Genomic DNA, 55,064 nt, shown 5'->3' with positions numbered 1-55,064 from the left:
ACGGTCCGCGTGCCAGATGTCGTCCTGGTCCGAGAGCGCGATAAGCGGCTCCTCGTCCATGGTCTGCGCTCGATCGACGACGTCCAGAAGGCCCGCCTCGAAGGCGCGGACGGCGTCCAGTTCTTCATCCGAAGGGACCAGCGACACCGGCAGGCCGACCCGATCGGCGGTCTCGGTGACAAGCGTGCCGGAGACCGCGTCGGCGATCACCGCGACAAGGTGCGGCGCCGCGTCCCGCTGCGCCGCGATGGAAGCAAGCTGTGCCTCCAGGTGCTGTGCGTCGGGCCGGAACACGGCCATCACGACGAAGATCGGTGTGGTCATCTGGTCCCGGTGTCGTTGCAGCGGTCGGGCGGGGGTATCCCGCGCCTCGCCGCCGGGCAAGGCGCGAACAGGCGGCACGTTCCCTACATCGCGGCCTTGCCGGTGCGGCCGACGCTTTCGTAGGCGGTGAAACCGGCGGCGCGCGCGTCCTCCACGGTGTAGACGTTGCGCAGGTCGGCCATCTTCTTGCCGCGCATCAGTTCCGCGATGCGGCCGAGATCGAGGGCGCGGAACTCGTTCCACTCGGTCAGCAGGACGAGAACGTCGGCGTCGACCGCCGCCTGGTAGGGATCGTCGCACCATTCGACGCCGGGCAGCATGTGTTCGCCCTCGCGGCGGCCCTGAGGATCGGTGACGCGGACCTTGGCGCCGCCGCCGACCATGGCCGGCACGATGGTCAGGGAGGGTGCGTCGCGCATGTCGTCGGTGTTCGGCTTGAAGGTCACGCCGAGCACCGCGATGGTCTTGCCGTTGAACGACCCGTCGCAAAGGTCGATCAGCTTGTCGACCATGCGGCGCTTGACGTCCTCGTTGATCTTGATGACCTGCTCGATGATCTGCACCGGGCTGGCATAGTCCTGCCCGATCCGGGCGAGCGCCTTGGTATCCTTGGGAAAGCACGAGCCGCCGTAGCCGGGGCCGGCATGCAGGAACGTCTTGCCGATGCGCCCGTCGAGGCCCATGCCCTTGGACACTTCCTTCACGTTGGCGCCGGTCTTTTCGCACAAAGCCGCGATCTCGTTGATGAAGGTGATCTTCGTGGCGAGGAAGGCGTTGGCCGCGTACTTGATCATCTCGGCCGACTCGAGGTCGGTGGTGACGATGGGAAACTCGCGCAGGTAGAGCGGGCGGTAGATCTCTTCCATCACCTTGCCGGCGCGCTCGGTCTCCACCCCGACGACGACGCGGTCGGGCTTCATGAAGTCGTCGATCGCCGCGCCTTCGCGCAGGAATTCGGGGTTGGAGGCGACGTCGAAATCGAGCGCCGGGTTCGCCGCGGCGACAACCTCGCGCACCTTGCGGTTGGTGCCGACCGGGACGGTCGATTTGGTCACGATGACGATGTAGTGCTTGGCTGCCTTCGCGATCTCTTCCGCCGCGGCCATCACGTAGGTCAGGTCCGCGTGACCGTCGCCGCGGCGCGTCGGCGTGCCCACGGCGATGAAGACCGCGTCGGCACCGTCGATGGCCGTCGGCAGGTCGCGGGTGAAGGTAAGCCGTGCGGCTTCCACGTTCTTGGCCATCAGCGAGTCGAGACCGGGTTCGTAGATCGGCACCTCGCCGCGCTCCAGCATCTCTATCTTCGCGGGGTTGTTGTCTACGCAGACGACCTCGTGCCCGAAATCGGAGAAGCAGACGCCCGAGACGAGCCCCACATATCCGGTTCCGATCATCGCGATTTTCATGGAGTGCCTCGTGAGCTACAGACGTTGTGCGCGGGTGTGGCCGAGAGCGGCGTGAAGGTCAATGTAAGCCCGCCCCACGCCCGCGGAGTGACGCCGAAATATCGCGCGCCCCGCGCAGCGTGGCTTCAATCGGCCGTCTCCTCCCGACGGATCGTGTAGAGCTGGCCGGCTTCGACCGGGCCGGCGATTTCGGTCGTGCTGCCGTCCGCCCAGCGGATCGCCACCCTGTCGGCCCGTTGCGCGGCGCCAAGGCCGAAATGCACCCGGGGCGCGTCGAAGGACATGAAGCCGCCGCCGAGCTGGACCTCCCGGCTCATGGAGCGGCCCTGGTCGTCGGTCAGGGTGACCACTGCGCCGATTCCGTCGCGGTTGCCCGCTCGGTCGTCGAAGGCGAAGACGATGGCGTTGCCCTCCTGCGTGCCGTTCACGAACATCGCCATCGGTCCGTTCACCGGATGGGTGACGAGGTCGAGATCGCCGTCGCCGTCCGCGTCGAAGGCGGTCGCCGAGGCAGTCATCAGGTAATCCTCCAGCCCTGCCGGGCCGGATGCCTCGGTGAAATGTCCCTCGCCGTCGTTCTCGAAATAGAGGTTGGAGGGCGAGACCTCGTTCGGCACCCAGGTGCCGTTGACGATGTAGACGTCGAGATCTCCGTCATTGTCGAAATCGGCGATCTTCGTGTCCCAGGACCAGCCGCCGACCTCTAGCCCGCGCAGCTCTGCGGTGTCGGCATAGCCCTCGCCGTTCGTCTCCAGGAGCACGTTCGACCGTTGGATCTGTGCGATGGCGGCGTCGGCCTCGTCCTGCGCGATGGCGCGTACGGGCAGGAAGTGCAGCTCGCAATAGCTGCGCGGAATCGGCTGGTCGACGGCGATCAGTCCGCAGATCGACGGATCGCCGCGCTGAATGGCAAGGTCCTTGACCAGCATCGCCTTGCACTCGGCTTGGGCTGCGCCGGTCATCTTCTGGCAGCGCGAGGCATAGCTCGGATCGAAATTGTTGCCCGACCGGTACCACGCCTTGATCTCCATGTTGCGCGTGCAGGTCTCTTTCGCCGCCTCATTCTCGATCGCGTCGCAATAGCGTCCCAGCGGCTGCATCTTGAGTTTCTTCGATACGCCCGAGGATCGCCCGGCGATCTGCGCGAAATAGACCTCGGGCGTGCCGTCATTGGTCAGGTCGTCCACCTTCACCGCCATCGTGGTGTTGGTGGTGTGGGGGATCGTGCCGTCCTGGTGCGTCACCGCCGTGAAACCGCCTTCGCCGTCGCCCATGTAGACGTAATCGGGAATCTCGAAGTCGTTGCCGACGATGAGGTCCTGCGCACCGTCGCGGTCGATGTCGGTGAACAGGATCGAGAGCGTCTCGCCGGGGATGCCGGGCAGGTCGGTGGCCTGGCCGAAACCGGTGCCGCCGTTCCACAGGATGCGGTTGCGGCTCTCCTCCCCGGGAATGCGGCGATACCAGCCCGAGGTCCAGTTGCCGAGCGCAAGGTCGAGGTCGCCATCTCGGTCTGGATCACCGAGGGTCATCGCCATGGACAGGACCTGGTCGCCCGGCAATCGTTCCGGCACGCCCGCGAAGGTTCCGCCGTCATTGCGCCAGAGCCAGTTGCCCTCCCGGTAGGTGGCGATCACGAGGTCGCGCCAGCCGTCGTTGTCGATGTCGGCGAGGATCGCGTTGAACACCGGCAGATCGGTCAGCGGGCCGAGCTCCATCTCGCGGCGCCTGAAATGGCCGGTGCCGTCGTTGTCGTAGAGATAGAGCGCCGCCTCGTCCGAAGCCACGACGAGATCGAGGTCGCCATCGTTGTCGATGTCGCCGGTCGAGACTGAGCGCCCTTCCCAGAAGGGCGGCCACATGTCGGTCATGGAAAACTCCACCGGCTTGTCGATGCCGCGCGTGGCGGCCTCCACGCGCGCGAAGGTGGTATCGCCCGCAGGTGAGCGCGGGGCAAAGGGTCGGGCCTCGATCTCTATCCGCGCCGCGTCGTCGCTGATCACTTTGTAGCCCGGCGATCCGGCGGCCTCGGCGGCCCATATCGGGCGCGGCGCCTGCTTCGCCTCTCCGGTCAGCATGCGCAGCGCGCGGTCGGTCTGCCATTCGTGATAGCTCTGCGCGCCCCAGCCGCCGACAATGCCGCCGGTCGCCACGGTCGCCGCCAACAGCCAGGCTGCCCGCAGCCCCACCGACTGTGCCACGATCATGAACGAATAGACCGAGAATGACCCCAGCGTGAACAGCAGTGCCATCACATAGCCCTGGTCGAGCCCGGTCGCGAGCAGTGCACCGGCCATCACCACGTCGAAGCCGATGGGCACCGGCAGGAACACCCCCACCAGAGCGACGGCGATCAGGACGAGCAAGGAAAAGCTCAACCCGAGGATCATGTCGCCCGGCATGAACACCGCGACCACCGTGCCGAGAAAGCCCGCCAGGAGCATCATCGGCACGGTCATCATGATGATGTACCAAAGATTGCGCAGGTAGGTGACGGCCACCGCGAGAACGGCGCGCGGCAGGCTTTCACCGGGCGCCCCGGCGCGCGACAGCTCGCCGGTGCTCCACGGCGTCTGGACGAATTCGGCGGCCTCGATCTCTCGCCGGGGCAGGACGCGGCAGATCAACGGGATGACCACCAGGATCACCGCCAGGCTGAGCGCGATCTTGGTTACCGCCATGTAGACCGGCAGGAGGCTGAACAGCATGGTCAGCACCACCACGTTCAGCGTGGGCGAGGCGATCATCGCCGACAGCGTCGTTTCCGCCCGCATGCCGCCGGAATACATCCCGCGCGCAATAGGTGCCGCGCAATTCACGCACACCCCCAGTGGCGCGCCGAGCGCGAGGCCGAGCGCGGAATTCGGGAAGGCGCCGCGAAAGCTCTTGGTACGCACGTAACTCGCCGCGGTCAGGAAGGCGGCGGCGAAGAGCACGCCGAAGGTCATGCCCTTCTTGTTTGTGTTGATCCAGTTGAGGGTGGACCAGAAGATTCGCTCCACGATGTTCATGTCGCCGGTGATCGGGAACTTCGCCTCGAAGCTCAGCGCATCCTCGAGCTGGATTGCCCCCGACATCATCGCCTTCTCGTTCAGCGCCGGGTAGCGCGAGCCGGTCCAGAACAGGTAGGCCAATGTCCCGACGATCAGAAGGGCGATCAGAAAGTGTCTTGTCTGTCCGTCCTTTACCAATGCGGTCATCGGCTGTGTCCCGTCTTGTGAAGCGGTCCGGTCAGAATGGAGCGGGCGAGCGTCACGTCGGCGTCCGGAAACTGCGGGGTGTCGGAGGCGGCGCGGCCCTGGTCGACGGCGTCGGTGATGGTGCGGCCCTCAGCTTCGCGGTCGAGGAACCGGGCGAGACGCGCCAGCGACGCTTCGGGGGCCGCGACGGTCTCGTCGAAGTCGATCTGAATCCGGCGCGTGTCCGGAACGGCAGACAGGAAATCGTCGATCAGGTCAGTCTGGTGGCGTGTCGTGGCGGCCATCCGCACGAGATCGCCGTCCGTCAGGATCAAGGCGCGCCGCCGTCCGATATGGTCGTAGGCGGCCGGGACGGTTGCCCGGCCGATCTCGTTGTCCAGCCGCGCGGTCATGTGGGTGCGGCGGAACACCGTGCTTTCGTTGCTGCGCCGGAAATGCACGAAGCGCGCGCCGGGAAAGGCGCGGTCCAACTCGGGCAGCAAGAGCGCGCTTTCCGGCAGTTTGAAGCCCCACGGATCCGGCCCCCCGGCGGCGTCCAGCATGGCCGCGGCGGCGGCCCGCAGGTCGGGGACGATCTGCGATACCGACCAGGGATCGGGGCTTTTCAGCTTGCGCAGGACCGACCGGTAGATCGCCGGGACCATCTCTATGCTGTCACCGCTAATGTTGACCTGGCTGCCGATGAACAGCCCGCAATCCTGCGCCATGAGCGACACCAGGCGCGTGCCGCCGCCGCCCCGGCCGATCAGGATCACTGGAGGCTGGGGCACGGCGTCCGCAGCGGCCGGGCCCGGACGCACGGGGGCGCGGCCATGCTTGTGGTCGAACCACGCGCGGCTGACGTCCGCCTCCGCTTGCCAGGTCAGGGAGCCGCGGGTCCGCAGTTTCCGACTGTCGCCCGGAGAGGTGATCCTCTGGCCCGCGCCATCGGCGAACTTGTGAACACTCGGGGCGTCCACGACGAAGCTGCGCAGCCCGCGTTCGCGATGCGCGATCACGAGATCCGGGCCGATATTGTGGATGCCGGGCAGCGCGGGGTCGGGGTGAATGCTGTTGCTGCGGCGTAGCACCATCAGCTGATCGTCGAGGCTGTCGACCTCCGCGAAAGCGTCCGGTGCAAGTGTGTTGCGCGGCTCGGGCGTGGCGGGGTCGCTCCAGTGTCCAAGGGTCGTTCCGTCCGTGGCACGTCCCACCGCGCCGACCATGCCCCAATCCGGGTAATGCTCCTCGAGCCGGCGGAGCGATGCCTCGAACTGCGCCTGCCAGCCATCGAGAAGCAGCACATCCTCGTGCACCAGCGCGACGAGGTCGTGCCGCGCCTTGCCGATCCCGTGAACCAGCGCCGCGCCGAGCGTGGGAAAGAAGATGTTCCGGCGATTGTCCACCACGACAAGCTCGTTCATCGGATCGTGAACGCAGCCCGAGGCGCGCAGATTGTGCGTGAACTCGGCGCTGTAGCGCACGCAGACGAAGCTGATCGGACGCGTCGGCGCAGGCAGATCGCGCGGCAGGGCGGGAAGCTGGCGTCCGGCAGTGCCGGTCATGCGTAACGCACCTCTGTCGGGGCCGGCAGGGGCGGCTCGTACCGGGTGCGCGCCCGGTCGAAGAGCTCGCAATCGCCGGGATATAGCTGTTCGATCCGGCGACGCTGGGCGGGCGAGGGTGTGTAGCGGGTGGCGGCGTCCGCCTGGTTCACGCGTTGCGGGCGGTTGTCCGGCGGCGGCAGGCCGAGGCTTTCGAACATCCCCGCCACGACCGGTTCCAGCGCCTCAAGGCGGAAGAGGTGGCTGAGCAGCAGCGTGCCGGCCTCGTCGGTGACATCCGCGGTGACCGGCGCGGTGTGCGTGGTGAAGTGCAGGTTGACCGGCCGGTAGATGTTTTCCGACCGGCGCGCCTCCTGCACGAGGTCGAGGAAGGCGTCGAAGAGCGGGCCATCCTCGGTGGGTATGTCCGTGCGGGTCTCGCGCAGGTGCTGGACGAAGGATCGCTCTCCGCCGCGGGGGAGGGCGAGGTAGTGGAACGCGCTGACCGCCCGCTCTACCGGCGGACGCAGGAACGCGATGCGCGGCATCGCCTCCCATGTTTGGGGATAGAGATAGGTCCGCGCGAACAGGGCGCGACGGAACTGGTACGCCCCGAGCGGGACGCGGAAATTGTTGAGGATGTCGTTCCAGGCCGCGGGGGGCGACTGGATGAAGTTGACGGGGCGCGCTGTCCGTTCGGCCAGGACGTAATGCGGCTGAAGCATCCGGCGGATGGTGCCGCCGCCGCACTTCTTGATGTGCAGCCAGAAGAATGGCGGTTTTTGGCCGTCGGAATGAGTCACGTCAGATATCTTTTCGGTCTCGGCCGACCCGGTGCTGCGACACCGGACCGGCTGATAAGGCCCGGGCGTTACTGCGCCGCGAGCTTGTCCTCGAGTTCGGAGATGCGGGCGTTCAGTTCCGAGATGTAGATGTGCGCATGCTCGAGCTCGTTCAGCATGCCGCCGATTTTCTCGGACACGTTGAACGGTGCGTAAGGTTCGGTCGGGCCCACGTTCGGAAGGTAGCCCAGTGCGAACATCTCGGCGTGGTGATCCGCGATGGAGGGCAGCTCGTACTCCGCGTCGAAGACCGCGTCGCAGCCCGACCCGCAGGTGGGTCCGCCAGTCGTTACGGTTCCTGACACATCGAGGTTGCCGTTCACGTCGACTTCGTTGTCGGCGGTGATGCCGACGCGGAAAAGGTTTTCCGCGGCCGTGGGCGAGAACTTGAACGGTGTGGTCGCGCCGGCAGAAAAGGTCAGTCGGCCGGTGTCCTCGTTGTTGCGGATGGTCCAGGTGGTGTTGTTGGTGGTTTGCTGGAGCAGGAGGTCGGCGTGGTTGCCTCCCGCGTTGACATGCAGGGCTCCGCCGGGTGTGGTTGTCCCCATGCCGATCTCGCCGTCGCTGGCGACGTAAAGTGCGTTGGACGGTGCGCTCGGCTGGATTCTGAACGGCAGGGTCGAGCCGTTCGTCACGTCGCGCACGAAAAAGTTCGTTTCGTTTCCGGCGATGTCCCAACTCTGCGCGGCGAAGCCCGAAGAGGCGTCCTGTTCGAGACGCAGACCCGGTGAATCCCCGTCCGCCACGTGCAGTTCCAGAACCGGGCTGGCGGTACCGAAGCCGACATTCCCGTTGCTGTTCACGCGCAGCGCGTTGGCCGGTGCGTTGCCCTGGACGCGGAACGGCTGGCGGCCGGCATCCGCATCCTCGAACGCGAGGTAATCGTCGCCGCCGTTGGACTGGTCGTTCGCGACGATACGCCAGTCGCGTGCCGGGAAGGACCCCGAATTTGACGTGTCGACGAAGTTGATACGCAGGTTGTTCTCTTTCAGACGGAAGGTGTCGGACCCGTAGCTCTCGGTGTTGGCGCAATCGGTGCCGACGCAAAGCGAGTTACGGATCGTGGTGTCCTGGTTGATTACGTTCTGTGCGCTCGCCGCCCCGGCAAGGCAGAGCGCCGCGACCCCGGCCGAGGTTGCGAGCTCTTTTGAAAATTTGATCCTCATGTATCCGTCTCCAGTCCCTGTAAGAATGTCCAATGTCCCAATGCGTGCAGGACGGGCGGCTGCGCCACGGCCTTAGCCAGCGTCCTCTTCCTGCACGTCCTCCGGCGTGATGATCACCCCGCGTTCCACCACGAAGCGGCCGGAGGTGTAGAACGGCACCGCGCGGTCGTTGGTCTGTGCGTCGCCGCGGCCGTTGTCGACGGCGTTGACAATGGTCTCGCGCTCGCTCGTGGCGGCGGTCAGTTCGTAGCGGTAGACGCCATCCGTCGCTTCGCTCCCGAGCTGATAGACCGGCGTGCCGCTGTCGGCGCGGATCTGGCTGACTTCGCCCGACGGCGCGGTCACCGTGAGCGTCGCGTTCGACAGCCCGGTCCAGTTCTCGAACCACAGGGCCGAGGAATTGTGCTGCTCCACCGGGTCGGCGGCCAACGCGGACGTCGCGACGAGGGCAGCCAGGGCGGCGGCGGCAAGGCGTGAGAGGGGCCGAAGGAAACGGGTCATTGGAATGCGAGGCTCCGGGTAATCCTGAAATGCGTTGTCGTGGATGGCGGATCCTATCGGCAAGAGATCCTCACGCGAATACCTTTCCGATATCATACCGCAAAAATCGCCGGCACACGAACGGTCATTTTCGTCGGCCGAGCATTGTCGCGGCGCCGTGCCCGAACCGGTTCACTCCAGCGCGCGGGTCTGGGCCGTGTTGATCTGCTCGGCCGTCATGCGCGACTGGAGCGCGGCGCCGCGATGCTGCGCGACCTCCAGACCGGCCGCCGCCGCGCGCAAGAGCCAGCTGCGCGCGAGAACGTAGTTCTGCGGCACGCCGACCCCAGTCTCGTAGTGCAGGGCGAGGTTGATCATCGCCGGTGCATAGCCGGCGTCGGCGGCCAGTTCGGTGAGCGCGACTGCCCTTGCGAGATCCTCGGCCGGCGCGGCTTCGGGGTTCGGCGACAACAGGAGCCAGGCGGCCTGGAACGCGGCCACCGGATCGCCCGCGCGCACCGCGGCATCGCGGGCCGCCCGTGCCTCCGGTCCCGGCTCCGGCGGGCGCAGGCGCGGATCGTAGTAGAGACCGGACCCGGGCGTCTCGGCACCGCGGGCGGCTCCGCCGAGCCGATAGAGCCTGTGCGCCTCTTCCTCGTCCAGAGGAACGCCGAAGCCGTTCTCGTACATCACGCCGAGATTGGTCGCCGCCTCGCGCAGCCCGGCCTCCGCCGCTGCGTCGAAGAGCTGGGCGGCGCGGGCGTAATCCTGCGGCACGCCGTCGCCGCGCGCATGGAGCAGGCCGAGATTGTTCATCGCCCGCGGATGATCCTGTGCGGCACCGATCGTGTAGAGCCGCAGCGCCTCCTGCGGATCGCGGGGCACGCCGCGGCCGTCCTGGTAAAGCACGCCAAGGCTGACGGCCGCCTCGATGTGCCCCGCCTCGGCGGCGTCGCGGTACAGCGCGGCGGCGCGGGGCAGGGCCCCGTCGTCGCCGGTCGCCTCCAGCGCCCTGGCGTAGTCGAACAGGTGCTCGGGCGCGCCGCCGTCTGCCGCCTTCGCGAACCAGTCCAGCGCCGCGTCCCGGTCGCGCGGCGTGCCGAGACCCTCGAAATTGAGCCGCCCGAGACGGTTCTGCGCCGCCGCGTGACCGGCGCGCGCCGCCTCTTCGTAGGCGGACACCGCGGCGGCATGGCTTTGCACCACTCCGTCGCCGTTCGCCTGTCGCTCGCCCTCGGCGAAGGCGGCCTCGGCGTCCCGTGCAGAGACCGGTTCGGCGGACAGGAGAGACACCGTCAACAGAAGCGCGGCGCGGCGTATCATTCGGTCTCGGCGCCGCCGGGAACGCGGTCGGTTTCCGCCTCGCGGTAGGCGCGGGCGGCCTCCTGCGCTTCGGCGACCTCTTCGGGCGTCATCAGTTCGGCCACCAGCGCGCGGGCCTCGCGGGCGGTCTTGCGGCCCGAGGCGCCGGCGAGGTTGAGCCATGTGTGCGCGGCGACGTAGTCCTGCGCGATTCCGAATTCGCCGCTCATGTGCAGCCGACCAAGCCGCTCCTGTGCCGCGACCGATCCGTTTTCGGCCGCTTTGCGCAGCCAGTCCGCCCCGGCCTCCGCGCCGCCCTCCCGGGCGAGCACGAGGTCCGCCATCGCGGCCTGTGCAGGGACCACGCCGGCCTCGGCCTGCGCGGTGAGCCAGACCTCCGCTTCGCCGTCACCTGCTGCGATCGCCGCCACGGCCCAGGGCACGGCGCGGTGCGGCGCGAGCCGGCCGTCGAGCGCGCCGGTTCCGGCAAGGCGGCCAAGCTCCAGCGCCGCAGGCCGGTCGCCGGTCTGCAGACCTTTGCGGTAAAGCTCGATCGCGCGGCTCATGTCGGCCTCCACGCCCAGGCCGGCCTCGTACAGCTGGCCGAGCCGCGTGGCGGCGCGGGGCAGCGCGTGCGCCTCCGCGCGCGAGATCCAGTAGAATGCCTGCTCGTGATCCCGCGGCAGGCCCTGCCCGTTCGCATAGGCCTGCCCGAGATTGAACATCGCGCCTCCGTCGCCCGCCGTCGCCGCTTCGGTGAGCCAGCGCAGCGCCTCGTCGGCGTCTTGCGGCACGCCATCGCCGAGAAGGTAGGCGGTGCCCAGGGCGCGCTGGGCCACCGGATGTCCGGCATCGGCGGCGCGGCGGTACCAGGCGACGGCGCGTTCGGAATCCTGCGGTGCGCCCTGTCCGCTGGCATAGGCCTGTGCGAGGGTCAGTTGCGCCTGCATCGCACCCCGGTCCGCCGCGCGGCGCAACCAGTCCAGCGCGGCCCCCGGGTCCGCCGCGGTGCCCGTCCCTTCGGAAAAGGCCTGCGCCACGGCGATCTGCGCCTCCGCGTGGTCCTGCTCGGCGGCGGCGAGGAACCAGTTGAACGCGGCCTCCGCGTCCAGCGCGACCCCGTCGCCGGCGCGCAGCAGGATGCCCAGAAGGTACTGCGCTTCGGCGTCGCCGCGGGTAGCCGCGCGCTGCAGCAGAGTTGCGGCCCGGGCGGCGTCGCGGGGCAGGCCCTCGATATCGGACAGGATGATCCTGGCGAGCAGCGTCGCCGCCGGCGCGTGGTTCTGCGCCACAGCGCGTTCGAGCCAGGGGACCGCGCCAATGGGGTCCATCGGCCCGCCGCGCCCTTCGACGAGGATACGCCCGTAGCGGTACTGCGCCAGCGCGCTGCCGGTGTCGTCGGCAAGCGTGGCAAGGCCGGCGCGGGCGGCGCCGTAGTCGCCGCGGCGGTATGCCTCTTCGACGTCGGCCATGGTGACGGCCTCCGCCGCACCGGTGTGCTCCGACTGGGCGGTCGCGGCGAGCGGGTGGCACAGACCGGCGAGAAGGGAAAGCACGGGCAGAAGCGCAGGTCGGGTCATCGGCGGTCCGAGAATGGGCAAGGGCGCCGCGAGCCTAGCCCGGATCGTGTGGCCAGGCGAGATGCGAATCTCAGGCCGTGAGCGACTGGCACCAGATCAGCGCCGCCGCCGCCCCGAGCGCGGCGCCGAAGGGGATGGGCCGCGTCGCCCGCAGGCGCGCACCCCGCACCGACCCGAAAACCGCGACCGCGACCCCGGCCAGCGCCGCGATCAGCACCGTCAGCGGCAGGTCGGAAGGACCGACAAGTGCCCCGACCCCGGCCATCATCTTCACGTCGCCCAGGCCGAGCCCCTCGCGCCCCCGCAGTCGCTGGTATCCCACGCGCAGTGTCCAGAACGCCCCGGCGCCAAGGACGGCGCCAAGCATCGCTTGTGCCGGGGCCGGACTGCCCGGCAGCCACAGGCTCGCGGCCAGAGCCAGCGCCAGCAGCGTCGCGTTCAGGCTGTCCGGCAGTCGCAGCCAGCGCAGATCGCACAGCGCGAGCGCCTGCAGCGTCCACAGCACAGCCGCGACCGGCCAGGCCCCGGCACCCGGCGCCGCGGCCAGCGCCACCGCGGCCAGCCCGGTCGCAAGGACCTCCGAGTACAGCAGCATCGGCGGGATCGCAGCGCCGCAGCCGCGGCAGCGTCCGCCGGCCAGGGCATAGGACAGGATCGGCACGATCTCTGTCGGGCGGAGCGTGCTGCCGCAGGCGCGGCAGAACGACCGCCGGCGCACCACGCCCTCGCCGCGCGGCAGACGGTCGGCGAGCAGGCCGAGAAAGGAGCCCATGGCAGGCGCGATCAGGAGAAGAAGGAGAGATTGCACCGGCATGGCGCATCCCTTAGGCCCGCCCGCGCCGTGCTGTCCACCGCGCCGATTGTCAGGCGCGCGCGGCGTTTCTATGATCGCGCCCGACAGGGCAGGCTGGGGGCAGGACCGTATGACATCGACGGAGACGGAGGACACGGCGCGAAGGGGTGACGCCGGGTTCACGCTGCTGGAACTCATGGTAGTGGTGGTGATCCTTTCGATCCTCGCGCTCGTCGTCGTGCCGCGGGTGATCGACCGGCCCGATCAGGCCAGGGCCGCCCGCGCGCAATCGGACATCGCCGCGATTTCCAGCGCGGTGAACCTCTACCGTCTGGACAATTTCCGCTATCCCACCACGGAACAGGGCCTGCAGGCGCTGGTGACCCGCCCCAGCGCCCCGCCCGAGCCCGAGAACTGGCCCGAGGGGGGCTACATGGACCGTGTGCCGGAAGACCCCTGGGGCCAGCCCTACCAGTATCTCCAGCCCGGCGTGCACGGGGATTTCGACGTCTTCACCTACGGCGCGGACGGGGTCGCGGACGGCACCGGCGCGGACGCGGATATCGGGTCATGGACCGGCGGCTGAGCGCACGCGCCGGCTTCACGCTGATCGAGCTTCTGGTCGTGGTGGCGGTGCTGTCCGTCGTCGCCCTCGGCGCGGGCCTGACGCTCGCCCGCGCGCCGGGGACGGAGCCCGACCGCGCCGCGCTTCTGCGTGCCTTCGACGACGCCCGCCGCGCCGCGGTGACCGGCCAGGTCTGGCACGGGCTGAGCCTCGCGCGGCGCGAGATGGTGCCGATGCGTCTGAACCCCGATTACGGTTGGGTGCCGAGCGGTCCGGCGCAGGCCTGGCGGGGGCAGGCGTCGGTGCGGACGCCGGACCCCGCGGCGCCCGGCGGGCCGCAGATCGTTTTCGCGCCGACGGCGGAGACCTCGCGGGTGGAGATCGTCCTGCGGCGGCGTGGCGCGGGGACGGTGATCTGCCGCGCGGACGGCTGGTCGGGTCTGTCATGCGACTGAAGCGGACGCGGGGCCTGACGCTGATCGAACTGGCCGTCGCGGTCGCGGTGCTCAGCCTCGGCACACTGGCGGCGATCCGGGCGCAGGATGCGGCCAGCCGGTCGCTGGGCCAGGCGATGCCGCGCCTCCTCGCCGGCGTCGCCGCCGAGAACCGCGCCCAGGAACTGCGCCTCGCCGGGGCCGCCGCCGGGCGCGGGCTGCCGGGATCGGTCACGCTCGGCGGGTTCGATATCCGCTACGAGACGACGTTCCGCGAGACCGCCGGCGGCCTCGTGGAGGCGCGTATCCGGGCGGTCAGCGAGACCGGGCCCGGCGCGCTCCTGACCGTCTGGCTGCCGCCGCCGGGGACTGGCGGATGAGCCGCGCGCGCGGATTGTCGCTGATCGAGCTGGTAGTCGCGCTGGCGGTCTTTGCGCTGGTCGCGACGATGGGCTTGCAAGCGCTGACCGGCACGCTGCGTGTGCGCGACCGGCTGCACGCCCAGGCGGAGGCGGCCGAGGATCTCGGCGTCGCCCTCAGCCTCCTGCGTTCGGACCTCTCGGCGCTGGTGCCGATGATCGACCGGCCGGGCGACGGGCGGTCCGGCTCCGCCCTCGCGGCCGACGGCGCGCGCGGGATCGCGATGTCGCTCGCCGGGCAGGCGCGCATCGGCGGCGGCGCGGGGCCGGGACTCGCCCGCGCCACATGGCGGATCGAGGGCGACATGCTGACGCGCAGCCTGCGCCCGACCCTGTCGCCCTCCGGCGGCGGCGCGTCGCCCGGCATGGCGGTTCTGGGCGGTGTCACCGCGCTCGAAGTGCGGACGCACTGGCCCGATCTCGGCTGGATCCGCGGCACCCAGCCGCGCACCGCCGCAACGCCGGCGACCCGCGAAACCGACGCCGACAGCGGCCCGGTGGTGCGCGAGCAGTATTCCGGCGCCCTCCCTGAGGCGGTGGAGGTCACGCTTGTGACCCGCGACCACGGCCGGATCGCGCTGGTGGAGAGCCTCAGATGATCGGATCGCGTGGCATCGTCCTGTTGAACGCGCTGGTGCTGGTGGCGGCGCTCGCGGGGGCGACCGCGCTTTTGCTTGCGCGCGCCGAACGCCAGCGCGTCATGCAGGCCGAAACCAACGAGGCCGCACAATTGCGGCTCTATCTCGGGGCCTACGAGGCGCTGGCGATCCGGCTCTTGACGGAGCCCGGCCCTGTGGATCACCCGGGCGAGGCCTGGGCCGAGGCGGCGCGTAACGTGACTCTCGATCGCGGAGGGGTGTCGGGCCGCATCGTCGATCTGCAGGGCCGGCTCAACGTCAACTGGCTGACGAATCCCGAAGATGCCTGGGCACGGGACGCCTTCGAGCGGTTGGCGGCCCGGATCGGCGTGCCGCAATCGGCGATCCGGGCCATCGCGCAGGCGGTGTCGCCGGAGGGCGCGCCCCCGGGGCCGTTCGCCCGTCGCGCCCCGCCCGAGGCGCCGCCGGCCGGCCCGGTTCTGATGCTCGAACAACTGGAGGGTCTGCCCGCTCTCGCTTCGCGGGATTACGCGCGCCTTCGCCCCTTCGTGGCGGCGCTGCCGGGGAGCAGCGCGCTCAACCTTAACACCGCGCCGGCGGAGGTGCTGCGCGCCGCGCTGCCCGGCCTGCCGGAGGGCCGCATCGCCGAGATCGTCGCTACGCGGCAGCGCGACCCTTTCACCGCCGTCGACGCCGCGCTTGCCAGTTTCGGCGCGGCGGGGGCGGAGCTTGACGAGACCCGCTTTGCCGTCGGCAGCACGTGGTTCCGGGCCGAGATCTCGGCAAGCCTGCCGGGTCGGAGGCGCTCCCGCGTTGCGGTGCTCGAGCGGCAGCCGCTTCCCCGGGGCGTCCGCGTCGCCTATCGTCTGGACGACGCGCCGCGCCCGCCGGCGCCCTGAAGGACCGAGATGGCCGAGGATCTGCCCTTTCACGACATCGAGGCCGGCCCGCCGCCCCACGGGCGGCACGTTGCGCTCGTGCCGGGGGCCGAGGCGCCGCTCCTGACGCTCGATCTGCCCGCGAAGCTGACCGGCAGCGCGCGCGAGGAGGTCGCGCGCCGCCAGCTTCGCGACCGCATCGGCGCGGAGGGCGAGCGGGTGGAGCTGCGCCCCTACGCCCTGCCGCGGTCGCGGACGCCATGGCGCCGCGCCGTCGTGGCGGACCGCGCGTGCCTGTCGGACTGGCGCCGCCGCGCCGGGCCGGGCTGTCGCGCGGTGTTGCCCGATTACCTCGCGCTGCCGGCGGCGGAGGGGCTCTGGACCGTCGCGGTGGAAGCGGAGGCAGTGCGCGCCCGGCTCGGCCCCGGCGACGGCTTCAGCGCGGAGACGCCGCTGGCGTGCGGCATGCTGACCCGTGCGCTGGCCGACGACAGGCCGCGGGCGATCCTCGCGCCCGGCGAGGTGCCGGACTGGCTGACGGCGTTTGCCGCGGCTGCCGATATCCCGCTCGTCACTGAAGCCGCTGCGCTGGGCGCACTCGGGATCGGGGCGCCGGGGATTCTGGCGAATGGGGAGATGGCACTCGACCTGCGCGCCGATCCGCAGGCGGCGCGCGCGGCCCTGCGCGGGGCGATCCTGCCCTGGCGCTGGCCGCTTCTGGCCGGGGCGCTGGCCGCCGCGATCTTCGCCGCTGCCGAGATGCTGCGGCAGCGTGCGCTCGAGGCCGAGATCGCGTCGGTCCGCACGGCGACCATGGAGGTCGTGCGCGAGAGCTTCGTGCCTTCGGGTCCGATCCTCGACGTGCGCGTGCAGGTGGCCCGCGCGCTCGACGCGCGCACCGCCGCCGCCTCCGGGGCCGCCGCGCGCCCCGATCCGGTCGCGCTGCTTCAGCGTGCGGCGTCCGTCATCGCCGACACGGGGGTGGTGACGCAGGAGGTGCGCTACCTGCCGAGCGAAGGTCTGCGGCTGGCGGTCACCTTGGGGGACTTTGCGGCCGCGGACGCGCTGGTCGCCGCGCTGGGCGAGGCCGGTCTCGCGGCCGATCTCGCTGAGGCGCGTGTGAGCGACGGCCGTTCCGGCGTGCGCGCGGAGATCCGGGTGGAGGCGTCAGAATGATCGACGCGCTCCTGCGACTTGCGCCGCGCGAACGCTTTCTGCTGGGCGTGCTGGTGCTGCTTGCCCTGCCGGCGGCGGTCGCCTTCGGCGTCCTTCTGCCGTTGGTGGAGGAGCGGCGCGCGGCCGAGGCCGCGCTGGCAGAGGCCCGGGCCGTGAACGTCTGGGTGACAGAGCGCGCGGCCGAGATGGCGGCGCTCGCCCCGGCGGAGCGGGCGGGCCCGCGCGATCCCGTCGGCCTGGCCGGGCTGGAACGAAGCCTGATCGGCGCCGGTTTGCGGGATGTGGTGGCAGAGCTGTCGAACGCCTCGGGTGGCGGCGTGACGCTCGCCTTCGACGACGCGCCCTTCACCGATCTTGCGGCGTGGCTCGACACCTCGGACCCGTACTGGGGCTACGACATCGAGGAACTGCTGCTCGAGCGGAGCGACGCGCCCGGCCTCGTCCGTGCCGATCTGCGGCTGGTGCCGCAGGGGTCCTAGCCGAGCCGCTCCAGCTGCACGCCGAGGCTGGTGTTGCGTCCGGCCAGCGCGCCTGCCGGGTCGAGGTCCGGTGCGTTTGCCAGAACCTCTGTCATGCCGGTCCTGGCCGACGTCATCAGCGTGCGCGCCGCGTCCCGGTCGCCGGCCGTCATCGCCACGAGGCCAAGTTCGTGCTCGGCCGTGGCCTGCACAGCAAGCGCCGCCAGCCGGTTCTGACCATCGAGCGCCACGACCAGCCGCTGCGCTTCGCTCCGGGCGCGGGCGTAGTCCTCCGCGCGCAGAAGGGTGTGGGCGTATTCCAGGCGGATCCGAGGCGTGAGGGCCCCGGCCTCGGGCACCAGCTTCATGTAGCCGCGTTCGGCGCTGTCGTAGCGCCCGGCCTCCAGCGCGGTCCGCGCGGCGGTGTAGCCCTTGCGAAATTCGCCCGAGCCGCCGGTCGGGGCGCCGGCGCAGCTCGCCAGGCCGAATGCGACCGCCCCGAGGGCGCCCGCGCGAAGGATCGCGGTGAGTGTCATGTCCTGCCCGTTTTGTCTTTTGTGCTTTTACGGAAAGGGTATCATGGCGCCCGCTGCCCGGTCCACGATGCGCGCGTGGGGCCGGCGCGGCTGTGGCGCAATTGCCCGCGAGAAGGAGAGCGATGCGGTATCTCGCCCATGTCCTGACGCTGTGTGCGCTGGCCGGTGCGGCGCTGGCCGCGCAGAACCTGCGGCAGGCGATCGCGGCGCCGGTGCCCCCGCACACCGACGCGGCCGGAGGTCCGACCGAGACCGCGACTCCGACCGAGGCAACACGCGAACCGCTGCCGCCTGGGCACTGGCCCGCGCTCTTCGGCGCCGTCGAGCTGCCCGAGCCGCAGCCCCCCGCACCGCCCGAACCGGCGGCGGAGCCGCAGCCCCCGGCCCCGCCCGCTCCGCCGCTCGCCTCGCTTGGTTACAGCCTCAAGGGCCTTGTCAGCAGCGGCACCGCGCGCTGGGCCATCGTCTCTCACCCCACCGGGGAAAGGCTGCTTCGCATCGGGGATGCGCTGCCCGACACGCCCTATACGGTGACGGCCATCGACGTGCGCGGCCTCTGGGCGAGCGCCTCGCCCGAGGCCGAGCCGCAGCTTCTGGGGTTCGCCGAATAGCGCGAAGGTGCACGGGCAGGCCGGCAACTCCGGTTTTGCGGTATCGCGCGGAGTCCGCTATACTCGGCGTCAATCACAAGAACGCGCCACCGGGTCCAATCGGGGGCCGAGGCGGAGAGAGCAGCCATGAAAGACTTCCTGCGGTCGTGTCGCAGGCGCGCCGTCGCAGGTGCGCTCGCCGTCTGCCTGGCGCTCGCCGCGCTGCCCTCGGCGGCGCCCGCGCAGGTCGCGCTCGACCTGCGGGACGCCGATCTGCGCAGTTTCGTGGAGATCGTGTCGGAGGCGACGGGCCGCAGCTTCGTCCTCGATCCGGGGGTGCGCGGGACGGTCACCGTTCTGGCGCCGAGCGACATGGCGCCGGCCGCGCTCTACGAGGTGTTCCTCAACGTTCTGGAGCTCAACCGCCTGACCATCGTGGAGGGTGTGGAGGCCGACCGCATCGTGCCCCTCGGCTCCGCGCGGGAGCTGTCGCCGGGCGCGGCGACGAGCGGCTACGAGACCCGCGTGATCCCCTTGCGCAACCTCACCCCCGCCGAGGCGGTGGAGGTGGTCCGCCCTCTTCTCCCGGCCGAGGCGGTGATCTCCACGGTGCCGGGGTCGCGCCTCCTGATCCTGTCGGACCGCACGCCGAACCTGCGGCGCATCACCGGGCTGATCGATCGGCTCGACGTGCCCGCCGCCGACCCGATCGAGCTGGTGCGCCTGCGCAATGCCGACGCCGCCGAGGTGCTCCAGGTGATCCAGGGCATGAACATCGTCGGCGATCGCGCCAGCGTGACCGTCGACCGCCGCTCCAACGCGCTGGTGGTGTCGGGGCCCGAAAGTCTGCGCCAGCAGGTGCGGCTTCTGGCCGGGCGACTCGACGGGCAGCAGGACACGGTGGCGTCGCGGGTGGTGCAGCTCAATTACGCCGACCCCGCCGCGCTGGCCGGGGTCGTGCTGCAAAGCGTCGGAGCCGGCGGTGAGAGCGGGCCCTCGGGCGAGGTGCGCATCGTGCCCGAGCCGCAGACCTCCTCGCTTCTGGTGACGGCGCCGCAGGACCGCATGGGCGATATCGTCAACATGATCCGGCATCTCGACAGGCGGCCGACCCAGGTGCTTGTCGAAGGCGTGATCTTCGAGATGTCGGTGGAAGGGTTCTCCGACCTTTCCGCGCAGTTCGCCGGGATCCTGAACGACGCGGTCGTGGGCGGCGTCCAGTTCTCTCTCGAGGGGCGGCCGAGCCTGACCTCTCTCGTCTCGGCGCTCCTCAACGACCAGAGCGCCGATGCCGGGCCCGGCGCGGTGATCGGTGGCGTGCCCGGCAATTACGACCGCGGCTTCGCCGGGTTCCTGTCAGCCATCGCGCGCACCCAGTCGACGCGGCTCTTGTCGACCCCGTCTATCCTGACCCTCAACGGCCAGGAGGCGGAAATCGTGGTGGCGCAGAACGTGCCCTTCGTCACCGGCTCGTTCGCGCAGGTCGGCGAAAGCGCGGTGCCCGACAACCCGTTCCAGACCATCGAGCGGCAGGACGTCGGCCTGACCCTGACCGTGACGCCGCAGATCAACGCGGACGAGACCGTGAAACTGGATGTGAGCCAGGAGGTGTCGAATCTCACCAGCAGTCAGTCCTCGGCCGGAGGCGAGATCACCGCCAAGCGGGCGCTGACGACGACGGTGCTGGTGCAGGGCGGCAACGTGGTGCTGCTGGGCGGGCTTCTGGAGGACGGCTGGGGCACGCAGACGCAGCGCGTGCCGGGGATCTCCAGGCTGCCGGTCGTCGGCGGGCTCTTTCGCGGCAAGAACCGGTCGAAATCGCAGCGGGTGCTGTTGATCCTGCTGCGCCCGAGGGTGGTCAATTCCGAGACCGAAGCGGAGCGTCTGACCCGCGAGATCGCCCGCGAGGCCAAACAGGCGACTCTGGCAATGCGCAATGGCGACGAGGGGAATTTTCCGGACACGCCGGAGCCGGCGATGCCGTTCGACGGGGTGAACCTGAACCAGCCGTTCGATGCCGGCGTGATCGACGAGGCGGCGCGCCGCCGCAACCTGCCGCCGCTGCCCTCGCGGCTGACTTTCGACGGGAAGTACTGACAGGGCGGTCGGGCCGGTGGAGGGTGCGGGAGTGGGGGCCAGCCCCCACACCCCCGGGATATTTTCGGACAGATGAAACCAGGGGCGCGGGCGGCGGTTTTTGCGCTGTCCGCGAGGCGCAATTCAGCGATTGCGGGTGGGACGTGGGCGCGTGGCGATCGGACCTTCGCGAGTGGCGCGCGGCGATCCTGCCGCTGCGCGCCCTGCACGGTTGCGTCGAGCCGTCAGTCAGTGTCCCACGAGGTGGCGTGGTCGAGCAGGACCACCGAGCCGTCCTGGTAGCGCTCGGCGGTGGACTGGTCGAAGCTGAGGAGCGCGGTGTAGGTGAGAACGGCGCCCAGTGCGACGAGCGCCGTGCCGGTCACGAATGCCTTCATGATGCGCCTCCTTCAGCGGGTTCTTCTTCGCGCAGCCAGAGCTCGTGGTGATCCTCGGCCCAGTTGCGGTCGACCCGGCCGCTCCACATCGCGTGGATGGCGCCGTGCATGCCGACCGAGCCGATGTAGATGTGGCCCAGGAACACGGCGATCAGCAGGACCGCGATCGCGGCGTGGATCAGCATCGCCCAGCTCATCCCGCCGATGTCGAGCCAGTAGAACGGGAACATCAGCGTCACACCGGTGGCGACCATGACGAGCCCGCCGAGGATCGCCGACCAGAAGATGAGCTTCTGGCCCGCGTTGAACTTGCGCGCCGGCGGGTGCGGGCCGTCATCCGAGAAGAACCCGCCGCCCTTGGCGATCCAGTTGATGTCGAGTTTCGAGGGCAGGTTCCGGCCCGTCCACATCACCGCCATAACAACGAGGCCGAGAAAGAAGGTCGGCGCGAACAGCACGTGCCCCCAGGTCGACCACCAGCCGAGCGTGCCCATCGCCCGCTCGCCCAGCGGCACGAACAGCGTCTCGCCGTAGGCGATGGCGATGCCGGTAAAGGCGAGGCCGAGGAAGCTGACCGCGGTCAGCCAGTGGGTCGCGCGCTCCACGAAGCCGAAGCGCTTGACCGACCGGCCGCTCTTGCCGCGGCGGATCGGTACCCGGCCGCGGAGGGCGAGGACGGCGGACAGAAGGAACGCCATGCCGAGGATCGCGAGCGCCCCCATATGGGTGATGACGTCCGACATGCCGAGGCGCCAGTCGCGCGCGAAGGGGCGTTCGTAAAGCGCGGCGTTGCTGTAGGGCAGGGACGAGATGCCCTCGACCCGGCCGGGCTCGTGCATCATCGCGGCTGTGTCCTCGTCCGGTACCGACCAGGCGCGGGTCAGCGCCGCGCCGTCATCGAGCGGCGTCTGCTCCAGCGCGAAATCCTGCGACAGTGCCCCTTCGGGCGCGTCGGCCTCTGGCGAGGGGCCGGTGCGGAAGCGTTCGTCCAGAAGCCGGGTCCGCGCAGTCAGCGCCTCGGAGGCGAGCGTGCCGCTGCCGGCATCGCCGGCGCCCTCGGAGGCCACCCGCCAGGCCGCTTCGGGCTGAACGGTCGAGTCGGCGCTGAACAGCACCGTCACCTGCCAGGCCAGCAGCACGAGGAACAGCAGCGCCGACAGCGCGCCGGCGATGCGATACCCGGTGAAGTCGCGGCCCCGGACGCCGCCGTCCGTCTCGCTCATGCCCCGTCCTCCGGATAATAGGCGGTGTTCCAGCCCCAGGCGCCCGAGCCGAAGCCGCGATGCACGACCCGTTCGCGGTAGATCTCGCCGATGGTCTCTCCGTCACCGGCAAGCAGGGCGCGGGTGGAACAGACCTCGGCGCAGATCGGCAGCTTGCCCTCGGCGATGCGGTTGGTGCCGTACTTGCGGTACTCGGCCTCGGAATGGTTCTCTTCCGGGCCGCCGGCGCAATAGGTGCACTTGTCCATCTTGCCGCGGCTGCCGAACAGCGTCGACTTGGGGAATTGCGGCGCGCCGAACGGGCAGGCGTAGAAGCAGTAGCCGCAGCCGATGCAGGTGTCCTTGTCGTGCAGCACCACGCCGATATCGGTCTGGTAGAGCGTCGAGACCGGGCAGACCGACACGCAGGGGGCATCCGTGCAGTGCATGCAGGACGTGGCGATGGACTTCTCGCCCGGCTCGCCGTCGTCGATGGTCACGACGCGGCGGCGCACCATGCCCCAGGGCACTTCGTGCTCGTTCTTGCAGGCGGTTGCGCAGGCGTTGCACTCGATACAGCGCTCGGCGTCGCACAGAAACTTCACGCGGGCCATGCGGGCTCCTTCCTCAGGCTTTCTCGACGCGGCACAGGGTCGCCTTGGTTTCCTGCATCTGCGTCACGACGTCGTAGCCGTAGGTCTGAACGGTGTTGGACGCCTCGCCCATCACGTAGGGCTTGGCGCCTTCGGGATAGCGGTCGTGGATGGCCTCTCCCATCCACATGCCGGCGAAGTGGAACGGCATGAACACCGTCCCGGCGCCGACGCGGTTGGTGACCATCGCCTTGACGCGGATGCGGCCCTCGGGCGTTGCGATCCAGACCCAGCCGCCGGTCTCGATGCCGGCGTCGCCGGCATCGGAGGGGCTGATTTCCGCGAACATCTGCTGCTGGAACTCGGCCAGCCAGGGGTTCGAGCGCGTCTCGTCGCCGCCGCCCTCGTATTCGACCAGCCGGCCGGAGGTGAGCGCGAGCGGGAACTCGGAGCTGTAATCCTGCTCCTGCACTGAGCGGTAGAGCGACGGCAGGCGCCAGATCTTCTTGTCCTCGAAGGTGGCGTAGTCGGGCAGGAGATCCCGGCGATTGGTGTAAAGCGGCTCGCGGTGCTGTGGCACCTCGTCGGGGAAGGTCCAGACCACGGCGCGGGCCTTGCCGTTGCCGAAGGGGGCAAGACCGTGCGCGATGGCGACGCGCTGCACGCCGCCCGACAGGTCGGTCTTCCAGTTCACGCGGGCGATCTTTTCCGACAGGGAGGCGTCATCGGCCTCGTCGGTCTGCGGGTTGGCCTGCAGGTAGGCCTCGATCGCCGCCAGCGCGTTGTCGGGGTAGTTGGGGAAGAAGCCCTCGGCCTCCCCGGGCTGCATGCGGTCGCCGCCACTGCCGCTGGACCCCTGCCAGGAGCCGTCGGTCTGGGCGTTAGCGCCGCCGCCGCCGCTCTGCCCGCTGCGCACGGCCTCCTCGAGCGCGCGCATCGCCTCGCCGACCTCGGCATCCGACATCTCGAACATCTCCCAGCGGAAGCGGTCGGCGGCCACGGCCACGATCATCAGCTTCTCGCGGTCGGTGAGCTCGTTCGCCCAGCCGAGCGCCTCGAGCATGTTCACGGTGATCTCGGGGTAGCCGTCCTCGATCTCCGATCCCTGGGTGAAACTGTCCTCTGCCAGAAGGTTCTCGCCCTCGTGCGACACGCCCCAGCGGGCGCGGAAGGGCAGACCGCCCTCGGCCACGCTCTTGGAGGTGTCGTACAGGAGGGGCGTGCCGGGATGGCCCTGCTCGGGCCGGCCCCAAGAGGGCCAGGGAAGGCAGTAATAGTCGCCGTCGACGTCGCCGCCCTTGCCCAGAAGGGTGACGGAATCGAAGCGGTGCTGCTGCTCCATGTGCGCCTTCAGGCGCTCGGGACTCGGTCCGGTATAACCGATGGTCCAGGTGCCGCGATTGATCTCGCGCAGCGTGTCCTCGGGGCTCGGCAGGTTGCCGTCGACGCCGATATGTTTCCACATCTGGTCGGCGAAGCCGAGCCGCTGGGAGAACAGGTAAAGGATCTCGGTGTCGGCCTTGGCCTCGAACATCGGGTCGATGACCTTCTCGCGCCACTGGATCGAGCGGTTGGAGTTGGTGACCGAGCCGGCCATCTCCATCGTCGAGCCGGACGGCAGAAGGTACATTCCGTCCGGCTTGTCGGCCTCGATGGCGGTCTGCGTCGGGTATGGGTCAACGACCACGACGAGGTCGGCGCGCTTCCACGCCTCCTGCCGGTCGGGGCCGCGCGTCTGGCTGTTGGAGGCATGGCCCCAGAAAAACACCGCGCGCAGCGGATCGGGCTGGTCTAGCGCGTCGCCCTCTTCCATCACGCCATCGGGCCAACGGCTGACGGGGATGCCCGGCGCCTCCATCAGGTCCTTGGACGTGAAGCGACCGCGCAGCCACTCGTAATCGATGTCCCAGACCCGGCCCCAGTGCTTCCAGGCGCCTTCCTTGAGCCCGTAATAGGCCGGCAGCGTGTCGCAGGACACGCCGAGATCGGTGGCGCCCTGCACGTTGTCATGGCCGCGGAAGATGTTCGCGCCGCCGCCCGACAGGCCGATATTGCCGAGGATGAGCTGCAGCACGGACGCCGCGCGCGTCTTGTTGTTGCCGATGGTCGACTGGGTCAGCCCCATGCACCAGATCAGCGTGCCGGGCCGGTTCTCGGCGAGGGTGCGGGCCACGCGCTCGAGCTGCTCGGGCGGGATGCCCGAGACGCGCTCGACCTCCTCGGGGGTCCACTTGGCGACCTCCTCGCGGATCTTGTCCATGCCGTAGACGCGCTGGCGCAGGTATTCCGCGTCCTCCCAGCCGTTGTCGAGGATGACCTTCGCAAGCCCCCACAGGAAGGCCACGTCGGCGCCGGGGCGGATGCGGACATATTCGTCGGCATGCGCGGCGGTGCGGGTGAAGCGCGGATCGACGACGATCAGCGGCGCGCCGTTTTCCTTGCCGTTCAGCACGTGCAGCATGGAGACGGGATGCGCCTCCGCGGGGTTGCCGCCGATGATGATGATCGACTTCGACTTGCGGATGTCGTTGTACGAATTGGTCATCGCGCCGTAGCCGAAGCTGTTGGCGACGCCCGCGACGGTGGTCGAATGGCAGATCCGCGCCTGGTGGTCGACGTTGTTCGTCCCCCAGAGCGCCGCGAATTTGCGGAAGAGATAGGCCATTTCGTTGGAGAACTTGGCCGAACCGAGCCATTCCACCGCGTCCGGCCCGGTCTCTTCGCGGATGCGCATGAGCTCGGTGCCGATCTCCTCGATCGCCTGGTCCCAGGAGATGCGGACCCATTCGCCGCCCTCCTTCTTCATCGGATACTTGAGGCGACGCTCGCCGAGCGCGATCTCGCGCGTGGCAGCGCCCTTGGCGCAATGGGTGCCCTGGTTGATCGGGCTCTCGAAGACGGGTTCCTGCCCGGTCCAGACGCCGTCGCGCACCTCGGCCCAGATGGAGCAGCCGACCGAGCAGAACGGGCAGACCGTCTTGCGCTGCTCCGCCTGCGGCACGGCCGCGCGCGACACACCCTCGGGCCCCGCCGCGTGGGCCACGAGCCCGCCGGTGCCACCAATGGCGCCGAGCCCGCCGATGGTCAGGCCGGAGCGCTTGAGGAACCCCCGCCGGTCGATGCCGGAACGGTCCGAGGTGGTGAAGGACTGGCGGGCGGTGCGCGGCGCGCTGCGGCGTTTGAGCAAGCTGGCCTCCGTTGTTCGATCAGCTCCGGGCGAGCGCGTAATAGGTGCGGACGTGGTCGGTGTCGGGCATCACCGGATCGTGGCGCGGGTTCCCGTCCGGGCGCTCCGCCGTCTCAACGGCAGGTGCGCTCGCGGCCGCCGCCGGCGCGATAGTCGCGGGAAGGACCGCAAGGCCCGTCAAGACGGATCGACGCGAAGTGGCATCGGACGGCATGGCAGATCTCCCTGGCTGTCCACGTCACGTCGGCTAAAGTTTGCCGGCGCAAAGATGTTCCCGAAAAAATTCTTTTGTGATCGCGGAAGTTGCCGGGGGGGCACCCGAGGTGTTGCCCTGCCTCACCCGACGTAATGCGGCAACGTGGCAGATCCCGGAAAGATGCAGGGGAACAAGGCGGCTCCGAACCTGTTCTCGGATTCAGCGAGCCAGACACAGCACGCCGGAGATGTCATGAAGATCACCCTCACCATCAACAAGCACGCGCAGACGGTCGACGTCGACCCGCGCGTGTCTCTGCTCGACGCGCTGCGCGGCGAGCTTGGCCTGACGGGCTCCAAGAAGGGGTGCGATCACGGGCAATGCGGCGCCTGCACCGTTCTCGTGAACGGGCGCCGGATCAATTCCTGTCTCAGCCTCGCCGTGATGCACGACGGCGACGAGGTCACCACTGTGGAAGGCCTCGCCAACGGCGAGCTGTCGCCGCTGCAGGCCGCCTTCGTGGAACATGACGGGTTTCAGTGCGGCTTCTGCACGCCGGGGCAGCTGTGCTCTGCGACAGGCATGCTGGGCGAGCTGGAAGACGGCTGGCCGAGCCACGCGAGCGACTCGCTCGAGGGCGGCTACGAGCTTACCGAGGAAGAGTTGTCGGAGCGGATGAGCGGCAATCTCTGCCGCTGCTCCTGCTATCCCGGCATCAACGCCGCGATCCGCCAGGCGGCGGAGAAGGACGGTGCCGCATGAAACCCTTCGATTACGTGCGCGCCGAAGACCCCGCCGCGGCCCGCAAGGCTGCTGCCACCGCGGGCGCGACCTTCATTTCGGGCGGGACCAACCTTCTCGACCTGATGAAGCTTGAGGTGATGGCGCCCGACACGCTCGTCGACATCTCGCGCCTGCCGCTGGATGGCATCGAGGACCACGAGGGCGGCCTGCGCATCGGCGCGACGGTCACCAACAGCGATCTTGCGGCCGATATGCGGGTGCGCCGCGTCTACCCGATCCTGTCCCGCGCCCTGCTGGCCGGGGCCAGCGGCCAGCTCCGCAACAAGGCGACCACGGGCGGGAACCTGCTGCAGCGCACGCGCTGCCCGTATTTCTACGACACCGACACGCCCTGCAACAAGCGAACGCCCGGTGAGGGCTGTGCCGCGCTGGGCGGCGAGACGCGCAACCACGCCATCCTCGGCACGTCCGATCACTGCATCGCGCTGCATCCCAGCGACATGGCTGTTGCGATGCGCGCGCTGGGCGCGCAGGTCGAGGTAGAGGCCGCCGACGGCACCACCAAGCTTCACGAGATGGACGACTTCTACCGTCTGCCCGGCGACACGCCGCATATCGAGACGGTGCTTCAGCCCGGCGATCTCATCACCGCGGTGCGTCTGCCCGCGCCGCAGGGCGACCGGCAGGTCTACCGCAAGGTGCGCGACCGCGCATCCTATGCCTTTGCTCTCGTCTCCGTCGGGGCCGTGATCCGAATGGAGCAAGGGCGTATCGCCCATGCCGGCGTCGCCTTCGGCGGGCTCGGCACGAAGCCGTGGCGCGATCCCGAGGTCGACGCTCTCCTGACCGGTAACGCGCCCTCGCGCGAGCTGTTCGACGAGGCGGCCGATACGCTGCTGCGGGGTGCCAAGGCGCAGGACGGCACCGAATTCAAGCTCCCGCTGGCGCGCCGCGTCCTGCGGGCCACCCTTGAGGAGGCGACGCAATGAGCCTGGACCTGAAAGTCGACGGACAGAGCGAGGATCGTGCGGAGGGATATGCTCAGGGCATCCTCGGCACCCCGATGGACCGGCCCGACGGCGAGGCCAAGGTCACCGGCGCGGCGACCTATGCCGCCGACGAGGTGCCCGAGGGGTGCCTGGTCGGCATGCTGGTGCGCGCGCCCGGTCATGGCCGGATCGAGGTGCTGAACCTCGACGAGGTGCGCAATTCGGACGGCGTGCGCGCGGTGATCCGTGATCCGCGCATGATCCGCAACGCTGCGCAGGGCACCGCCAACCAGGCGCCAGTGCAGGGCGTGGACAAGGCGGACTATATCGGCCAGCCGGTCGCCCTCGTGGTCGCCGAAAGCTTCGAGACCGCGCGCCACGCCGCGCATAGCCTGAAGCTGCGCACCGACGGCAGCCCCGGCATCGTCAATCCCGAAGACGCCGAGCCGGAGGGAGAGCCGGACACCACCACCGGCGATCTCGATGGCGCGATGTCGAGTGCGGCGCATTCGGTCGACGTGATCTACACCACCGCCAGCTCCGTCAGCGCGGCGATGGAGCCGCACGCGACGCTGGCCTGGTGGGACGGCGACCGCCTGACCGTGCGTTCGGCGTTGCAGATGCTGAAGTACAACCGGAACGAACTGGCCGACAGCCTCGAGATCGACCCCGAGAACGTGCGTCTGCTGGCGCCATTCGTCGGCGGCGGTTTCGGTTCCAAGCTTGGCATCAGTGCCGATGCCGTGGCCGCCGCCATCGCCGCGAAGGAGCTCGGCCGGCCCGTGCAGGTGGTTCAGCATCGCCGGCAGGTGTTCGAGACGGTCACCCGCCGCTCCGAGACCCGCCAACGTATTCGGCTGGCCGCGGACGCGGAGGGGCGGCTTTCGGGCATCGGCCACGAATCGCTGGTCTCCAACCTGCCCGGAGAGGGCTTTGCGGAGCCGGTCGCACAGGCGACGCACTTCGCCTATGGCGGCGCGCACCGGGTGATCGGCGAGCGGCTGGCGCGGCTCAACCGGCCCGCCGCCGGGTCTGTCCGCGCGCCCGGCGAGGCGGTCGGCGTGACCGCGTTCGAATGCGCGATGGACGAGCTTGCCTCGGATGTCGGCATCGACCCGGTGGAACTGCGCCTGCGCAACATCCCCGACAAGGATCCCGAAAGCGGCATCCCTTTTTCCTCGCACATGCTGGAGCGGTCGCTGCGCGAGGGCGCGGAGCGTTTCGGCTGGGCGGCACGCGACGTCGCGCCGCGCGCCCGGCGCGAGGGCGAATGGTGGATCGGCACCGGCATGGCCGCCGCCTTCCGCGTCAACCTGATGATGGAGGCCGAGGCCCGCATCGCGCTGTCGCCCGAGGGTGCGGTGGTCGAGACGGACATGACCGATATCGGCACCGGGACCTATGCCATCCTCACCCAGATCGCGGGTGAGGCGCTGGGCCTGCCGGCAGATCGCGTCGAGGTCCGTCTGGGCGATACGACCTTCCCGCCGGGCTCCGGCTCCGGGGGCTCCTTCGGCGCGGCGACGACGGGCAACGCAGTCTGGCTCGCGGCGCAGGAGATCCGGCAGGCGATCGCCCAGCGGATGAACTGCGACGAGGCCGACCTGACGCTGAAAGACGGCACGGCGATCTGCGGCAACGAGAGCCGCCCGATCGCGGAGCTGCTGGACGGCGGGTCGCTGAACGGTCACGGCCACGTCACCGCCGGGGACGCCTTCTCGGACGTGCGGCAATCCACCTTCGGCGCGCATTTCGCCGAGGTCGCGGTCAACGACGTGACCGGTGAGGTGCGGGTGCGCCGGATGCAGGGCACCTTCGCCTGCGGTCGTATCCTCAACGAGAAGACCGCGCGCTCCCAGTGCCATGGCGGCATGACCTGGGGGATCGGCATGGCGCTGACCGAGGGCCTGACTCACGACCGGCGCGACGGCCATATCGTCAACCGCGACTTCGCGGAATACCACATGGCGGTGAATGCCGATGTCCCGCCGCTCGACGTGCACCTGCTGGAGGAACGCGATCCCTGGTCCGGCCCGCTGCAGGCCAAGGGTCTGGGCGAGCTCGGCATCTGCGGCGCGGGCGCGGCGGTGCTGAACGCCGTGCATCATGCCTGCGGCGTGCGCGTGCGCGACATGCCGGCCACGCCCGACCGCGTGCTCGCCGGGCTGGAATGACTTCCGGCGATGGTGCCCGCGCCTGAGGTGCGGGCACCCCGCGCAGCGTTACTGCGCCGCGGAACGCGGATCCTCCGCCATCTCGAAGGCGTCGGGGTCTATCCGCGCGTGCCACGCCACCCCGTCCTCCGCGAAGTCCAGCGCAGCGGAGGCCTTGCCCGCGAGGAAGCTGCCGATGACGCGGGTGCCGAGACCCTGGCGCTCTGGCGGCTCCACCTTCGGGCCGCCGTTCTCCTTCCAGACCAGATCGAGCTCCCCTGTCTCGCCGTCCGGCTCCCACGTGACGTCCACGCGACCGTCCTCCACCGACAGCGCCCCGTATTTCGCGGCGTTGGTGGCCAGTTCGTGCGTCACCAATGCAAGGTCGAAGGCGAGCCTCTCGCTGACCGTGACCGCGGGGCCGCTCAGCCGCAGTTGCTCCGAGGAGAACGCGTACGGCTGCACGTGCTCGCGCAGTAGATCGCCGAGATTGCGCAGCGCGGAGCCTTCCTGCGTCAGACTGACATGCGCATCGGTGAGCGCGCGCAGCCGCACCGCAAAGGACCGGGCGAAGCTCTCCAGGTCCTTCGCCCGCCGCACCGACATGGAGAACAGCGACTGCAGCACCGCGAGGCTGTTGCGCGTGCGGTGGCGCAGCTCGCTCAGCAGGAAGCGGCGGCGCTCCTCCTCGCGGGCAAGGTGGTCGAGCAGATCGCGCGTCTCGAACTGGCGCCGGCGGGCCTCGGCCTGCGCCTCGAAGACGCGGTGCAGGACGGTCGCCTTGGCGGGGCGCTCCAGCACGATGAAGGGCGGCGCATGCTCCTTGCGGTCGAGGATGCGGCAAGCCGGCGGCAGCCGTTGCGCGCGGGACACGAGGAAGACGATGGGCAGGCGCGCCCATGACGGTTCATTCGACAGGGTCCGGTCGAGCACGCGTCCCGCCTCTGAGTTTGCACCTTCCTGGCTGACGACGAGGAACAGCACGCGCTCTGGCCCGTTCGCATCGAGATACGCGCCGAGCGCACCGGCAGAGTCGCACACCTGTACCGACAGACCGCACGCCGCCACCCGCCGCGACAGCGCGTCCGCGTCGGCGTCGAGGGGCGCCAGGATCAGGACGGGAGGAGAATTCGCGTCCGGCTCCGGCACCGCCTTATTCGGCGCTGAGCTCGGATGCGTATCTTGCACGTTCCTCGGCCTCCTCCGATAGCGGTATGATCTCTACGCCGCCGGTCCGGATGATCAATTGTTCGATGTTGCGTTCGTGTTCGCTGTGGCGCTTCTTCAGCACTGCGATCGAACGGCGGATCTCGGCCCGCGACTCGTACTGGCGCAGCAGGATGATGGAATCCGCGAGGAAACTCGTGTCGATGCTGGTGGTCGGCGGCTCGCCCAGCAGACCGTGCTGGGACAGCGTAATGATTACCAGGACCTCGCGGCGCGTCAGGTGCTGCAGCAGCGCCTGCATGTGCGTCATCACGTGGCGGCGATCGGGGAGAGCTTCGAAATAGCCGCTGAGGCTGTCGATGACCACCAGTCGGGCGCCCTCGTCCACCGCGCCGAGGACCGCGTTGGCAAATTCGCCCGGCGATACCTCGGCCGGATCGAAATGGTGCAGGTTGAGCCGCCCGGCCTCTTCCTGCGGCACGATGTCGAGGCCGACGCCGCGCGAACGGTTGCGCAGCACTTCGGGCCGTTCCTCGAACAGGAACATGGCCGCCGGCACGCCGCGATCGGCGGCGGCGCGCGCCAGGAGGGTTGCGATCGTCGACTTGCCGCTGCCCGATTGCCCGGAAACCAGCGTCGTGGTGCCGAATTCGAGGCCGCCGCCCAACAGCCGGGCGAGCGGTTCGTGCGGCGGCTCAAGCCGTTCCTCGAGGTCGGCCGGCTCCGCCTCTTCGGGGATGACCCTGGGAAACACCTCGATTCCCCCCGTCGCGATGCGAAAATCGTGCCAGCCTTCCTTGAACGGGGCGCCGCGCAGCTTGACCACCGTCAAGCGCCGCTGGGTCACGCCGATGGGCGGCGTGACGGCGTCCAGCTTTATGACCCCGTGCACCACGCCCTCGGCGTTGCGCTGCCCTTCCGCCTGTTCGAGGTGGTCGATCAGCATCGAGGTGCAGCCGCGTTCGCGCAATTGTCGGCGCAGCATCAGCAGTTCCCGCCGATAGACGGAATCGGCGGAAGCGAGCATGCGCAGCTCGAGCAGGGAATCGAACACGAAGATGTCGGCTTCGGACGTCTCCAGCACCTCGCCCACACCCTCCATGAGCTTGACGAGATCGGCTTCGTCGCTCTCGACCGAGAAGGTGCGCTCGCCGGCGCCGAGTTCGGGCGTGAACACCTCGATCCCCGAGATGTCGAGCCCGTGGGACGAGGCGATCATCTCAAGCTCCGGCCGTGACTGAGCCACGCTGACGAAGAGCGCGCGTTTCCCCGCCGCCGCACCGGCGACGAGGAAATGCAGCGCCAGCGTCGTCTTGCCGGTGCCGGGCGCGCCCTCGATCAGCATGATGCGGCCGTCCGGGTAGCCCCCTCTCAGCACACGGTCGAGCCCCGGCACGCCGGTCGAGATGCGGTCTTGCGGTTCCGCCACTGTATCCCCCTTCGTACGCCAAGAGCGCCCGCCGCTGATGCGAAAGGTCTGTCCCAGGCGGAATTCTTTTCGTGCTTGATGCAAACATTAAAGTGCAAGGATGTGATTTCAACCATCGCATCGCATTCGGCAGGCGACGGGCCGGGCGCTTTGAGCTACACGGATCGAGGGCACCGGCCGGGGGCGACGTGAAGATACTGATCTGCGAAGACGAGGCGGTCATCGCGCTGGCGCTCGAGGACCTGCTGGAGGACCTCGGCCACGAGGTGGCGGGAAGCGTCCGCGATTCGAGCGCGGCGCTCCGCGTGGCCCGTGAGCGCGGGGCAGAGCTTGCCATTGTCGATCTCGGGCTGGCCGACGGGTGGGGCGGCCCGCGGCTTATCGACGAACTGAGCGCGCTGGGCGTCGGCTGCATCGTGGTCTCGGGCCAGGCCGAAGACCTCGACGCGCCCGAGGTGACGGTCGGCGTCCTGTCCAAGCCCGTGGACGAGCGCAAGCTGGCCGAGCTGATCTCCCGGCACGCCCAGCGCTGAGAGCCCGCTCTGCGACGAGAAAAGCCGCATCGCCAGGAAATCATAATGTTTATGAGTGGAATTCACCTGGACTGAGGGTGAAGTTGAGCCCGATAACATATATACACCGCCTCGATCTGCTCAGGAGGCAATTTATGGCCAAGACCGATATCACCCAGGCGGCTGCGGAACGAATCCTCGTCCTCGACGGCGCGATGGGCACGATGATTCAGGCCGAACGCCCCGACGAAGCGACTTATCGCGGCGACAGGTTCAAGGACCACGGCACCGACGTGGGCGGCAACAACGAGTTGCTCAGCCTCACCCAGCCGGACATGATCCGCGGGATCCACAAGGATTTCCTCGATGCGGGGGCGAACATCCTCTGCACGAATACCTTCGGCGCGAACGCGGTCAGCCAGGCCGACTACCAAATGGAAAGCCTGTCCTACGAGATGAACGTCGAGAGCGTCCGGCTCGCGCGCGAGGCCGTCGAGGCGAAGATGGAAGAGGACGGGCAGCCGCGCTGGGTCGCAGGCGGCATCGGGCCGACGAACCAGACCGCGTCGATCAGCCCGGACGTGAACGACCCCGGCTATCGCGGCATCACCTTCGACCAACTTGCGCAAGCCTATGGCGAGGCCGCGAAGGGCCTGATCGACGGCGGGGCGGAAGTGATCCTGATCGAGACGATCTTCGACACGCTGAACGCCAAGGCGGCGATCTTCGCCATCGAATTGTTGCGCGACCAGGGCGTCGCGGTGCCGCCGCTGATGATCTCGGGCACCATCACCGACCGCTCGGGCCGCACCCTGACAGGCCAGACGCCGGAGGCGTTCTGGGCCTCCATGAGCCATGCGCGCCCGTTCTCCATCGGGCTCAACTGCGCGCTGGGCGCGGGCGAGATGCGCCAGCACGTGCGCACGCTGTCCGAGGTCGCGGACACCCGGATCAGCGCCTACCCGAACGCCGGCCTGCCCAACGAGATGGGCGGCTACGACGAGACGCCCGAGGAAACCGCGGCGCATCTCGAGGAATGGGCGACCTCCGGGCTCGTCAATATCGTCGGCGGCTGCTGCGGCACCACGCCGGACCACATCGCCGCCATTGCCAAGGCGGTCGAGGGCAAGGCGCCCCGCCCGATCCCCGAGAAGGTGCGCAAGATGCGCCTGTCGGGCCTTGAAATGTTCGAAGCAGGGAGCGCGGCATGACCGGTATCGCCACATTCATCAACGTCGGTGAGCGTACCAACGTCACCGGCTCCGCCAAGTTCAAGAAACTGATCATGGAGGGCGACTACGCCACCGCCCTCGATGTCGCCCGCCAGCAGGTGGAAAACGGCGCCCAGATCATCGACGTGAACATGGACGAGGGCCTGCTCGACAGCGAGCAGGCGATGACCACTTTCCTCAACCTCATTGCCTCGGAGCCCGACATCTCCCGCGTTCCGGTGATGCTTGACAGCTCCAAGTTCGAGGTGATCGAGGCGGGCCTGAAATGCGTGCAGGGCCGCTCCGTGGTGAACTCCATCTCGCTCAAGGAGGGCGAGGAGGCGTTCCTCGAACAGGCGCGCACGATCCGCCGCTACGGCGCCGCCGTCGTGGTCATGGCCTTCGACGAGAACGGCCAGGCCGAGACCGCGCAGCACAAGTACGAGATCTGCCGTCGCTCTTACGACCTTCTGGTCGAGAAGGCGAAATTCGATCCCTGGGATATCATCTTCGATCCCAACATCTTCGCCGTGGCGACCGGGATCGAGGAGCACAACGATTACGCCAACGCGTTCTTCGAGGCGATCAAGCTGATCAAGGCGGACATGCCCGACACCCACATTTCGGGCGGGCTGTCGAACGTGTCGTTCTCCTTCCGGGGCAACAACCCGGTGCGCGAGGCGATGCATTCGTGCTTCCTCTACCACGCGATCCCGCTCGGCATGGACATGGCGATCGTGAACGCGGGCCAGATCACCGTCTACGACGACATCCCCGACGAGCTGCGCGAGCGGGTCGAGGACGTGCTGCTGAACCGCCGCGACGACGCGACGGAGCGTCTGCTTGAGATCGCGGACAAGTACCGCGGCTCCGGCGAGGCGGCGAAGAAGGAAGACCCCAAGTGGCGCGAGCAGGCCGTGGAGAAGCGGCTGGAACACGCGCTGGTGCACGGGATCACCGATTACGTCGTCGACGACACCGAGGAATGTCGCCAGCGCGCGGAAAAGCCGCTCGACGTGATCGAGGGGCCGCTGATGGACGGCATGAACGTGGTCGGCGACCTCTTCGGCGAGGGCAAGATGTTCCTGCCGCAGGTGGTGAAGTCCGCCCGTGTGATGAAGGCCGCCGTGGCGCACCTTCTCCCCTACATGGAGGAGGAAAAGAAGAAGTCCGGCGACACCTCCGCCAAGGGCAAGGTGCTGATGGCCACGGTGAAGGGCGACGTGCACGACATCGGCAAGAACATCGTCGGCGTCGTTCTGCAGTGCAACAACTACGATGTCGTCGACATGGGCGTGATGGTCCCGACCGAGGACATCATCGCCAAGGCGAAAGAGGAAAAGGCCGACATCATCGGCCTGTCGGGCCTCATCACCCCGTCGCTCGACCGCATGGTCGACGTGGCGTCCGAGATGAAGCGCCAGAACCTCGACCTGCCGCTGCTGATCGGCGGCGCGACGACCTCCAAGAAGCACACCGCGCTGAAGGTCGCGCCGGAATACGACCACGGCGTGATCCACGTGGATGACGCGTCCAAGGCCGTGGGCGTGGTCTCGCGCCTTCTGTCCAAGAAGATGCGCACCGAGTACCTCGAGGAGATCCGCGCGGATCAGGAGAAGCTGCGCGAGGGCGCGGCCGGCCAGAACGAGCGCGTGAAAACGCCGATCGCCGAGGCACGGGCCAACCGCTTCGACGGCGGCTGGGACGAGTACGTGCCGCCGAGCCCGCAGGTGCCCGGCCTGACCGTGGTCGACGACATGAGCGTCGCGGAGATCGCCGAGTACATCGACTGGACGCCGTTCTTCAACACGTGGGAGATGAAGGGTGTCTACCCGGCGATCCTGAACGATCCGACTAAGGGTCCGACGGCGCGCGAGCTCTTCGACAACGCGCAGAAGATGCTCGACCGGATCATCGCCGAGGAATGGTTCAAGCCGCGCGGCGTCGCGGCGATCTGGCCCGCGAACTCGGACGGCGACGACATCCTCGTGTGGGAGGACGAGAGCCGCGAGAAACTGCGCGCACGGATGCCGCAGCTGCGCCAGCAGGGGCAGAAGTCGAAGGGCAAGCCCTCGATGTGCCTTGCCGATTTCATCGCGCCGAAGGGCACGCCGGACTGGATCGGCGGCTTTGCGGTGACCGCTGGCGAAGAGGTGCATACCCGCGCCGACGCCTACAAGGCGGCGGGCGAGGATTACGATTCGATCCTCGTGCAATCGCTGGGCGACCGGATCGCGGAGGCCTTCGCGGAGGCGCTGCACGCCCGCGTGCGCCGCTCTCTCTGGGCCTTTGCGCCCGACGAGGGGCTCGATAACGAGGCGCTGATCAAGGAAAAGTACCGCGGCATCCGCCCGGCGGCCGGCTACCCGGCCTGCCCTGACCACACGGAGAAGCGGACGCTGTTCGACCTGCTGGACGCGCCGACGAACACGGGTCTCACACTGACCGAAAGCTGCGCGATGTGGCCGGCGGCGGCGGTGTCGGGGCTCTATTTCGCGCATCCCGACGCGGCCTATTTCGGCGTCGGCCGGATCGGCCCGGATCAGGTTGCCGATTACGCCGCGCGCAAGGGTATGGAGATCGAGGAGATCGAGACCTGGCTCGCGCCGAACCTCGGCTACAAGCCCGATCGTGGCGCCGCCGCGAAATCGGCGTAAGAAACCGGGGTGGGCGGGTCGCCCACCCTGTTACTCGACGGCGCGGATCAGCTTGCGCTCCAGCACCCGCAGCACGGTCTTCAGCTCGTGCCCGCGCTTGAGGATCTGCCCGTCCATGCCGATCACGACGTATTGCCCCTGGCGATTGCGCAGCCGGGGGCGTTTTTCGATCCGGTAGAGCGGCTGCTCGGCCGAACGCCGGAAGATCGAGAAGATCGCGGCGTCCTTCAGGGCCGAGATGCCGTAATCGCGCCATTCGCCGGCGGCGACCATGCGACCGTAAAGCGACAGGATCTCGTTGAGCTCGGCCCGCTGGAACATGACCGTGTCGGGCTGGTTGGCGGGAAAGGGCGTCAGGGAATTCATCTGAAGAAAACTGCGCGCCCGCGGCTTCGAAATCAAGGGCCGTGCGCGGAGCGTCATTGGCCCCGCGATGCACGTGCGGCATCGGTGCGCGGCTTCCGGCGGGGATATTTGCATCAAGAAGAAGCGGCGCGGCGCGCGATCAGAGGTCGAGCGCCTCTGCGGCGATGTAGGCCGGCCGCAGCAGCGCCCGGCGGAACCGCCCGAGCGGGAAGCGCGGCGGCGGCGTCCTGATGGCGTCCGGGTAGGGGCCGGGCATCGGCCGGTCGCCTGCCTGTGCCGCGAGGAGCGTGCCGGCATAGGTTCCCATGGCCACACCGTTGCCGTGATAGCCGAATCCGGCGAAGACACCGGGCATGTCCGGCACGGGGCCCACGAAGGGCGTGAGCGTGGAGGTCAGGCACGCCAGTCCCGACCAGTCGTGCGTGATCTCCACCCCTCTCCACGCCGGGAACATGGCCTGGAAGTCGCGGCGGATGCGCCGCGCGGTGGCCCGGGTCTCGCGCGGCGTGGCAGACAGGCCCCCGCGCATCCCGAACAGGAAACGGTCGTCCGGCAGCAGCCGGAAATAGTGCAGGAGCTGGCGCGTGTCGTAGGCCATCTGCCGCGAGGTCCAGCCCTGCGCATCCCTCTCGGCGGCGCTGAGAGGGCGGGTGACGATCACGTTCGACAGCACCGGCAGGGTCCGGCCGCGCAGCCAGTCCGGCACATCCTCCGCGCCGTATCCGTTGGTGGCGAGGATCACCCGCTTCGCGCTAACGGTCCCGTGCCCGGTCTCGAGCCGCCAGCGCGCCCCGTCCGGGCGGATCCGGCGCACGGCGCTCTGGCCGTGCAGCGCGGCGCCGGCGGCCGCCGCGGCGCGCGAGAGCCCGGCGTGATAGCGCGCGGGGTCGAGCGCGAAGCCGATCGGAATCGTGACCGCGCCGTGGAACGGCCCGCCCAGCCCGGCGGCTTTCAGATCCTCCGGCTCGATCACCTCCGGCGTCACGCCGTAGGCGCGCTGAAGGTCGGGCACGGCGGCGCGCAGCGCGCGCATGGCCCTGGGCGTATGGGCGAGCTGCGTCTCGCCCGCGCTGTGTGTGTCCGCGTCAATGCCGTGACGCGTCAGCAGATTGGCGACGGTCTCCACCGCCGCGCGTTCGGTGCGATGCCAGTCCTGAAGGCCCTCCTGTCCGAAGCGGCTGCGGAGGCGCGCGTCCGAGGCCTTTGCGCCCCCGAGACAGCAGAACCCGCCGTTCCGGCCCGAGGCGCCGAAACCGGCCGTCTCGGCCTCCAGCAGCATCGCCTCCACGCCTGTCTCGGCGAGGTGGAGCGCCGCCGAGACACCGGTGAAGCCGCCGCCGATCACCGCCACCTCGGTGCGCTCGTCGCCCTCGAGGCGCGGCCAGTCGGGCGGCGCCGTGCGCGCCCAGAACCGGTGCGCCGGGGGATCGTAGGCAGCGGGTTCGTAGAGGCGGTGCATGGCAGAAGATCCTCGAAGCGCGCATCCATTGACCGGGTACGACCGTGCGGGCGCCGCGTCCAGCCTTGCCGGTTTTCCCCGGCGGGGCGCCGTGGCAAGGTGCCGCGAACGGGCGATGGGGGCGGCATGGAGCATATCACCACGGCAGAGCGCACGGAGAGCGGCGCCGGGCTTCCCGTGCATGAACAGGTCTATCGCCGCCTGCGCGAGATGGTGCTGTTCGGCGATCTGCAGCCGGGCCAGCCGGTCACCATCCAGGGGCTGACGGAGCGGCTGGAGGCCGGGATGACGCCGGTGAGGGAGGCGCTGCGCCGCCTGACGGCCGAGGGCGCGCTGGAGTTCCGCGGCAACCGGCGGATCACCGTGCCGGTGCTCGACGCCGCGGCGGTGGAGGAGTTGAGTGTCGCGCGCCGCGCGCTCGAGCCTGAGCTCGCGCGGCGCGCGGCGCTGCGAGCCGGGCCGGAGGACATCGTGCGCCTGCGTGCGACCGATGCGCGGCTCGACCGTGCCATGGCGGCGGCGGACATTGCCGGATACCTGCGCGAGAATCACCGCTTTCACGCCGAGCTGAACGCGCTGGCGGACGCGCCGATCCTGCGGGCCATGGTCGACGGGCTCTGGCTGCGGTTCGGGCCGTCCCTGCGCGTGGTGTGCGACGGACCTGGACCGCTCAGCCTGCCCGACCGGCACAAGGACATGCTGGCCGGGCTGGAGGCGCGCGATGCGGACGCGGTGGCGAGCGCGATGGACAGGGACGTCCGCCAGGGCATGGAGCGGATCGCGGCGCATCTGCCGGGGAATTGACGCCGGCTGAATTTGATCATATTTGATCGGCCTGATGCCGCCGCGAAAAGGAGTGTCCGCCATGGCCCACCGCACCAACCTGCCGCCCACGGCGGAGCTGCAGGCGCTCGACGCCGCGCACCATATGCATCCGTTCACCCATGGCGCGGGCCTCGCCGAGAAGGGCGCGCGCATCATCACCAGCGGCGAGGGCTGCTGGCTGACCGACAGCGAAGGACACCGGCTCCTTGACGCGATGGCGGGCCTGTGGTGCGTCAATATCGGTTACGGTCGGCAGGAACTGGTCGAGGCCGCGGCGGCACAGATGTCCGAACTGCCGTTCTACAACACCTTCTTCCAGACCAGCCACGTGCCCGCGATCAAGCTGGCGGAGCGGCTGGCGAGCCTCACGCCCGAGGGGCTCGACCACGTCTTCTTCGCCTCCTCGGGGTCGGAGGCGAACGATACCAACCTGCGGATGGTGCGCACCTACTGGGAGATGAAAGGCGAGCCGAAGCGGCAGAACGTGATCTCGCGCTGGAACGCCTATCATGGCTCCTCGGTCGGGTCCGGGTCGCTTGGCGGAATGAAGGGGATGCACGCGCAGGGCGGCATGCCGATCCCCGGCATCCACCATATCGACCAGCCGAACTGGTGGGCCGAGGGCGGCGACATGACGCCCGAGGACTTCGGCCTCGAACGCGCGCGCCAGCTCGAGGCGAAGATCAAGGAGTTGGGGCCGGAGACGGTGGCCGCCTTCATCGCCGAACCGGTGCAGGGCGCCGGCGGTGTGATCGTACCGCCGGACAGCTACTGGCCCGAGGTGCAGCGCATCGTCGACAAGTACGGCATCCTGCTGATCGCCGACGAGGTGATCTGCGGCTTCGGGCGCACCGGAAACTGGTTCGGGTCGGAGACGATGGGCATCCGCCCCGACATCATGACGATCGCGAAGGGTCTATCCTCGGGCTACCAGCCGATCGGCGGGTCGGTCGTGTCGAACGAGATCGCGCGCGTGATCGGCGGCGGCGAATTCAACCACGGCTACACCTATTCCGGGCACCCGGTGGCCTGCGCCGTGGCGCTGGAGAACCTGCGAATCCTCGATGAAGAGGGCATCGTCGACCGGGTGCGCGACGACACCGGCCCCTACCTGCAGGAGAGGTTCGCGGCGCTGACCGATCACCCGATGGTTGGCGAAGCCAAGATCAAGGGGATGATGGGGTCTCTCGCGCTGACACCCGACAAGGCCGCCCGCGCGTCCTTCGCCGCCGATGCCGGCACGGTCGGCCTGCTCTGCCGCGAGCGTTGCTTCGCCAATGACCTGATCATGCGGCACGTTGGCGACCGGATGATCGTCTCTCCGCCGCTGGTGATCTCGCGGCCGGAGATCGACACGCTGGTCGAGCGCGCCTGGAAGTCGCTCGACGAGGCGATGGCCGAGGCGGAAACCCAGGGGCTCATGAAGGCGGCCGCCGCCTGATCCGGCGGCGCGGCCTGGCGGCCGCACGTGGCATCTCGCCCCTTTCGGGGCTCGGGCGTGCGCCTGGCCCGCCCGGAGTACGCCATGGTTTGCGGTCTCTCTGGCAGGTCGGGCGCGCCTGCCTCCAGCGGGGATTTATTCGCCAGATGAAGGATGGGCGCGGGTCCCCTCCTCATCTGGCCCGATAAACCCCGGAGGCGGCACAGCCGCGGGGCGGAGCCCCCTTGTCCACCGCGCCCGTGCCTACCAGCGGGTCAGCGCTTGCTCGTCCGCCTCGGTGGCGGCCACCCATTTGTCGCCGTCCTTTGCGCGTTCCTTCTTCCAGAACGGCGCGCGGGACTTGAGGTAGTCCATCAGATATTCCGCTGCCTCGAAGGCATCGCGGCGATGGGGCGCGGTCGTCGCGACCATCATGATGCGCTCGCCCGGTCGCATCGGCCCGTGGCGGTGGATGACGAGGACATCCCCCAGCGACCAGCGTGCCTGCGCCTCTTCGGCGATCGCGGTCAGGGCCTTCTCGGTCATGCCGGGGTAGTGTTCGATCTCCATCGTCGCGAGATCGCCGTCGCCGCGGACGACACCGGTGAAGGTCACCACCGCGCCCATGTCGCGGCGGCCCGCGGCGAAGCGGTCGCACTCGGCGCCGAAGTCGAACGGGGCCTCCTGCACCACGACACGCATGTCAGCCTCCGGTCATCGGGGGGAAGAACGCCACCTCGCGCGCGCCGGCGAGCGCGGCGTCGAAGTCGGTCAGTTGCTGGTCCACCGCAACACGCAGTGCCGAGAGGTCCTCGAAGGCCACTGCATAGCGTTCCTCGCGCGCGCGAAGCTCCTCCACCAGTTCCGTCACGGTCGCGGCGGAGGTCTCGATGCGTTCCTTGGGCAGGCCGATGCGTTCGCGCACCCAGGCGAAATAGAGCACGTCCATCAAGAGCCCTCCTTCAGATAGGGGGTGGCCTTTCGGAAATAGTCGACGCCGGAGATCAGCGTCAGAGCCGCGGCGACCCACAGCAGCACGAGCCCGGCGTTCCCGGTCCAGACCATCCCGGTCAGTTTCCAACCGAGGCCCTGCACGTCTTCCTCCCGACCTTCGAGGATGTCCGAGATCATCGCCGAATCCATGCCCCACGACGCGATGCCGAGGTAGTGCTCCCACACCCCCTGCGCGAAGAGCACGGCGATCGCCACCATCTGAAGCGTCGTCTTCCACTTGGCGATCTTCGTGACCTTCAGCGTGCCGGCGGTATCCCCGAGATATTCGCGCAGGCCCGACACGAACACCTCCCGGAAGAGGATCACGGTCGCCGGCAGCACCAGCCATGGCGACATCGACGAATAGCCGACGATCACCATGAGCGCGATCACCACCATCGCCTTGTCGGCGATCGGGTCGAGCATCGTGCCGAGCTTGGTCTGCTGTTTCCATGTCCGGGCGAGATGCCCGTCGAACCAGTCGGTCACCGCGGCCGAGACGAACAGCAGCAGCGCCAGCCAGTCCGCGAAGGGCCTGTGGAAATAGAGGAACATCACCGCCACCCCTGGCGCGGCCAGGAGGCGCAGGACGGTCAGCACGTTGGGCAGGTTCCATGTCATGAGCGCTGTCTATCCCGGATCGGAGGGCGGCGGAAGGAGGTGTCGTTCAACGCATGGGCTCCGGCCCGGGGTCCGCCGCGCCAGCCCGCCGCGCGAGCCGGTCGAGGAAGCGCGCGCGCGCGGCCGGCAGGGGCCTCTCGCCCAGCGATGGCGCGAGGTGCTGGCCGAGGAAATGGCCGGTGGTGCCGAGCGCGCGCAGCACCTCGTCGTCGCCGCGATTGCCCTCGCCATGGAGCGCGGGCGGCAGCGGCAGCAGGCGGTCGGTCCAGTCGCCCGCGCCCTCCACCGTCACCGCCCGGCCGGTGCGCGGAGAGACGTAGCGCAGCCCATCCGTCGCCCCCGTCACCGCGCAGCGCGACAGGTCGAGGCCGAAGCCGGTCTCCTCGAGCAACATCACCTCCCACCGCAGGTAGTAGAACGGCCAACTCTCGGGATGGACCAGCGCGTCGAGCAGCAGGCCGGTGGCGCGGTAGAGATCGGCGTGCGCCTCCCGCTCCGGCAGGCAGAAGGCCAGGAGCGCGGTGACCGCGTTCAACCCCGACAGCATCAGCGGGTCGGCCATCGCCTGCGCGGCGCGCGAGCGGCGCAGCTCTGCCTGCCAGGTGCCGATATGATCCTCGAGGCGCGCCCGCCAGACGAGGTCGAGCTCCGCCCCCGGCTGCAGCATCGGCGCGGCCTTGCGCGACCCGGCGCCGCGCAACACCCCCGCGTGGCGGCCATGCGCCTCTGTGAACACCTCGAGGATGGCCGAGGATTCGCCGTGACGCCGCACGGTCAGAAGAATGCCGGTATCGCGCCAGTCCATGGGCGCGACTATCGGGCGCGCGCGCCGGCCCGGCAAGGGCGCTTGCGGATCGCAAGGCGGCGGGCGATGAGGCGGCATGCGCCCGCCCGCCCGCTTCTCTGCCCTGCTGATCGGTCTTCTCGCCTGCATCACGCTGGTGGTGCACGTGCGGCTTGGTCTCGCGCGCCGTCCCGAACTGACGCTCATCGAGGAGCTCTGGCGCACCGGCCGGTACTTCACGATCCTGACGGTCGCCATTCTCGCCGCCCACTTCACCTGGATCGGGCTGCGCGGCCGGCTTCATGCGGCGGCGGCGGGGGCGGTCACGCTCTGGATCGCGATCGTCGGCGGGGTCTATCACGCGCTGCTCTGGCGGCCGCTGGAGGGCGCGCGGCTGATCGTCGACCACTCGATGCACACCGCGCTGCCGCTTCTGGCCGCGCTCTGGTGGCTGACCTTCGCGCCGAAGGCGGCGCTGCGCCCGGCGCATGCGCTCTGGTGGCTCGCCTGGCCGGGGCTCTACGTGGTCTACGTGCTCGCGCGCGGCGCCGTGGACGGGCGCCATCCGTATTTCTTCGTGGATCCGCCGCGCATCGGCTGGCCCATGGTCGGCCTCTGGATCGGCGCGCTCGCCGCGATCTTCACCCTCGCCGGTCTCGCCCTCGTCGCCCTGGGGCGCCGCCTCTCCCGCACCTGACTGCGCCTGCTTCTTTGGGCCGGAAAATACTCCGGGGTGAATTGCGGCGCAGCCGCAAGAGGGGCAGAGCCCCTCCCCGCCATCATCAGCCCAGCCCTTCGCCGTCCAGAAGGTGCCGCCCCGCCCGGTCCTCGACCTCGATCACCCACAGGTCCGGGTCGCTGCGGCATTCGCGGGACACTGCCTCGTCGCAGTCCCCCTCGGGCCCCTCGCGCAGCACTTCCCACCGCCGCGTGTCGCTGGCGAAATCGTAGCGGCGGCAGAACACCCGCGCCGCCCCGTCCAGCGTCGCGACCTTGACCAGCACCGCGCCGGCGGTCTCGTCGCCGCGGGCGGTCACGAAGGCGGGGATGCCGGCGAGGTCAAGTCGCCGGCGATAGGCCGACACCCAGAGGCCGGTGGCCAGCCGCGGCTCAGCCATCGCCGTCGCGGAAATCGAGGCCCATCTCGGAATAGCGCTCGCTTTCCTCCAGCCAGTTCTCGCGCACCTTCACCTGCAGGAAAAGATGCACGCGGCGGCCGAGGAATTCCTCGATCTCGACCCGCGCGGCCTGGCCCACGGCCTTCACGGTCTCGCCCTTGTGGCCGAGCACGATGCCCTTGTGGCCCTCGCGGGCGACATAGACCACCTGGTCGATGCGCGCGGTGCCGTCCTTGCGCTCCTCCCAGTTCTCGGTCTCGACGGTGAGCTGGTAGGGCAGTTCCTGGTGCAGGCGCAGGGTCAGCTTCTCGCGTGTCATCTCGGCGGCGATCATGCGCATCGGCAGATCGGCGATCTGGTCCTCGGGATAAAGCCACGGCCCCTCGGGCAGCGATCCGGCGAGGAAGCGGCGCAGGTCATCGACGCCGTAGCCCTTCTCGGCCGAGATCATGAAGGTCTCGTCGAAGGCGTAGGCCTCGTTCAGCTTCGCGCTGAGGGCCAGCAGCGTCTCCGCCTTCACCCGGTCGATCTTGTTGATGGCCAGCGCCACGGGCCGGCCCCTGCCGATCTCGGGCAGGCGTTCGAGGATCGCCGCGACGCCTTCGGTGAGGCCGCGATGCGCCTCGATCAGAAGCACCACCACGTCGGCGTCGGCCGCGCCGCCCCAGGCGGCGGCAACCATCGCGCGGTCGAGCCGGCGGCGCGGCTTGAACAGGCCCGGCGTGTCGACGAAGACGATCTGGCTCTCGCCCTCCAGCGCGACGCCGCGGATGCGCGCGCGCGTGGTCTGCACCTTGTGGGTGACGATCGACACCTTGGCGCCGACCATGCGGTTGAGCAGGGTCGACTTGCCCGCGTTGGGCTCTCCGATCAGGGCGACGAAACCGGCGCGGGTGGTCATGGTCGGGGCTCCTTGTGCGAAGGGGCGGGAGATAACGCAGGCGATCCGACTTGGCCAGAGCGCCAGAGCGTGTAGAGCCCCGATCCCACGATCAGCGCGGCGCCAGCGAACATCAGCGCGTCGGGACGTTCTCCGAAGATGATATAGGCCAGGATCAGCGCGAAGAGCAGGCGCGAATAGCGGAATGGCGCGACCACGGAGACCTCGCCGGTGCGCATCGCGCGGGTCAGCGCGGAATATGCCGTCACGCCGGTAACACCGGTTGCGAGCAGAAGCGCCAGCGCCCGCGCGTCCGGCGCCGAGGGCAGGCCCGGCTCGAAGGCGAGGATCACGAGACCGGCGACCGTCACCGTGGCGAAGCCCGGAATGCCGAGCTGGCTGGTGGAGATTTCCGGCGGGCTGGCGCGGGTGGCAAGATCGCGGCAGGCAAAGCCGATCATGCCGAGCACGGCAAAGAGCGCCGACACCTCTATGCCGTCCGCGCCGGGGCGCAGGATCAGCAGGACACCGGCAAAGCCCACCGCCATCGCGGTCCAGCGCCGCGCGCCCACCGCTTCGCCCAGCACCAGCGCGGCGCCGAGCGTGACGACGAGAGGCGCCGCCTGCAAGATCGCGGATGTGACCGACAGCGGGGCGAAGGCCAGCGCCAGCGCGTAGAAGAGCCGCCCCATGACCTCGAAGCCCGAGCGCACCAGCATCGTCGGCGCGAGGTAGCCGCGCGTCCAGACCGGCAGGCCGGACCGGCGCACCAGCGCGGCGTAGAGCGCCAGACCCGTGATCCCGAAGATCAGCGTGCCGAGCCCGGCCGACACCCCCGCCGTCGCCGCCTTGAAGAGCGTATCCTCGATCGCGAAGCCCAGCATCGCGGCGACCATGAAGAGGCTGCCGCGGAGGTTGTCGGTCATGCCCCGCCCTCGAGGCGCGCCAGAAGCGTGGCCGCGGCGCTCTGCTCGGCCTGCCGCTTCGACGGCGCCTCGGCGCTGGCCGACTCGCCGGTGGAGAGGCGCGCCTCGATGGTGAAGACGGGCTGGTGGTCGGGGCCGGTGCGGCCGGTTTCGGCATAGGACGGGGGCGGCAGGCCGCGGCCCTGCGCCCATTCCTGCAGCGCGGTCTTGGCGTCGCGGGCGTCTTCCTCGACTCGGTCGATGCGCGCGCCCCAGAGCCGCAGGATCAGCGCCTTGGCCGCGTCGAAGCCCGCATCGGTATAGACCGCGGCGATCACCGCCTCCATCGCGTCGCCCAGAAGCGCCATCTTGCGCCGCCCGCCGGACAGCCGTTCCGAGCGGCCGAGCTTCAGCGCCTCGCCGATGCCGTGGTCGCGCGCCACCTCGGCGCAGGTCTCCTTGCGCACGAGCGCGTTGTAGCGCGGGGCGAGCTGGCCCTCCGCGGCGCCGGGGTCACGCTCCAGCAGCGCCTCGGCCATGACGAGGCCGAGCACCCTGTCGCCGAGGAATTCGAGCCGCTGGTTGTCCTCGCGCTTCGGGCCGGACATCGACCCGTGCGTCAGCGCGCGGTTCAGAAGCCGCGGGTCGGCGAAGCGGTGGCCGAGCCGGGCCTCGAGATCGGCGAGCGCGGCGGAGCGTTTCACTCGATCCTCTCGAAGAACCGGTCGCCGCGCCATGTCCAGAAGAACAGCATCGAGCGGCCCGAAGACGAGAACACGACGCGGCGCGCGCGGCCCACGAGGTTCTCGAACGGCACGAAGCCGACACCGCCGGCGACGGGCCTTTCGCGGCTGTCCGAGGAATTGTCGCGGTTGTCGCCCATCATGAAGTAATGCCCCTCGGGCACGGTGAACACGGGCGTGTTGTCCGAACCCTGCGTGCCGATGTTGAGGATCGAGTGTTCGACCCCGTTCGGCAGTGTCTCGACGAATTTTTCCTTCACGCATGTGCCGCCGTCGCCGACCGGGCCGTTGGCGCAGCGCGGGCGGAGACGTTGCGGGCCCTGCGGCTCGGCGATCTCCTCGAAGGTCCCGTCGGGTGTCTGCTCCACCGCGGTGCCGTCGATGTGGAGAACGCCGTCGCGCATCTGCAGCTGTTCGCCCGGAAGGCCGATGACCCGCTTGATGAAGTCGCGCCCGGTGACCGGGTGGCGGAAGACGACGACGTCGCCGCGCTCGGGCTCGTCCCCGAAGAGGCGCGTGTTGTCGCCGTCGAGGAAGCCGCAGATATCGGAGGCGTCGATATCGATGCCGAAGCGCGGCAGGTAGAGGGACGGGCAGGAGGCGTAGGAATAGCCGTAGGTCATCTTGTTGACGAAGAGGAAGTCGCCGATCAGCAGCGTATCCTTCATCGATCCCGACGGGATCCAGAACGGCTGGAAGAACAGCGTGCGGAAGATCCCTGCGATGAGCAGCGCGTAGACCACCGTCTTGACGGTCTCTAGGATTGTGCCGCCGAAGGATTGCTGGTTGCCCTGCGCCATGAGATCCGCCTTTTTCGCCTGCCCGTTGCGCCGGTTCATGGGCGCGGGGGGAGGTGGAGTCAAGCCGGGCTCCGGCGGCGTGCCGGCGGCCGATGTCGCGCCGGCGAGGGGCCGGCCCCTCGCGCTCCCCGGAGTATTTCAGGCCCAAAGAAGCCGGGCAGGGGCAGCGGGACCGTGTCGCTCCGGTGTCGCGGGGCGCCGGTTCAGGGGCCGGGCCGCGCCTCGATCACCACGAAGGCCTGCGCCCAGGGGTGATCGTCGGTGAGGGTGACGTGGATGATCGCCTCGTGGCCCGGGGGGGTCATCTCGGCCAGGCGGTCGCGGGCCCAGCCGGTGACGTGCATGACCGGCTGGCCGGTGGCGAGGTTGGTGACCGACATGTCCTTCCAGGCGATGCCCATGCGCAGGCCGGTGCCGAGCGCCTTGGAGCACGCTTCCTTCGCGGCCCAGCGCTTGGCGTAGGTGCCGGGCGTGTCGGCGCGGCGCTCGGCCTTGCGCTGCTCGGTCTCGGTGAAGACGCGGTTGCGGAATCGGTCGCCGAAGCGCTCGAGCGTGCCGGCGATGCGGTCGATATTGCACAGGTCGGTGCCGATTCCGAGGATCATGGCGACTCGTAGATGTGGGCGAGGCGAACGGCGGCGAGGCCGCCGGCCCAGGCGAAGGGCGTGTCGGCGGCGCGGGCGAAATCCTCGATGGTCAGACCGTGGAAGCGGAAGAAGGCCGGCGCGCGCTCCCGCGTCATGGCGAAGACAAGCCGCGAGATGCCGGCCCAGCGCATCGCCGTGAGGCACATCTCGCAGGGCTGCATGGAGGCGACGAGCGTCGCGCCTGCCAGGTTGGTGGTGCCGAGATCCTGAGCGGCGCGGGCGATGGCGACGATCTCCGCGTGGCGGGTGGGGTCGCCGGTCTTGTCTACCTCGTTGGCGACGGGGCCGAGGAGGCGGCCGTCCGCGACCACCGCCGCGGTGAAGACCGGGCTGCCGTCGTGGAGCGCCAGCGCATGGTCGATCGCCGCGTCGAGTGCTGTGAGCTCCGTCTCCGTGGGCACGAGGTCAGTCATTGGCGGTGACGGTGACCGTTTCGGCGGCCCGGTCGACCGTGACCGCAAGCGTCCGCCGGGCGAAGCCGGTGCCGTCGTGGCGCCGCGTCGGCACGTGGACGGTAAGGCCGGTCGCGGGGTCGTAGCGCGCGCGCGCCGCTGGCAGGTCGGTGTCGGACCAGCCCATTTCGTCCTCCGTCGTGATCAAGCGGCAGGTCTGGAAACCGATCTCGTTGTCCGGAAAGAGGACCATCAGGACGGCGCCGCAGCAGGCGGGCTCTTCCCGGCGAAGCGCCACGAAGCCGATGGCGCCGTTGGCAAAGCTGCGGGTGGCGTCCTCGAACGGGCGGTAGAGGTTGCGCGCGTTCGCCATGTCGGTGTCGCAGTCGCGCACGATCTCGGCCGAGAGTGTAGCCGGACAGAGCAGCAGCGCGAGAGCGAGGCGGATCATGCGCGCGCCTCGTCCATCAGACGGCGCATCTCGGCGATGGCTGGCTTCAGGCCGCGGAACACCGCCTCGCCGATCAGGAAATGGCCGATGTTGAGCTCCACGATCTGCGGGATCGCCGCGACCGGGCCGACGGTGTCGTAGGCCAGCCCGTGACCGGCATGGACCTCCAGCCCGAGCGTGTCGGCCTTCGCGGCCATATCGCGCAGGCGGGCGAATTCGGTGTCGCGCTCCTGCAGGCGGCCTTCGGCGTGCAGGTCGCAATAGGCGCCGGTGTGCAACTCGATCACGTCGGCGCCGATCTCGGCGGCGGCCTCCACTTGCACGGGATCGGCGGCGATGAAGAGCGACACGCGCGCGCCGACCTCGCGCAGGGGCGCGATGTAATCCTTCAGGCGCGCGGCGTCGCCGGCGACGTCGAGCCCGCCCTCGGTGGTGCGCTCCTCGCGTCGCTCGGGGACGAGGCAGACGGCGTGCGGCCTGGTGCGCAGGGCGATGGCCTGCATCTCCTCGGTGGCGGCCATCTCGAAGTTCAGCGGCACCGAGAGCATGCTGCCGAGCGTGGAGATGTCGCTGTCGCGGATGTGGCGGCGATCCTCGCGCAGATGCGCGGTGATGCCGTCGGCACCGGCCTCCTCGGCCAGTCGGGCGGCCCGGAACGGATCGGGGTAGCTGCCGCCGCGGGCGTTCCGCAGCGTCGCGACATGGTCGATGTTCACGCCGAGGCGAAGGGGGCCGCGGGGTCGGGTCATGGCAGGGTCTCCGGCAAGGCGGGCGAGGTGGGCGCGCGGGGCAAGCTAGTGCAGAACGGCGGCTTGGTCAGCCCGTATCTTCGCGCTCGCGTCCGCCTTTCTTCGTCTTGAGCGCGGCGAGCCGGGCCACGAGCGCCCCCTTGCGGCGGTTCTGGTAGGCGCGGATCACCGGCACCGAGACGTAGTAGCAGATCAGTCCGGCCACGATCCCCGGCACGACGCCGCCGACCATGTAGGGGTAGAACACCTCGTCGTAGAAGATCTGCAGCCCGTCCCAGTGCGGCTCTGCCGGCGTGAAGAGCGCGACGAAATTGTCCCACAGGTCGTCGCCGGCGCGCATGAACTTGTGACCCAGCGTGCCGTGCTGGGCCGGATCCGTCTCGATCCCCAGCATCCAGTAGCCGGTGGTCATGGAAATCACGCCGATCGGCACGTAGGTCAGCGGATTGCCGAAGAAGGTGCCGAGGAGCGAGGCGATCACGTTGCCGCGCAGCACCCAGGCGAGGAACATCGCGATGAAGAAGTGCAGGCCGTAGAACGGCGTGAAGGTCACGAAGACGCCGGCGAAGATGCCGCGGGCGATCCGCTCCGGCGGGTCGGGCAGGCGGTTGAGCCTGTGGTGAACGTAGCGTGCGGCCCGCGCCCAGCCGCCGCGCGGCCAGAGCGCCTGAATCACCGCCTGCCAGATCGACCGCTTGTCGCGGCGCTTGAAGACCACGCGTGCGCCCTTTCCGTGTTCGCCTACCCGGCCTCCACGCTCATTCTGCGGCCTCGGCCTGGCCGGCCAGGCCGGGATCGCGGCGCCGTTCCACCGTGGCCACGTCGTCCTCCGCGTCGAGGGCGGAGACAACCATGTGCAGGTGTTCGGCGTCGCGCAGGTCGATATCCATCAGCAGTCGGTAGAAGTCCGGTTTGCGATCCATGAAGTTCAGATCGGAGATATTGGCTGAACGCTCCCCGATCAATGTGCAAATCCGCCCCAGGACGCCGGCGTCGTTGCCGATCGTGAGGTCGAGTGTCACAGTGTAGACCGGAGGGTGGTTGCCCGAGGCCCAGTGCAGGTCGATCCATCGGGCGGGCTCGTTCTCCACCTCTGCCAGCGCGGCGCAGTCGATGGCGTGGACGATGACGCCGCGGCCGCGCCGGGCGATGCCGACGATGCGCTCGCCCGGCAGCGGCTGGCAGCAGGGTGCACGGGTGAAGCCCTGCGCACGGTCGAGGCCGATGACCGCGTGGCTCTGGTCGACGGTGCCGGTCTCCTTCGGGCGCAGGTCGGGATAGAGCGCGCGCACAACATCGCGTGCCGACAGCTCTGCGGAGCCGAGGCGCGCCAGCAGCGTTTCGGAATCGGGCAGGCGCAGGATTTCCGCGGCCTTCTCGAGCGCCTTCGGCGTCGCCGTCTTGCCCATGCCGGCAAAGGCCGACCGCGCCAGTTCGCGCCCCAGCTTGATGTAGCGTTCGCGCCCCGCCTCGCGCAGCGACCGGCGGATCGCCGTCTTCGCCTTGCCGGTGGTGGCGATCTCGAGCCAGCTGGTCTGCGGGGTCTGGCCCTCGGCAGTGATGATCTCGACCGACTGACCGTTCTTGAGTCGGGTCCAGAGCGGCACGCGGATGCCGTCGACCTTGGCGCCGACGCAGGCCGCGCCGATCCGGGTATGGATCGCGTAGCCGAAATCGAGCGGTGTCGCGCCCTTGGGCAGTTTCACCACCTCGCCCTTGGGCGTGAAGCAGAAGACCTGGTCGGAATACATCTCCAGCTTGACGGCTTCGAGGAACTCGTCGTGATCCTCCTCGGCGTCGAACTGTTCGGAGAGGGAGGTGATCCAGCGCGCGGGATCGACCGCAAAGGGGTTCTCGGCCCGCTGCCCGTCCCGGTAGGCCCAGTGCGCGGCGACGCCGGTTTCGGCGACCTCGTGCATCTGGCGGGTGCGGATCTGAACCTCGACCCGCTTGCCGTCGCGGCCCGAAACGGTGGTGTGGATCGACCGGTAGCCGTTCGACTTGGGCTGGCTGATATAGTCCTTGAACCGACCCGGCACCGCGCGCCAGCGCTGATGGATCGCGCCGAGCGCGGCGTAGCAATCCTCTTCCGACCGGGTGATGACGCGAAAGCCGTAGATGTCGGACAGGCGGGAGAATCCCATCTCCTTTTCCTGCATCTTGCGCCAGATCGAATAGGGCTTCTTGGCGCGGCCGAACACCTCCGCGTCGATGTCGGCCTTTTCCAGCTCGTGCCGCATGTCCGAGGTGATGCGGTGGATGACGTCGCCGGTTTCCTTCTGCAGGTTGATGAAGCGGCGAATGATCGACGCGCGCCCCTCGGGCTGCAGTACGCGGAAGGCGAGGTCCTCGAGCTCCTCACGCATCCATTGCATGCCCATGCGCCCGGCGAGGGGCGCGTAGATGTCCATCGTCTCCCGCGCCTTCTGGACCTGTTTTTCCGGGCGCATGGCGCGGATCGTGCGCATGTTGTGCAGCCGGTCCGACAGTTTCACAAGGATCACCCGCAGATCCTTGGACATGGCGATGAAGAGCTTGCGGAAATTCTCCGCCTGCTTGGTCTCGGAGGAGGACAGCTGCAGGTTGGTCAGCTTGGTCACGCCGTCCACGAGGTGCGCCACCTCGTCGCCGAAGGTGGCGGCGATTTCCTGGTATGTGGACTTGGTGTCCTCGATCGTGTCGTGCAGCAGCGCGGTGACGATGGTCGCATCGTCAAGCTGCTGCTCGGTCAGGATCGCGGCGACGGCGACCGGGTGGGTGAAGTAGGGCTCACCCGATTGCCGTGTCTGGCCGGAATGCATCCGCTCAGCATAGGCGTAGGCCGAGCGGATCAGTTGGGTGTTGCTGCGCGGATTGTAGTTGTGGACGAGGGCGATCAGATCGTCCGCCGAGATCATCGCCTCGCCCCCTTCGCAGCGCCCGGGCTCAGCCCTGGCCCTGCGCCTCCATCAGGGCCCGCAAGAGCTTCTCTTCGGACATGTCGTCCTCCTGCGGCTTGTCGGGCTCGGCGCCCATGAGCAGCGCCATGGCGTCGTCCTCGGGTTCGTCGACCTCGATCTGAGTCTGATTCGATTCGATCATCCGCTCGCGCAGCTCGTCCGCCGACTGCGTCTCCTCGGCGATCTCACGCAGGGCGACGACGGGGTTCTTGTCGTTGTCGCGGTCCACGGTGATCGGGGCGCCCGACGACACCTCGCGCGCCCGGTGTGCGGCAAGCAGCACCAGGTCGAAACGGTTGGGTACCTTGTCGACGCAATCTTCCACGGTGACGCGGGCCATGATGCCTCCAGCCTGATCGCTACGGTCCTCGAAAGTCGGCTCTCTAACGCGGATCAAAAGGCTTGACAAGGGCAAAGCAATTCACATCGGGATCACCTCGGCCACGGCGGCGGCGGGGAGTGCCGCCAGCATTCCCGTCACGTCGCATCCCGTGGCCGGATGGTGCCAGCCGGGCGCCACGTCGCGCATTGGGACCAGCACGAAGGCGCGGTCCTGCAATCGCGGGTGCGGCAATATAAGTTCTTCGGGCGCGACAGATTGCTGAATGCCCAGAGGCAATGCGCGCCATTCCGCCTGTTTTTCCGGATCGGGAAAAATTCTCCCGCCAAGGGCGAGCAGATCGAGGTCGAGCACACGTCCCGCCCAGCGGGTGGATCGGGCCCGGCCGAACCGCGCCTCGATCCGGTGCAAGGCGGCCAGAACGGCCACCGCATCGCCGCCGAGATCCGCGGTATCGGCCACCGCGACAGCGTTGACGAAGTCAGGCCCCATTCCCTTTGGAAAACAAGGGTTTGCGTAAAATCTGCTGAGCCTGCGGAGGCCCAGCCCCTCGGCGCCGAAGGCGGCGATGGCGGCCATGATCGTCGCTTCGGGCGGGCCGAGCTGACCGGAAAGATTGGCCCCGAGAGCGATTACTGCGTCTTGTTCGGTACAGGTGATGGTTTTATCCTGACACGGCTTTACGGAACGTCGGGGCGCTTGAAGCCGACCCCAAACTGTCTAATTTCCAGCGCACATGCGGCCGACCCATTTTCACTCACGGCACCCTCCGGCGCGCATGCTTTCATAGAGAAGGACATTTGATGTTTTACAAGGACGAACGGCTGGCGCTGTTCATCGACGGATCGAACCTATACGCAGCGGCGAAGGCTCTCGGGTTCGACATAGACTACAAGCTCCTGCGCCAGGAATTCGTGCGTCGCGGCAAGATGCTCAGAGCGTTCTACTATACCGCGCTTCTGGAGAATGACGACTATTCGCCGATCCGCCCGCTCGTCGACTGGCTACACTACAACGGCTTCACCATGGTGACCAAGCCCGCGAAGGAATACACCGACAGTCAGGGCCGCCGGAAGGTGAAGGGCAACATGGACATCGAGCTCACGGTCGATGCGATGGAGCTCGCTCCGCGGATCGATCATGTCGTGCTGTTCTCGGGCGACGGCGACTTCCGCCCTCTGGTGGAAAGTCTGCAGCGCCAGGGCGTGCGCGTCTCCGTTGTCTCCACGATCCGCAGCCAGCCGCCGATGATCGCCGACGAACTGCGCCGTCAGGCCGACAACTTCATCGAACTCGACGAGCTGCGCGAAGTGATCGGACGGCCCCCGCGCCACGGTTCGGGCGACAACAATGTCGAGGCCGTGAACGCCTGATCCCGGTGTGACGGAGACCCTCGCGCAACTGGCCGGCCTGTTCCTGGCCGCCTTCGGGGCGGCCACGATCCTGCCCTTCCAGTCCGAACTGGTCTTTGTCGCGCTGCAACTGCGCGGCGCGGCGGGTGTGGGGATGCTCGTCGTCGTCGCAAGTATCGGCAACGTCCTCGGCGCCGTGGTCAACTACGTCCTCGGCGCCGGGGCGGAGCGGTTTCGCGGCAGCCGCTGGTTTCCAGTCACCGAACGGCAGCTCGACCGCGCGCAGGGCTGGTGGGCGCGCTGGGGCGTCTGGACGCTGCTGCTCAGCTGGGCGCCGTTCGGCGACGCCTTCACCGTGATCGCCGGGATCATGCGCACCCGGCTCTGGCTGTTCCTGGTGCTGGTCACGGTCGCCAAGACCGGGCGCTACGCGCTGCTGGCCTGGGGCACCGCTGCGGCGGCCTGAGGCGCGGTCTGGATTCGTCCCCGTCCATC

57 protein-coding genes (1 of these 57 only partly in view) are annotated in these 55,064 nt (G+C 69.1%); 20 read left to right on the top strand and 37 right to left on the bottom strand.

The genetic code is table 11. The features are described from left to right. The 10 genes from F3H57_RS15065 to F3H57_RS15025 all read right to left on the bottom strand — a co-directional run. Positions 1-324, bottom strand: the 5' end (the start) of a protein-coding gene (locus tag F3H57_RS15065; RefSeq protein ID WP_223163090.1) for a rhamnosyltransferase WsaF family glycosyltransferase. 1,995 nt of this gene lie to the left of the window's left edge; only the first 324 of its 2,319 coding nucleotides appear in the window; it begins with the start codon at positions 322-324; its stop codon lies off the left edge, out of view. A gap of 83 nt (positions 325-407) precedes the next feature. Continuing rightward, positions 408-1,730 carry a UDP-glucose dehydrogenase family protein gene (locus F3H57_RS15060; RefSeq protein WP_149756747.1) on the bottom strand — a complete coding sequence of 441 codons (1,323 nt, stop codon included), beginning with the start codon at positions 1,728-1,730 and terminating at the stop codon, positions 408-410. 125 nt (positions 1,731-1,855) lie between these two features. Then, complete coding sequence (locus F3H57_RS15055) at positions 1,856-4,930, bottom strand: FG-GAP-like repeat-containing protein (RefSeq protein ID WP_149756746.1); 3,075 nt, start codon at positions 4,928-4,930, stop codon at positions 1,856-1,858. Continuing rightward, entirely contained in the window at positions 4,927-6,474 is a 1,548-nt protein-coding gene (locus tag F3H57_RS15050; RefSeq protein WP_149756745.1) for a sulfotransferase, read from the bottom strand. The genes F3H57_RS15055 and F3H57_RS15050 overlap by 4 nt, the downstream gene beginning before the upstream one ends. Beyond that, positions 6,471-7,256, bottom strand: a complete 786-nt coding sequence (locus F3H57_RS22280) for a sulfotransferase family 2 domain-containing protein (RefSeq protein WP_188129705.1) — start codon at positions 7,254-7,256, stop codon at positions 6,471-6,473. Before F3H57_RS22280 ends, F3H57_RS15050 begins: the two co-directional genes overlap by 4 nt. A gap of 68 nt (positions 7,257-7,324) precedes the next feature. Beyond that, the gene (locus F3H57_RS22275; RefSeq protein ID WP_188129704.1) at positions 7,325-8,461 is read right to left on the bottom strand and encodes a hypothetical protein; all 1,137 of its coding nucleotides are present in this window, start codon (positions 8,459-8,461) and stop codon (positions 7,325-7,327) included. A 72-nt stretch (positions 8,462-8,533) separates the two neighbouring features. Then, a complete protein-coding gene (locus tag F3H57_RS15040; protein ID WP_149756744.1) occupies positions 8,534-8,962 on the bottom strand; it encodes a hypothetical protein in 429 nt (142 codons plus the stop codon). Positions 8,963-9,133: 171 nt separating this feature from the next. Next, positions 9,134-10,264, bottom strand: coding sequence for a tetratricopeptide repeat protein (locus F3H57_RS15035; RefSeq protein ID WP_188129703.1), 1,131 nt, complete (start codon positions 10,262-10,264; stop codon positions 9,134-9,136). Beyond that, on the bottom strand, positions 10,261-11,823 hold the full coding sequence (locus F3H57_RS15030) for a tetratricopeptide repeat protein (protein ID WP_149756742.1): 1,563 nt from the start codon (positions 11,821-11,823) through the stop codon (positions 10,261-10,263). The genes F3H57_RS15035 and F3H57_RS15030 overlap by 4 nt, the downstream gene beginning before the upstream one ends. A gap of 70 nt (positions 11,824-11,893) precedes the next feature. After that, a complete protein-coding gene (locus F3H57_RS15025) occupies positions 11,894-12,637 on the bottom strand; it encodes a prepilin peptidase (protein WP_188129702.1) in 744 nt (247 codons plus the stop codon). Positions 12,638-12,746: 109 nt separating this feature from the next. On the opposite strand from F3H57_RS15025, the gene gspG reads away from it, so the two are divergent. The 7 genes from gspG to gspM are packed head-to-tail and all read left to right on the top strand — an operon-like array spanning position 12,747 to position 17,166. Continuing rightward, positions 12,747-13,202 carry a type II secretion system major pseudopilin GspG gene (gene gspG / locus F3H57_RS15020; protein WP_149756740.1) on the top strand — a complete coding sequence of 152 codons (456 nt, stop codon included), beginning with the start codon at positions 12,747-12,749 and terminating at the stop codon, positions 13,200-13,202. Then, positions 13,187-13,636, top strand: a complete 450-nt coding sequence (locus F3H57_RS15015; protein ID WP_149756739.1) for a prepilin-type N-terminal cleavage/methylation domain-containing protein — start codon at positions 13,187-13,189, stop codon at positions 13,634-13,636. Before gspG ends, F3H57_RS15015 begins: the two co-directional genes overlap by 16 nt. Continuing rightward, entirely contained in the window at positions 13,627-13,995 is a 369-nt protein-coding gene (locus tag F3H57_RS15010; RefSeq protein WP_149756738.1) for a prepilin-type N-terminal cleavage/methylation domain-containing protein, read from the top strand. The genes F3H57_RS15015 and F3H57_RS15010 overlap by 10 nt, the downstream gene beginning before the upstream one ends. After that, the gene (locus F3H57_RS15005; protein WP_149756737.1) at positions 13,992-14,633 is read left to right on the top strand and encodes a type II secretion system protein GspJ; all 642 of its coding nucleotides are present in this window, start codon (positions 13,992-13,994) and stop codon (positions 14,631-14,633) included. The genes F3H57_RS15010 and F3H57_RS15005 overlap by 4 nt, the downstream gene beginning before the upstream one ends. Then, positions 14,630-15,532 (top strand): type II secretion system minor pseudopilin GspK, encoded by a 903-nt coding sequence (gene gspK / locus F3H57_RS15000; RefSeq protein WP_149756736.1) that lies wholly within the window; start codon positions 14,630-14,632, stop codon positions 15,530-15,532. Before F3H57_RS15005 ends, gspK begins: the two co-directional genes overlap by 4 nt. 9 nt (positions 15,533-15,541) lie before the next feature. Further along, entirely contained in the window at positions 15,542-16,687 is a 1,146-nt protein-coding gene (gene gspL, locus F3H57_RS14995) for a type II secretion system protein GspL (protein ID WP_149756735.1), read from the top strand. Continuing rightward, positions 16,684-17,166: a type II secretion system protein GspM gene (gspM, locus tag F3H57_RS14990; RefSeq protein WP_149756734.1), complete on the top strand. Its 483-nt coding sequence runs from the start codon at positions 16,684-16,686 to the stop codon at positions 17,164-17,166. Before gspL ends, gspM begins: the two co-directional genes overlap by 4 nt. On the opposite strand, the gene F3H57_RS14985 is transcribed toward gspM, so the two are convergent. After that, positions 17,163-17,681 carry an outer membrane protein assembly factor BamD gene (locus F3H57_RS14985; protein ID WP_149756733.1) on the bottom strand — a complete coding sequence of 173 codons (519 nt, stop codon included), beginning with the start codon at positions 17,679-17,681 and terminating at the stop codon, positions 17,163-17,165. The genes gspM and F3H57_RS14985 overlap by 4 nt on opposite strands. A 122-nt stretch (positions 17,682-17,803) precedes the next feature. On the opposite strand from F3H57_RS14985, the gene F3H57_RS14980 reads away from it, so the two are divergent. Both F3H57_RS14980 and gspD read left to right on the top strand, forming a co-directional pair. Beyond that, a complete protein-coding gene (locus F3H57_RS14980; protein ID WP_149756732.1) occupies positions 17,804-18,292 on the top strand; it encodes a hypothetical protein in 489 nt (162 codons plus the stop codon). 126 nt (positions 18,293-18,418) lie between these two features. Then, on the top strand, positions 18,419-20,368 hold the full coding sequence (gene gspD, locus F3H57_RS14975) for a type II secretion system secretin GspD (RefSeq protein ID WP_149756731.1): 1,950 nt from the start codon (positions 18,419-18,421) through the stop codon (positions 20,366-20,368). Positions 20,369-20,592: 224 nt separating this feature from the next. Here the strand turns inward: gspD and F3H57_RS22270 are convergent, their stop codons facing one another. The 5 genes from F3H57_RS22270 to F3H57_RS14955 are packed head-to-tail and all read right to left on the bottom strand — an operon-like array spanning position 20,593 to position 25,941. Next, a complete protein-coding gene (locus tag F3H57_RS22270) occupies positions 20,593-20,745 on the bottom strand; it encodes a hypothetical protein (protein ID WP_188129701.1) in 153 nt (50 codons plus the stop codon). Further along, positions 20,742-21,968: a formate dehydrogenase subunit gamma gene (locus F3H57_RS14970; protein ID WP_149756730.1), complete on the bottom strand. Its 1,227-nt coding sequence runs from the start codon at positions 21,966-21,968 to the stop codon at positions 20,742-20,744. Before F3H57_RS14970 ends, F3H57_RS22270 begins: the two co-directional genes overlap by 4 nt. Next, positions 21,965-22,561, bottom strand: a complete 597-nt coding sequence (fdh3B, locus tag F3H57_RS14965) for a formate dehydrogenase FDH3 subunit beta (protein WP_149756729.1) — start codon at positions 22,559-22,561, stop codon at positions 21,965-21,967. The genes F3H57_RS14970 and fdh3B overlap by 4 nt, the downstream gene beginning before the upstream one ends. Before the next feature lie 13 nt (positions 22,562-22,574). Further along, positions 22,575-25,727 carry a formate dehydrogenase subunit alpha gene (locus F3H57_RS14960; RefSeq protein WP_223163089.1) on the bottom strand — a complete coding sequence of 1,051 codons (3,153 nt, stop codon included), beginning with the start codon at positions 25,725-25,727 and terminating at the stop codon, positions 22,575-22,577. A 19-nt stretch (positions 25,728-25,746) separates the two neighbouring features. After that, entirely contained in the window at positions 25,747-25,941 is a 195-nt protein-coding gene (locus tag F3H57_RS14955) for a formate dehydrogenase (protein ID WP_149756728.1), read from the bottom strand. Positions 25,942-26,175: 234 nt separating this feature from the next. Here F3H57_RS14955 and F3H57_RS14950 point away from each other — a divergent pair, with 234 nt between their 5' ends. From F3H57_RS14950 to F3H57_RS14940, 3 genes are read left to right on the top strand one after another with little or no spacing between them, the layout of a single operon-like run. Beyond that, the gene (locus F3H57_RS14950) at positions 26,176-26,685 is read left to right on the top strand and encodes a 2Fe-2S iron-sulfur cluster-binding protein (protein WP_149756727.1); all 510 of its coding nucleotides are present in this window, start codon (positions 26,176-26,178) and stop codon (positions 26,683-26,685) included. Further along, complete coding sequence (locus tag F3H57_RS14945) at positions 26,682-27,656, top strand: FAD binding domain-containing protein (RefSeq protein WP_149756726.1); 975 nt, start codon at positions 26,682-26,684, stop codon at positions 27,654-27,656. Before F3H57_RS14950 ends, F3H57_RS14945 begins: the two co-directional genes overlap by 4 nt. Next, entirely contained in the window at positions 27,653-29,830 is a 2,178-nt protein-coding gene (locus tag F3H57_RS14940) for a xanthine dehydrogenase family protein molybdopterin-binding subunit (RefSeq protein ID WP_149756725.1), read from the top strand. Before F3H57_RS14945 ends, F3H57_RS14940 begins: the two co-directional genes overlap by 4 nt. A 48-nt stretch (positions 29,831-29,878) precedes the next feature. Here F3H57_RS14940 and F3H57_RS14935 read toward each other — a convergent pair whose 3' ends face one another. Both F3H57_RS14935 and F3H57_RS14930 read right to left on the bottom strand, forming a co-directional pair. After that, positions 29,879-30,997: a sensor histidine kinase gene (locus tag F3H57_RS14935; protein WP_149756724.1), complete on the bottom strand. Its 1,119-nt coding sequence runs from the start codon at positions 30,995-30,997 to the stop codon at positions 29,879-29,881. Next, on the bottom strand, positions 30,963-32,405 hold the full coding sequence (locus F3H57_RS14930) for an ATPase domain-containing protein (protein WP_188129700.1): 1,443 nt from the start codon (positions 32,403-32,405) through the stop codon (positions 30,963-30,965). The genes F3H57_RS14935 and F3H57_RS14930 overlap by 35 nt, the downstream gene beginning before the upstream one ends. A 188-nt stretch (positions 32,406-32,593) precedes the next feature. Between F3H57_RS14930 and F3H57_RS14925 the strand changes: the two genes are divergently transcribed. The 3 genes from F3H57_RS14925 to metH all read left to right on the top strand — a co-directional run bounded on the left by F3H57_RS14925 (position 32,594) and on the right by metH (position 36,785). Beyond that, a complete protein-coding gene (locus F3H57_RS14925; protein ID WP_188129699.1) occupies positions 32,594-32,938 on the top strand; it encodes a response regulator in 345 nt (114 codons plus the stop codon). Positions 32,939-33,072: 134 nt separating this feature from the next. Further along, entirely contained in the window at positions 33,073-34,128 is a 1,056-nt protein-coding gene (locus F3H57_RS22980; protein WP_149756721.1) for a homocysteine S-methyltransferase family protein, read from the top strand. Beyond that, positions 34,125-36,785, top strand: a complete 2,661-nt coding sequence (gene metH / locus F3H57_RS14915; protein ID WP_149756720.1) for a methionine synthase — start codon at positions 34,125-34,127, stop codon at positions 36,783-36,785. Before F3H57_RS22980 ends, metH begins: the two co-directional genes overlap by 4 nt. Before the next feature lie 30 nt (positions 36,786-36,815). Here metH and F3H57_RS14910 read toward each other — a convergent pair whose 3' ends face one another. Both F3H57_RS14910 and F3H57_RS14905 read right to left on the bottom strand, forming a co-directional pair. Further along, positions 36,816-37,151, bottom strand: coding sequence for a DUF2794 domain-containing protein (locus F3H57_RS14910; protein WP_149756719.1), 336 nt, complete (start codon positions 37,149-37,151; stop codon positions 36,816-36,818). A gap of 139 nt (positions 37,152-37,290) precedes the next feature. After that, positions 37,291-38,610 (bottom strand): NAD(P)/FAD-dependent oxidoreductase, encoded by a 1,320-nt coding sequence (locus tag F3H57_RS14905; protein ID WP_149756718.1) that lies wholly within the window; start codon positions 38,608-38,610, stop codon positions 37,291-37,293. A gap of 126 nt (positions 38,611-38,736) precedes the next feature. Here F3H57_RS14905 and F3H57_RS14900 point away from each other — a divergent pair, with 126 nt between their 5' ends. Both F3H57_RS14900 and F3H57_RS14895 read left to right on the top strand, forming a co-directional pair. Next, complete coding sequence (locus F3H57_RS14900; RefSeq protein ID WP_149756717.1) at positions 38,737-39,414, top strand: GntR family transcriptional regulator; 678 nt, start codon at positions 38,737-38,739, stop codon at positions 39,412-39,414. 61 nt (positions 39,415-39,475) lie between these two features. Continuing rightward, a complete protein-coding gene (locus F3H57_RS14895) occupies positions 39,476-40,876 on the top strand; it encodes an aspartate aminotransferase family protein (protein WP_149756716.1) in 1,401 nt (466 codons plus the stop codon). Between the two features lie 243 nt (positions 40,877-41,119). Here F3H57_RS14895 and F3H57_RS14890 read toward each other — a convergent pair whose 3' ends face one another. From F3H57_RS14890 to recO, 4 genes are read right to left on the bottom strand one after another with little or no spacing between them, the layout of a single operon-like run. Then, entirely contained in the window at positions 41,120-41,557 is a 438-nt protein-coding gene (locus tag F3H57_RS14890) for a molybdenum cofactor biosynthesis protein MoaE (RefSeq protein ID WP_149756715.1), read from the bottom strand. Between the two features lies 1 nt (position 41,558). Next, a complete protein-coding gene (moaD, locus tag F3H57_RS14885; RefSeq protein ID WP_149756714.1) occupies positions 41,559-41,804 on the bottom strand; it encodes a molybdopterin converting factor subunit 1 in 246 nt (81 codons plus the stop codon). Further along, complete coding sequence (pgsA, locus tag F3H57_RS14880; protein WP_149756713.1) at positions 41,804-42,469, bottom strand: CDP-diacylglycerol--glycerol-3-phosphate 3-phosphatidyltransferase; 666 nt, start codon at positions 42,467-42,469, stop codon at positions 41,804-41,806. The genes moaD and pgsA overlap by 1 nt, the downstream gene beginning before the upstream one ends. 46 nt (positions 42,470-42,515) lie before the next feature. Beyond that, positions 42,516-43,274, bottom strand: coding sequence for a DNA repair protein RecO (gene recO, locus F3H57_RS14875; protein ID WP_149756712.1), 759 nt, complete (start codon positions 43,272-43,274; stop codon positions 42,516-42,518). 76 nt (positions 43,275-43,350) lie between these two features. Between recO and F3H57_RS14870 the strand changes: the two genes are divergently transcribed. Continuing rightward, positions 43,351-43,950 carry a Pr6Pr family membrane protein gene (locus tag F3H57_RS14870; protein ID WP_149756711.1) on the top strand — a complete coding sequence of 200 codons (600 nt, stop codon included), beginning with the start codon at positions 43,351-43,353 and terminating at the stop codon, positions 43,948-43,950. A gap of 85 nt (positions 43,951-44,035) precedes the next feature. Here the strand turns inward: F3H57_RS14870 and F3H57_RS14865 are convergent, their stop codons facing one another. From F3H57_RS14865 to folK, 13 genes are all read right to left on the bottom strand, one after another. Continuing rightward, positions 44,036-44,371, bottom strand: coding sequence for a DUF1491 family protein (locus F3H57_RS14865; RefSeq protein ID WP_149756710.1), 336 nt, complete (start codon positions 44,369-44,371; stop codon positions 44,036-44,038). Beyond that, positions 44,364-45,272, bottom strand: a complete 909-nt coding sequence (era, locus tag F3H57_RS14860) for a GTPase Era (protein WP_149756709.1) — start codon at positions 45,270-45,272, stop codon at positions 44,364-44,366. The genes F3H57_RS14865 and era overlap by 8 nt, the downstream gene beginning before the upstream one ends. Then, positions 45,269-46,177, bottom strand: coding sequence for a DMT family transporter (locus F3H57_RS14855; protein ID WP_149756708.1), 909 nt, complete (start codon positions 46,175-46,177; stop codon positions 45,269-45,271). The genes era and F3H57_RS14855 overlap by 4 nt, the downstream gene beginning before the upstream one ends. Continuing rightward, complete coding sequence (gene rnc / locus F3H57_RS14850) at positions 46,174-46,860, bottom strand: ribonuclease III (protein WP_149756707.1); 687 nt, start codon at positions 46,858-46,860, stop codon at positions 46,174-46,176. Before rnc ends, F3H57_RS14855 begins: the two co-directional genes overlap by 4 nt. After that, complete coding sequence (gene lepB / locus F3H57_RS14845; protein ID WP_149756795.1) at positions 46,857-47,699, bottom strand: signal peptidase I; 843 nt, start codon at positions 47,697-47,699, stop codon at positions 46,857-46,859. The genes rnc and lepB overlap by 4 nt, the downstream gene beginning before the upstream one ends. Positions 47,700-47,902: 203 nt before the next feature. Next, positions 47,903-48,304 carry a holo-ACP synthase gene (acpS, locus tag F3H57_RS14840; RefSeq protein WP_149756706.1) on the bottom strand — a complete coding sequence of 134 codons (402 nt, stop codon included), beginning with the start codon at positions 48,302-48,304 and terminating at the stop codon, positions 47,903-47,905. Next, positions 48,301-48,759 (bottom strand): nucleoside deaminase, encoded by a 459-nt coding sequence (locus F3H57_RS14835; protein ID WP_149756705.1) that lies wholly within the window; start codon positions 48,757-48,759, stop codon positions 48,301-48,303. The genes acpS and F3H57_RS14835 overlap by 4 nt, the downstream gene beginning before the upstream one ends. Then, complete coding sequence (locus F3H57_RS14830; protein ID WP_149756704.1) at positions 48,752-49,189, bottom strand: hypothetical protein; 438 nt, start codon at positions 49,187-49,189, stop codon at positions 48,752-48,754. Before F3H57_RS14830 ends, F3H57_RS14835 begins: the two co-directional genes overlap by 8 nt. Next, the gene (locus tag F3H57_RS14825) at positions 49,186-49,938 is read right to left on the bottom strand and encodes a pyridoxine 5'-phosphate synthase (RefSeq protein WP_149756703.1); all 753 of its coding nucleotides are present in this window, start codon (positions 49,936-49,938) and stop codon (positions 49,186-49,188) included. The genes F3H57_RS14830 and F3H57_RS14825 overlap by 4 nt, the downstream gene beginning before the upstream one ends. Before the next feature lie 67 nt (positions 49,939-50,005). Continuing rightward, a complete protein-coding gene (locus F3H57_RS14820) occupies positions 50,006-50,656 on the bottom strand; it encodes a DUF2062 domain-containing protein (RefSeq protein WP_149756702.1) in 651 nt (216 codons plus the stop codon). 40 nt (positions 50,657-50,696) lie between these two features. Further along, a complete protein-coding gene (locus F3H57_RS14815; RefSeq protein ID WP_149756701.1) occupies positions 50,697-52,835 on the bottom strand; it encodes a RelA/SpoT family protein in 2,139 nt (712 codons plus the stop codon). 28 nt (positions 52,836-52,863) lie between these two features. Further along, complete coding sequence (gene rpoZ, locus F3H57_RS14810; RefSeq protein WP_149756700.1) at positions 52,864-53,217, bottom strand: DNA-directed RNA polymerase subunit omega; 354 nt, start codon at positions 53,215-53,217, stop codon at positions 52,864-52,866. 81 nt (positions 53,218-53,298) lie between these two features. After that, entirely contained in the window at positions 53,299-53,850 is a 552-nt protein-coding gene (gene folK, locus F3H57_RS14805; protein WP_223163096.1) for a 2-amino-4-hydroxy-6-hydroxymethyldihydropteridine diphosphokinase, read from the bottom strand. 170 nt (positions 53,851-54,020) lie between these two features. Between folK and F3H57_RS14800 the strand changes: the two genes are divergently transcribed. Further along, positions 54,021-54,590 (top strand): LabA-like NYN domain-containing protein, encoded by a 570-nt coding sequence (locus tag F3H57_RS14800; protein ID WP_149756698.1) that lies wholly within the window; start codon positions 54,021-54,023, stop codon positions 54,588-54,590. 7 nt (positions 54,591-54,597) lie between these two features. Then, entirely contained in the window at positions 54,598-55,035 is a 438-nt protein-coding gene (locus F3H57_RS14795) for a YqaA family protein (protein WP_149756697.1), read from the top strand. The last annotated feature ends 29 nt before the right edge of the window (positions 55,036-55,064 follow it).

The organism is Roseivivax sediminis, assembly GCF_900112685.1.
Taxonomy (GTDB): domain Bacteria; phylum Pseudomonadota; class Alphaproteobacteria; order Rhodobacterales; family Rhodobacteraceae; genus Roseivivax; species Roseivivax sediminis.
This window is presented reverse-complemented; position numbering and strand designations above follow the sequence as displayed.

Bases quoted from the DNA above. Each gene is read 5' to 3' on its own strand.
- F3H57_RS15060 (WP_149756747.1), bottom strand. From the start codon at position 1,730: ATGAAAATCGCGATGATCGGAACCGGATATGTGGGGCTCGTCTCGGGC.
- F3H57_RS15055 (WP_149756746.1), bottom strand. From the start codon at position 4,930: ATGACCGCATTGGTAAAGGACGGACAGACAAGACACTTTCTGATCGCC.
- F3H57_RS15050 (WP_149756745.1), bottom strand. From the start codon at position 6,474: ATGACCGGCACTGCCGGACGCCAGCTTCCCGCCCTGCCGCGCGATCTG.
- F3H57_RS22275 (WP_188129704.1), bottom strand. From the start codon at position 8,461: ATGAGGATCAAATTTTCAAAAGAGCTCGCAACCTCGGCCGGGGTCGCG.
- F3H57_RS15040 (WP_149756744.1), bottom strand. From the start codon at position 8,962: ATGACCCGTTTCCTTCGGCCCCTCTCACGCCTTGCCGCCGCCGCCCTG.
- F3H57_RS15035 (WP_188129703.1), bottom strand. From the start codon at position 10,264: ATGATACGCCGCGCCGCGCTTCTGTTGACGGTGTCTCTCCTGTCCGCC.
- F3H57_RS15030 (WP_149756742.1), bottom strand. From the start codon at position 11,823: ATGACCCGACCTGCGCTTCTGCCCGTGCTTTCCCTTCTCGCCGGTCTG.
- F3H57_RS15025 (WP_188129702.1), bottom strand. From the start codon at position 12,637: ATGCCGGTGCAATCTCTCCTTCTTCTCCTGATCGCGCCTGCCATGGGC.
- gspG (WP_149756740.1), top strand. From the start codon at position 12,747: ATGACATCGACGGAGACGGAGGACACGGCGCGAAGGGGTGACGCCGGG.
- F3H57_RS15015 (WP_149756739.1), top strand. From the start codon at position 13,187: ATGGACCGGCGGCTGAGCGCACGCGCCGGCTTCACGCTGATCGAGCTT.
- F3H57_RS15010 (WP_149756738.1), top strand. From the start codon at position 13,627: ATGCGACTGAAGCGGACGCGGGGCCTGACGCTGATCGAACTGGCCGTC.
- F3H57_RS15005 (WP_149756737.1), top strand. From the start codon at position 13,992: ATGAGCCGCGCGCGCGGATTGTCGCTGATCGAGCTGGTAGTCGCGCTG.
- gspK (WP_149756736.1), top strand. From the start codon at position 14,630: ATGATCGGATCGCGTGGCATCGTCCTGTTGAACGCGCTGGTGCTGGTG.
- gspL (WP_149756735.1), top strand. From the start codon at position 15,542: ATGGCCGAGGATCTGCCCTTTCACGACATCGAGGCCGGCCCGCCGCCC.
- gspM (WP_149756734.1), top strand. From the start codon at position 16,684: ATGATCGACGCGCTCCTGCGACTTGCGCCGCGCGAACGCTTTCTGCTG.
- F3H57_RS14985 (WP_149756733.1), bottom strand. From the start codon at position 17,681: ATGACACTCACCGCGATCCTTCGCGCGGGCGCCCTCGGGGCGGTCGCA.
- F3H57_RS14980 (WP_149756732.1), top strand. From the start codon at position 17,804: ATGCGGTATCTCGCCCATGTCCTGACGCTGTGTGCGCTGGCCGGTGCG.
- gspD (WP_149756731.1), top strand. From the start codon at position 18,419: ATGAAAGACTTCCTGCGGTCGTGTCGCAGGCGCGCCGTCGCAGGTGCG.
- F3H57_RS22270 (WP_188129701.1), bottom strand. From the start codon at position 20,745: ATGAAGGCATTCGTGACCGGCACGGCGCTCGTCGCACTGGGCGCCGTT.
- F3H57_RS14970 (WP_149756730.1), bottom strand. From the start codon at position 21,968: ATGAGCGAGACGGACGGCGGCGTCCGGGGCCGCGACTTCACCGGGTAT.
- fdh3B (WP_149756729.1), bottom strand. From the start codon at position 22,561: ATGGCCCGCGTGAAGTTTCTGTGCGACGCCGAGCGCTGTATCGAGTGC.
- F3H57_RS14955 (WP_149756728.1), bottom strand. From the start codon at position 25,941: ATGCCGTCCGATGCCACTTCGCGTCGATCCGTCTTGACGGGCCTTGCG.
- F3H57_RS14950 (WP_149756727.1), top strand. From the start codon at position 26,176: ATGAAGATCACCCTCACCATCAACAAGCACGCGCAGACGGTCGACGTC.
- F3H57_RS14945 (WP_149756726.1), top strand. From the start codon at position 26,682: ATGAAACCCTTCGATTACGTGCGCGCCGAAGACCCCGCCGCGGCCCGC.
- F3H57_RS14940 (WP_149756725.1), top strand. From the start codon at position 27,653: ATGAGCCTGGACCTGAAAGTCGACGGACAGAGCGAGGATCGTGCGGAG.
- F3H57_RS22980 (WP_149756721.1), top strand. From the start codon at position 33,073: ATGGCCAAGACCGATATCACCCAGGCGGCTGCGGAACGAATCCTCGTC.
- metH (WP_149756720.1), top strand. From the start codon at position 34,125: ATGACCGGTATCGCCACATTCATCAACGTCGGTGAGCGTACCAACGTC.
- F3H57_RS14910 (WP_149756719.1), bottom strand. From the start codon at position 37,151: ATGAATTCCCTGACGCCCTTTCCCGCCAACCAGCCCGACACGGTCATG.
- F3H57_RS14905 (WP_149756718.1), bottom strand. From the start codon at position 38,610: ATGCACCGCCTCTACGAACCCGCTGCCTACGATCCCCCGGCGCACCGG.
- F3H57_RS14900 (WP_149756717.1), top strand. From the start codon at position 38,737: ATGGAGCATATCACCACGGCAGAGCGCACGGAGAGCGGCGCCGGGCTT.
- F3H57_RS14895 (WP_149756716.1), top strand. From the start codon at position 39,476: ATGGCCCACCGCACCAACCTGCCGCCCACGGCGGAGCTGCAGGCGCTC.
- F3H57_RS14890 (WP_149756715.1), bottom strand. From the start codon at position 41,557: ATGCGTGTCGTGGTGCAGGAGGCCCCGTTCGACTTCGGCGCCGAGTGC.
- moaD (WP_149756714.1), bottom strand. From the start codon at position 41,804: ATGGACGTGCTCTATTTCGCCTGGGTGCGCGAACGCATCGGCCTGCCC.
- pgsA (WP_149756713.1), bottom strand. From the start codon at position 42,469: ATGACATGGAACCTGCCCAACGTGCTGACCGTCCTGCGCCTCCTGGCC.
- recO (WP_149756712.1), bottom strand. From the start codon at position 43,274: ATGGACTGGCGCGATACCGGCATTCTTCTGACCGTGCGGCGTCACGGC.
- F3H57_RS14870 (WP_149756711.1), top strand. From the start codon at position 43,351: ATGCGCCCGCCCGCCCGCTTCTCTGCCCTGCTGATCGGTCTTCTCGCC.
- F3H57_RS14865 (WP_149756710.1), bottom strand. From the start codon at position 44,371: ATGGCTGAGCCGCGGCTGGCCACCGGCCTCTGGGTGTCGGCCTATCGC.
- era (WP_149756709.1), bottom strand. From the start codon at position 45,272: ATGACCACCCGCGCCGGTTTCGTCGCCCTGATCGGAGAGCCCAACGCG.
- F3H57_RS14855 (WP_149756708.1), bottom strand. From the start codon at position 46,177: ATGACCGACAACCTCCGCGGCAGCCTCTTCATGGTCGCCGCGATGCTG.
- lepB (WP_149756795.1), bottom strand. From the start codon at position 47,699: ATGGCGCAGGGCAACCAGCAATCCTTCGGCGGCACAATCCTAGAGACC.
- acpS (WP_149756706.1), bottom strand. From the start codon at position 48,304: ATGATCCTCGGAATCGGCACCGACCTGTGCAATATCGACCGCATCGCC.
- F3H57_RS14835 (WP_149756705.1), bottom strand. From the start codon at position 48,759: ATGACTGACCTCGTGCCCACGGAGACGGAGCTCACAGCACTCGACGCG.
- F3H57_RS14830 (WP_149756704.1), bottom strand. From the start codon at position 49,189: ATGATCCGCCTCGCTCTCGCGCTGCTGCTCTGTCCGGCTACACTCTCG.
- F3H57_RS14825 (WP_149756703.1), bottom strand. From the start codon at position 49,938: ATGACCCGACCCCGCGGCCCCCTTCGCCTCGGCGTGAACATCGACCAT.
- F3H57_RS14815 (WP_149756701.1), bottom strand. From the start codon at position 52,835: ATGATCTCGGCGGACGATCTGATCGCCCTCGTCCACAACTACAATCCG.
- rpoZ (WP_149756700.1), bottom strand. From the start codon at position 53,217: ATGGCCCGCGTCACCGTGGAAGATTGCGTCGACAAGGTACCCAACCGT.
- F3H57_RS14800 (WP_149756698.1), top strand. From the start codon at position 54,021: ATGTTTTACAAGGACGAACGGCTGGCGCTGTTCATCGACGGATCGAAC.